Source organism: Actinomadura atramentaria DSM 43919 (assembly GCF_000381885.1).
Classification (GTDB): Bacteria; Actinomycetota; Actinomycetes; order Streptosporangiales; family Streptosporangiaceae; genus Spirillospora; species Spirillospora atramentaria.
The window spans coordinates 82,737-140,407 of the sequence record NZ_KB907209.1 but is presented as its reverse complement, the minus strand read 5'-3'; the positions used below and the strand labels follow the sequence as shown (position 1 = coordinate 140,407).

General features: G+C 74.6%; 49 protein-coding genes and 1 pseudogene (1 of these 50 only partly in view). 21 read left to right on the top strand and 29 right to left on the bottom strand.

Annotated elements, in window-relative coordinates:
- The 4 genes from G339_RS0104605 to G339_RS38530 all read right to left on the bottom strand — a co-directional run.
- Positions 1 to 785, bottom strand: partial view of an MFS transporter gene (locus G339_RS0104605; protein ID WP_026341129.1) — the 5' portion only. It extends 409 nt beyond the left edge of the window; 785 of the gene's 1,194 nt are visible here — the first part of the coding sequence; the start codon lies at positions 783 to 785; the stop codon falls past the left edge of the window.
- Entirely contained in the window at positions 778 to 2,046 is a 1,269-nt protein-coding gene (locus G339_RS32545; protein ID WP_019629904.1) for an 8-amino-7-oxononanoate synthase family protein, read from the bottom strand. The genes G339_RS0104605 and G339_RS32545 overlap by 8 nt, the downstream gene beginning before the upstream one ends.
- Positions 2,047 to 2,073: 27 nt before the next feature.
- Positions 2,074 to 3,006 carry an ABC transporter substrate-binding protein gene (locus G339_RS0104595; protein WP_026341128.1) on the bottom strand — a complete coding sequence of 311 codons (933 nt, stop codon included), beginning with the start codon at positions 3,004 to 3,006 and terminating at the stop codon, positions 2,074 to 2,076.
- Positions 3,007 to 3,547: 541 nt separating this feature from the next.
- On the bottom strand, positions 3,548 to 4,000 hold the full coding sequence (locus G339_RS38530) for a MarR family transcriptional regulator (protein ID WP_019629902.1): 453 nt from the start codon (positions 3,998 to 4,000) through the stop codon (positions 3,548 to 3,550).
- Positions 4,001 to 4,194: 194 nt separating this feature from the next.
- On the opposite strand from G339_RS38530, the gene G339_RS0104585 reads away from it, so the two are divergent.
- Positions 4,195 to 4,644, top strand: a complete 450-nt coding sequence (locus G339_RS0104585) for a hypothetical protein (protein ID WP_019629901.1) — start codon at positions 4,195 to 4,197, stop codon at positions 4,642 to 4,644.
- Here G339_RS0104585 and G339_RS0104580 read toward each other — a convergent pair.
- From G339_RS0104580 to G339_RS0104560, 5 genes are read right to left on the bottom strand one after another with little or no spacing between them, the layout of a single operon-like run.
- Complete coding sequence (locus G339_RS0104580) at positions 4,632 to 6,212, bottom strand: acyl-CoA synthetase (protein ID WP_019629900.1); 1,581 nt, start codon at positions 6,210 to 6,212, stop codon at positions 4,632 to 4,634. The genes G339_RS0104585 and G339_RS0104580 overlap by 13 nt on opposite strands.
- Before the next feature lie 18 nt (positions 6,213 to 6,230).
- A complete protein-coding gene (locus G339_RS0104575) occupies positions 6,231 to 7,388 on the bottom strand; it encodes a thiolase domain-containing protein (RefSeq protein ID WP_019629899.1) in 1,158 nt (385 codons plus the stop codon).
- Positions 7,381 to 8,424, bottom strand: coding sequence for a thiolase domain-containing protein (locus G339_RS0104570; RefSeq protein ID WP_019629898.1), 1,044 nt, complete (start codon positions 8,422 to 8,424; stop codon positions 7,381 to 7,383). Before G339_RS0104570 ends, G339_RS0104575 begins: the two co-directional genes overlap by 8 nt.
- Positions 8,421 to 9,341 (bottom strand): Zn-ribbon domain-containing OB-fold protein, encoded by a 921-nt coding sequence (locus G339_RS0104565; protein ID WP_026341127.1) that lies wholly within the window; start codon positions 9,339 to 9,341, stop codon positions 8,421 to 8,423. The genes G339_RS0104570 and G339_RS0104565 overlap by 4 nt, the downstream gene beginning before the upstream one ends.
- Entirely contained in the window at positions 9,331 to 10,896 is a 1,566-nt protein-coding gene (locus G339_RS0104560) for an acyl-CoA synthetase (protein WP_026341126.1), read from the bottom strand. Before G339_RS0104560 ends, G339_RS0104565 begins: the two co-directional genes overlap by 11 nt.
- Before the next feature lie 142 nt (positions 10,897 to 11,038).
- On the opposite strand from G339_RS0104560, the gene G339_RS0104555 reads away from it, so the two are divergent.
- From G339_RS0104555 to G339_RS36400, 6 genes are all read left to right on the top strand, one after another.
- Positions 11,039 to 11,851 (top strand): crotonase/enoyl-CoA hydratase family protein, encoded by an 813-nt coding sequence (locus tag G339_RS0104555; protein WP_019629895.1) that lies wholly within the window; start codon positions 11,039 to 11,041, stop codon positions 11,849 to 11,851.
- A gap of 46 nt (positions 11,852 to 11,897) precedes the next feature.
- Positions 11,898 to 12,488, top strand: coding sequence for a TetR/AcrR family transcriptional regulator (locus tag G339_RS0104550; protein WP_019629894.1), 591 nt, complete (start codon positions 11,898 to 11,900; stop codon positions 12,486 to 12,488).
- 162 nt (positions 12,489 to 12,650) lie between these two features.
- The gene (locus G339_RS0104545) at positions 12,651 to 13,160 is read left to right on the top strand and encodes a hypothetical protein (protein WP_019629893.1); all 510 of its coding nucleotides are present in this window, start codon (positions 12,651 to 12,653) and stop codon (positions 13,158 to 13,160) included.
- Between the two features lie 339 nt (positions 13,161 to 13,499).
- Positions 13,500 to 14,615 carry a hypothetical protein gene (locus G339_RS0104540; protein WP_019629892.1) on the top strand — a complete coding sequence of 372 codons (1,116 nt, stop codon included), beginning with the start codon at positions 13,500 to 13,502 and terminating at the stop codon, positions 14,613 to 14,615.
- Entirely contained in the window at positions 14,612 to 16,117 is a 1,506-nt protein-coding gene (locus tag G339_RS0104535) for a sulfatase family protein (protein WP_019629891.1), read from the top strand. Before G339_RS0104540 ends, G339_RS0104535 begins: the two co-directional genes overlap by 4 nt.
- A gap of 86 nt (positions 16,118 to 16,203) precedes the next feature.
- Positions 16,204 to 16,731, top strand: coding sequence for a hypothetical protein (locus G339_RS36400; RefSeq protein ID WP_157407349.1), 528 nt, complete (start codon positions 16,204 to 16,206; stop codon positions 16,729 to 16,731).
- Between the two features lie 667 nt (positions 16,732 to 17,398).
- Here the strand turns inward: G339_RS36400 and G339_RS0104525 are convergent.
- Positions 17,399 to 17,989, bottom strand: coding sequence for a helix-turn-helix domain-containing protein (locus G339_RS0104525; protein ID WP_019629889.1), 591 nt, complete (start codon positions 17,987 to 17,989; stop codon positions 17,399 to 17,401).
- Between the two features lie 79 nt (positions 17,990 to 18,068).
- Here G339_RS0104525 and G339_RS0104520 point away from each other — a divergent pair, with 79 nt between their 5' ends.
- Together G339_RS0104520 and G339_RS0104515 are read left to right on the top strand one after the other, a co-directional pair.
- Positions 18,069 to 19,022 (top strand): NAD(P)/FAD-dependent oxidoreductase, encoded by a 954-nt coding sequence (locus tag G339_RS0104520; protein WP_019629888.1) that lies wholly within the window; start codon positions 18,069 to 18,071, stop codon positions 19,020 to 19,022.
- A gap of 82 nt (positions 19,023 to 19,104) precedes the next feature.
- Positions 19,105 to 19,965, top strand: a complete 861-nt coding sequence (locus G339_RS0104515; RefSeq protein ID WP_019629887.1) for a hypothetical protein — start codon at positions 19,105 to 19,107, stop codon at positions 19,963 to 19,965.
- Positions 19,966 to 20,019: 54 nt separating this feature from the next.
- Here G339_RS0104515 and G339_RS0104510 read toward each other — a convergent pair whose 3' ends face one another.
- Together G339_RS0104510 and pgfA are read right to left on the bottom strand one after the other, a co-directional pair.
- On the bottom strand, positions 20,020 to 21,129 hold the full coding sequence (locus tag G339_RS0104510; protein WP_019629886.1) for an NAD(P)H-dependent flavin oxidoreductase: 1,110 nt from the start codon (positions 21,127 to 21,129) through the stop codon (positions 20,020 to 20,022).
- 86 nt (positions 21,130 to 21,215) lie between these two features.
- The gene (pgfA, locus tag G339_RS0104505) at positions 21,216 to 22,346 is read right to left on the bottom strand and encodes a cell envelope lipid trafficking protein PgfA (protein WP_157407348.1); all 1,131 of its coding nucleotides are present in this window, start codon (positions 22,344 to 22,346) and stop codon (positions 21,216 to 21,218) included.
- 110 nt (positions 22,347 to 22,456) lie between these two features.
- On the opposite strand from pgfA, the gene G339_RS0104500 reads away from it, so the two are divergent.
- The 3 genes from G339_RS0104500 (at position 22,457) to G339_RS37460 (ending at position 26,276) form a co-directional block, all read left to right on the top strand.
- A complete protein-coding gene (locus tag G339_RS0104500) occupies positions 22,457 to 23,866 on the top strand; it encodes an MFS transporter (protein ID WP_019629884.1) in 1,410 nt (469 codons plus the stop codon).
- 110 nt (positions 23,867 to 23,976) lie between these two features.
- Positions 23,977 to 24,804: a glycosyltransferase family 2 protein gene (locus G339_RS0104495; protein WP_019629883.1), complete on the top strand. Its 828-nt coding sequence runs from the start codon at positions 23,977 to 23,979 to the stop codon at positions 24,802 to 24,804.
- Positions 24,801 to 26,276, top strand: a complete 1,476-nt coding sequence (locus tag G339_RS37460; RefSeq protein ID WP_240489744.1) for an acyltransferase family protein — start codon at positions 24,801 to 24,803, stop codon at positions 26,274 to 26,276. The genes G339_RS0104495 and G339_RS37460 overlap by 4 nt, the downstream gene beginning before the upstream one ends.
- 2,081 nt (positions 26,277 to 28,357) lie before the next feature.
- Here the strand turns inward: G339_RS37460 and G339_RS40230 are convergent.
- From G339_RS40230 to G339_RS32520, 5 genes and pseudogenes are all read right to left on the bottom strand, one after another.
- Positions 28,358 to 30,433 (bottom strand): annotated as a pseudogene (locus tag G339_RS40230) (alpha-(1->3)-arabinofuranosyltransferase domain-containing protein); the annotation flags it as partial.
- A 35-nt stretch (positions 30,434 to 30,468) separates the two neighbouring features.
- Positions 30,469 to 32,175: a glycosyltransferase family 4 protein gene (locus tag G339_RS40815; protein WP_019629879.1), complete on the bottom strand. Its 1,707-nt coding sequence runs from the start codon at positions 32,173 to 32,175 to the stop codon at positions 30,469 to 30,471.
- Complete coding sequence (locus G339_RS0104470) at positions 32,172 to 32,963, bottom strand: glycosyltransferase (protein ID WP_019629878.1); 792 nt, start codon at positions 32,961 to 32,963, stop codon at positions 32,172 to 32,174. Before G339_RS0104470 ends, G339_RS40815 begins: the two co-directional genes overlap by 4 nt.
- A 28-nt stretch (positions 32,964 to 32,991) precedes the next feature.
- On the bottom strand, positions 32,992 to 33,123 hold the full coding sequence (locus G339_RS40810) for a hypothetical protein (protein WP_019629877.1): 132 nt from the start codon (positions 33,121 to 33,123) through the stop codon (positions 32,992 to 32,994).
- Entirely contained in the window at positions 33,123 to 34,814 is a 1,692-nt protein-coding gene (locus tag G339_RS32520) for an MmpA family trehalose lipid delivery protein (RefSeq protein ID WP_019629876.1), read from the bottom strand. The genes G339_RS40810 and G339_RS32520 overlap by 1 nt, the downstream gene beginning before the upstream one ends.
- A gap of 68 nt (positions 34,815 to 34,882) precedes the next feature.
- Here G339_RS32520 and G339_RS0104455 point away from each other — a divergent pair, with 68 nt between their 5' ends.
- Entirely contained in the window at positions 34,883 to 35,656 is a 774-nt protein-coding gene (locus tag G339_RS0104455; protein WP_019629875.1) for an NAD-dependent epimerase/dehydratase family protein, read from the top strand.
- A gap of 20 nt (positions 35,657 to 35,676) precedes the next feature.
- Here the strand turns inward: G339_RS0104455 and G339_RS0104450 are convergent, their stop codons facing one another.
- The 4 genes from G339_RS0104450 to G339_RS0104435 form a co-directional block, all read right to left on the bottom strand.
- Complete coding sequence (locus G339_RS0104450) at positions 35,677 to 36,945, bottom strand: flagellar basal body-associated FliL family protein (protein ID WP_026341124.1); 1,269 nt, start codon at positions 36,943 to 36,945, stop codon at positions 35,677 to 35,679.
- 63 nt (positions 36,946 to 37,008) lie between these two features.
- Positions 37,009 to 37,854, bottom strand: a complete 846-nt coding sequence (locus tag G339_RS0104445; RefSeq protein ID WP_019629874.1) for an EI24 domain-containing protein — start codon at positions 37,852 to 37,854, stop codon at positions 37,009 to 37,011.
- A 10-nt stretch (positions 37,855 to 37,864) separates the two neighbouring features.
- On the bottom strand, positions 37,865 to 38,746 hold the full coding sequence (locus G339_RS0104440) for an SDR family NAD(P)-dependent oxidoreductase (protein WP_019629873.1): 882 nt from the start codon (positions 38,744 to 38,746) through the stop codon (positions 37,865 to 37,867).
- A 54-nt stretch (positions 38,747 to 38,800) separates the two neighbouring features.
- Complete coding sequence (locus G339_RS0104435; RefSeq protein ID WP_019629872.1) at positions 38,801 to 39,379, bottom strand: TIGR03086 family metal-binding protein; 579 nt, start codon at positions 39,377 to 39,379, stop codon at positions 38,801 to 38,803.
- Between the two features lie 64 nt (positions 39,380 to 39,443).
- Here G339_RS0104435 and G339_RS0104430 point away from each other — a divergent pair, with 64 nt between their 5' ends.
- Together G339_RS0104430 and G339_RS0104425 are read left to right on the top strand one after the other, a co-directional pair.
- Positions 39,444 to 40,229: an AraC family transcriptional regulator gene (locus G339_RS0104430; RefSeq protein WP_019629871.1), complete on the top strand. Its 786-nt coding sequence runs from the start codon at positions 39,444 to 39,446 to the stop codon at positions 40,227 to 40,229.
- Positions 40,230 to 40,314: 85 nt separating this feature from the next.
- Positions 40,315 to 41,142, top strand: coding sequence for an alpha/beta fold hydrolase (locus G339_RS0104425; protein WP_019629870.1), 828 nt, complete (start codon positions 40,315 to 40,317; stop codon positions 41,140 to 41,142).
- Here the strand turns inward: G339_RS0104425 and G339_RS0104420 are convergent, their stop codons facing one another.
- Together G339_RS0104420 and G339_RS0104415 are read right to left on the bottom strand one after the other, a co-directional pair.
- Positions 41,143 to 41,967, bottom strand: coding sequence for an SAM-dependent methyltransferase (locus tag G339_RS0104420; protein WP_019629869.1), 825 nt, complete (start codon positions 41,965 to 41,967; stop codon positions 41,143 to 41,145). It lies immediately after the preceding gene.
- 63 nt (positions 41,968 to 42,030) lie between these two features.
- Positions 42,031 to 43,260, bottom strand: a complete 1,230-nt coding sequence (locus G339_RS0104415; protein ID WP_019629868.1) for an MFS transporter — start codon at positions 43,258 to 43,260, stop codon at positions 42,031 to 42,033.
- A gap of 223 nt (positions 43,261 to 43,483) precedes the next feature.
- Here G339_RS0104415 and G339_RS0104410 point away from each other — a divergent pair, with 223 nt between their 5' ends.
- Together G339_RS0104410 and G339_RS0104405 are read left to right on the top strand one after the other, a co-directional pair.
- Positions 43,484 to 44,536 (top strand): LacI family DNA-binding transcriptional regulator, encoded by a 1,053-nt coding sequence (locus G339_RS0104410; protein WP_019629867.1) that lies wholly within the window; start codon positions 43,484 to 43,486, stop codon positions 44,534 to 44,536.
- Positions 44,537 to 44,544: 8 nt separating this feature from the next.
- Positions 44,545 to 45,585, top strand: a complete 1,041-nt coding sequence (locus G339_RS0104405; protein ID WP_019629866.1) for a magnesium transporter CorA family protein — start codon at positions 44,545 to 44,547, stop codon at positions 45,583 to 45,585.
- An 18-nt stretch (positions 45,586 to 45,603) separates the two neighbouring features.
- Here the strand turns inward: G339_RS0104405 and G339_RS0104400 are convergent, their stop codons facing one another.
- On the bottom strand, positions 45,604 to 47,226 hold the full coding sequence (locus tag G339_RS0104400; protein ID WP_019629865.1) for a penicillin-binding transpeptidase domain-containing protein: 1,623 nt from the start codon (positions 47,224 to 47,226) through the stop codon (positions 45,604 to 45,606).
- Between the two features lie 112 nt (positions 47,227 to 47,338).
- Between G339_RS0104400 and G339_RS39710 the strand changes: the two genes are divergently transcribed.
- The 3 genes from G339_RS39710 to G339_RS36395 all read left to right on the top strand — a co-directional run bounded on the left by G339_RS39710 (position 47,339) and on the right by G339_RS36395 (position 51,921).
- A complete protein-coding gene (locus G339_RS39710) occupies positions 47,339 to 48,289 on the top strand; it encodes a LysR family transcriptional regulator (protein WP_019629864.1) in 951 nt (316 codons plus the stop codon).
- Positions 48,286 to 49,167 (top strand): serine hydrolase, encoded by an 882-nt coding sequence (locus G339_RS0104390; RefSeq protein WP_019629863.1) that lies wholly within the window; start codon positions 48,286 to 48,288, stop codon positions 49,165 to 49,167. Before G339_RS39710 ends, G339_RS0104390 begins: the two co-directional genes overlap by 4 nt.
- Before the next feature lie 93 nt (positions 49,168 to 49,260).
- Positions 49,261 to 51,921 (top strand): AAA family ATPase, encoded by a 2,661-nt coding sequence (locus G339_RS36395; RefSeq protein WP_051107772.1) that lies wholly within the window; start codon positions 49,261 to 49,263, stop codon positions 51,919 to 51,921.
- Positions 51,922 to 52,088: 167 nt separating this feature from the next.
- Here G339_RS36395 and G339_RS32510 read toward each other — a convergent pair whose 3' ends face one another.
- From G339_RS32510 to G339_RS0104370, 3 genes are read right to left on the bottom strand one after another with little or no spacing between them, the layout of a single operon-like run.
- Positions 52,089 to 53,906, bottom strand: coding sequence for an ABC transporter permease (locus G339_RS32510; RefSeq protein ID WP_019629862.1), 1,818 nt, complete (start codon positions 53,904 to 53,906; stop codon positions 52,089 to 52,091).
- Positions 53,903 to 54,775 (bottom strand): ABC transporter ATP-binding protein, encoded by an 873-nt coding sequence (locus G339_RS0104375; RefSeq protein WP_019629861.1) that lies wholly within the window; start codon positions 54,773 to 54,775, stop codon positions 53,903 to 53,905. The genes G339_RS32510 and G339_RS0104375 overlap by 4 nt, the downstream gene beginning before the upstream one ends.
- Positions 54,772 to 55,185 carry a hypothetical protein gene (locus tag G339_RS0104370; protein ID WP_019629860.1) on the bottom strand — a complete coding sequence of 138 codons (414 nt, stop codon included), beginning with the start codon at positions 55,183 to 55,185 and terminating at the stop codon, positions 54,772 to 54,774. Before G339_RS0104370 ends, G339_RS0104375 begins: the two co-directional genes overlap by 4 nt.
- A 112-nt stretch (positions 55,186 to 55,297) precedes the next feature.
- Here G339_RS0104370 and G339_RS0104365 point away from each other — a divergent pair, with 112 nt between their 5' ends.
- A complete protein-coding gene (locus G339_RS0104365) occupies positions 55,298 to 56,446 on the top strand; it encodes a serpin family protein (protein WP_026341122.1) in 1,149 nt (382 codons plus the stop codon).
- A 7-nt stretch (positions 56,447 to 56,453) separates the two neighbouring features.
- On the opposite strand, the gene G339_RS0104360 is transcribed toward G339_RS0104365, so the two are convergent.
- Both G339_RS0104360 and G339_RS41200 read right to left on the bottom strand, forming a co-directional pair.
- The gene (locus G339_RS0104360; protein ID WP_019629858.1) at positions 56,454 to 56,987 is read right to left on the bottom strand and encodes a hypothetical protein; all 534 of its coding nucleotides are present in this window, start codon (positions 56,985 to 56,987) and stop codon (positions 56,454 to 56,456) included.
- On the bottom strand, positions 56,984 to 57,671 hold a 688-nt coding region (locus tag G339_RS41200; RefSeq protein ID WP_205625485.1), incomplete at its 5' end, for a hypothetical protein. The genes G339_RS41200 and G339_RS0104360, both read right to left, overlap by 4 nt.

Genomic DNA, 57,671 nt, shown 5'->3' with positions numbered 1-57,671 from the left:
GCGAGCAGCAGGCCGATGCCGCCGTACGCGTCCGCCGGGAGGTCGAAGTGCTGTTGGAAGACGAACGGCGCGACCTCCTGGAGCACGACGACCGTCGCGAACCCGAGGCCGCCCGCGCACGTCGGCAGCAGGAACGCCCGCGTCCGCAGCAGTTGCAGACCGACGCGGAACACGTTCCCGGCCTCGCCCGGCGGACGCGGCCCGGCGAACGGCAGCGCGAACGCCGTCGCGAACGCGGCCGCGCCGACGACCGCGAGCACGACGAACCCGAGCCGCCAGTCGGCGTACCGCGTCAGCAGGCCGCCGGTGAACTGGCCGCCGCCGAGCGCGGTGATGAACGCGATCGACAGCACCGCGAGGCGGCGCGCGAGCTGGTCGCCCGCGCCGAGGTCGCGGACGGCGATCCGCGCGATGATCGCGCTGCCGCCCGCGCCGACGCCCTGGAGCGCGCGCAGGACGAGCAGCAGCGGCGGCGACGTCGTGACGGCGAGGCCGAGGCAGCACGCGATGAACAGCCCGAGCGACGCCAGCAGCGGGCCGCGCCGCCCGTACCGGTCCGCCGCGCGGCCCCACGGGACGACCGGCGCGGCGGCCCCGATGACGAACACCGAGATCGACGCCCCGGCGAACCCGCGCGACACATCCAGGTCGTGCATGACGGCGGGCAGCGCCGGGAGGTAGATCGTCGTCGCCATCTGCGCCATGAAGACGACCAGGCACGACCAGAGCAGGACCCGGCGGCCGGTGTCGGCCGCCCGTTCCGGCGCGGCGAGGGCCTCAGCCACGGCCCGCGCCCCCACCGGCCCCCTGCCCGGCCAGCTCCGCGACGCCCGCCGGCGCGTGCTCGGCGCGCAGGTCGGTCAGCCGCGCCGCGAACCGCTCGATGTCGGCGTCCGCGAGGTTGGCGCGCAGCATGATCCGCAGCCCGGCGCGGCCGCGCGCGATCACCGGGAAGAACAGCGCGGACGTGTAGAAGCCCGCGTCGAGCAGTTCCTTGGCGATCTGGACGGTCGCCTCCTCCGACCCGATGTCGATGAACCGGATCGGCAGGCCGTCGCCCGCGCTCGCCGTCGGGACGCGCGCGTCGAACAGTGCGACCTTCTCCTGGAGCCGCTGCTGGAGCGCGGCCAGCTCGGGCGTCCGGTGGATCTCGGCGGACGCCAGGATCGCGCCGAGCCCGGCGGTGTTGATGCGCTGCGACCAGGTGAGCGGGCCGCCGTAGCGCAGCGCGAGGTCGCGGCGGTGCGCCGAGCCGCGCGGGCCGAGGAAGATCGCGCCGCCGGACGCGCCGAAGCCCTTGTTCAGCGAGGTGATGATCAGCGTCCGGTCGTTGATCTCGCCCAGTTCCGACAGGACGAGCCCGCGCCCGTTCTCGCCGAGCGTGGAGACGCCGTGCGCCTCGTCGAAGAACAGGAACAGCCCGTACCGGTCCTGGAGTTCCAGCAGCCTGCGGACCGGCGCCTTGCCGCCCGTGCTGTAGACGCCGTCCGCGACAAACGCGACCTTCGGGTGCGTGCGGCACAGGTCTTCCAGCGCGTCGAGGTCGTTGTGCCGGATCGTGGCGATCTCGGCCTCGTCGGCGACGGCGGGCTTCATCGCGTTCAGGCAGAAGTGCGCGTGCTTGTCGAAGACCATGAGCGGGGGCTCGTCCTCGGTGAACGCGCCGGACGCGACGAGCGGCAGCGCCGACCAGGCCGCCGCCGCGCACGACGCCAGCGTGACGGCCTCCACGTCGAACAACTCCGACAGCGCGTCCTCGGCCCTCTTGAGGATGCCGAAGTGGATGCGCATCCGGGAGATCGACGTGTTGAGCGACCGCGTTTCCAGCACGGCCTCGGCGGCGGCCTCGATGATCCGCTGGTGGGAGTCCAGCCCCAGGTAGGAGTACGACGACATGTTGACGAACTCGTGGCCGCCCGGTTCGGTGGCGTGCCGTCCGTCGCCGAGGTTCCCGACGACGACGCCCGCCATTCCGGCGGCGGTCGTGACGTCCCAGAATCCGTTGCTGACGCGAATGGTCTTCTTGGTGTTCATGAAGGTGTGCACGATCGCCTCCGGTGGCGGGTCCGGGCGTCAGTCCAAGCCGGGCGGGTTGAGCTGCGAGGTCTGCACGGCGCCGGATTCCAGGCCCCAGGCCTTGAGGATTCCGGCGTAGCTTCCGTCGTCGATGAGCTTCTGCACGGCCGCCTGCAGCGCGGGCCCGAGCGGGTCGCCCTTCTTGAGCACGAATCCGACGTGCTCGGCGTTGAGCGTGCCCTTGAACGCGAGCTTGGCGGGCTGCTGCTTGGCGTCGTACTGCGCGCGGATCGCGCTGCGCAGGAACAGGTCGATGCGCTTCTGGTCGAGCGCGAGGGTGAACGACGCCTGGTCGGGATAGGTCGAGATCTTCCAGGGCTCCTTGCCGAGCTTCTTGCAGTCGCCCTCGTGGCTCTGCAGGACGCCGATGAAGCTCGTGCCCGTCGAGGTTCCGACCTTCTTGCCGCACAGGTCGGTCAGTTTCGCGATCGTCGGCTGGTTCGTCGTGGGGTTGGCGAGGAAGCCGAAACCGTCGTTGTAGTAGGTGACGAAGTCGTAGGTCTTCAGCCGGTCGGTGGTCACCCCGAAATTGCCCTGGGCGACGCGGAACTTGCCGGTCTGCACGCCGACGAGCAGCGAGTCCCATTTCGTCGTCGTGGTGACGGCCTTGACGCCGAGCACGCGGGCGACGGCGTCCCGCAGGTCCACTTCCAGGCCGATCTGCGTCTTGTTGTCCGACGCGAGGAAGGTGAACGGCGCGCCGACGGTCGAAATGCCCGTCGTGATCGTTCCGGACTTCTTGACGTCGTCGGGCAGCCGTCCGGCGGCCGCGTCGTCCCTGCCGATCTTCTGGACGACAGCGGCCGCCGTCGCGGCGCCGGACACGGCCTCCTTGTCGGCCGCCGACGACGGATCGTCGGTGCCGCACGCGGAGGCGGCCGGAAGAAGGATCATCGCCGTCCCGGCGATGGCCCAGAAACGAGAGCGCATCGTGTTCCCATCACGTCGGAAGATCGACCGCCAGGAGAGTACGGCCGTGCGCCATTTCAAGTCAAGTTTCCCTACTAGGAAAGCAGGAAATAGGCCGCGAGCTGGGTAAACGCTGGCCGGAACGCCAATAATGACCATGCGGTCACGATCGGCACGTAACACAACCGGCGCCGCGCGGATGGCCTATTTGAATGGCCGATCCCGGCCATTGGTCAGATCATTATCGGGCCATGCCGGCCACCGGTATGCGCGCCGAATTAATACCGCCAGGCCGTTATCGGATGCCGAGTCGCCGGTCGACGCGCCGAAATACATGATGGAACGTTCCATATCCGCCCGAACCCACCCGTGCCCCATCGGGCGCGCACGTTCGCCGGGCGGGTCAGGGCGCGGCGGACGTCACCGGTTCGCGGTCGATCCACGGACGTTCCCGAGCCTCGCGCGCACGTCCGGCCGCAGCGTCAGCGTGAAGGAGCCGGTACGGAGCGAAGGACCGCGAATGCGGCGGGCCTCACGGCCCTGCACCGGGCGCTGCCGGGCGTCAGGCGTCGCCGCGCCCCGCGCGGATCTCGTCAATCGCGGCGGGCAGCGCGGCGTTCAGATCGCGCGCCCAACCGAGCAGGGCGGCGGCGAGGTCGGGCGGCGTGGCCGCCGCGACGGCCCGGTGCGCGGGCGCGGCGAAGCCCGCGAGGCGGGCGAGCGCGCCGGGCACCGGCTCGACGCGGACGCGCCGGCGGTCGCCCGGGTCGGGCGTGCGGCGCGCGAGTCCCGCGTCCTCCAGCCGGTCGATCACCGTCGTGATCGCGCCGCCGGTGGACACGCCCACGGCGCGGGCAAGCTCGCCGGGCGTCTTCGGGCCGTCGAGGTCGAGCAGGACGGCGCACTGCGCGTCCGTGACCGTCAGCCCCGCCCGCGCGGCGACGGCCTGCTGGAGCTGCACCGCGAGCATCGCGGCGCGCCGCAGCTCGGTGTGCAGGTCCCCGGATGCGGTCAAGGCACCTCCCGCCGTCGCGTCGCGCCCGGTCCCGCAGCGTAGCCGTCCGGGCCGGGCCGCGACCAGGACGGCCGAGGCACTACCGGACGCCCGATACCATGAAATGGTTAGGACCGCTAAACAACGGTCCTCTCCCCCGGCCCCGGTTCCCACAAGGACACCGGGGCCCTGAAGCCAAACCTCGCTGGAGCTGCATGACCACCCCCGCCGTGTCGGCCGCGACGATCGACCTCACCGGCGGCGCGACCCGCACCGCCCGCCTCCGCCTCGGCCGCCTCGCCCCCGGCGAGCGCGGGATCACCGCGCTGACCGTCCGCTACCGGGACGCCGCCGACGCCACGGTGTCGCTGTTCGCCGACGCCGTCGCCGCCTCGGCCCGCGCGCGCCGGCTCCGCATCGGCGTCTTCGAGCGCCGCGGCGGCCGGCTGCCCTGCCCCGTCTTCACCGGCACCCTCGCCGACCTGGCCGCCCGCGCCCGCGAAGGCCGCGGCGTCGGCCGCTGGACGGCGCGCGGCGACGGGGCCGAGCACACCGTCACCTACGAGGTGCAGTGGCGGCTGCCCGACGAGCCCGCCGAATCCGGCGAGCCGGCCGCCGACGCCTCGGCGGAACTCTCCGTCGCGGTCGCCGCTCAGACCTGGTGACTTCCGGCGTCCTCCGCGACCTGCCGCGCCCACCGGTAGTCGGCTTTGCCCGCGGGTGACCGGCGCATCTCGTCAACGAACGCGTACGCGCGCGGCACCTTGTAGCCCGACAGCCGCGCGCGGCAGTGCGCGTCCAGCTCGGCGGGCTCCGGCGCGTCGCCGGACGGCTGCACGACGGCCGCGACCCGCGACCCCCACCGCTCGTCCGGCACGCCGGTGACCACCGCGTCGTACACGGCGGGATGACCTTTCAGGACCGCCTCGACCTCCTCCGGGAAGACCTTCTCCCCTCCGGTGTTGATCGCCTGCGAGCCCCGGCCGAAGACGGCGATCGAGCCGTCCGCCTCGACCGTCGCGATGTCGCCGGTCAGCAGCCAGCGGCGGCCCCCGGTCTCGGGGAACGTCCGGGCGGTCTTCTCCGGGTCGTTGTAGTAGCCGCGCGCGATGTACCCGCTGCGCGCCACCTGACCGATGGCGCCGGAGCCGGGTTTGACGGGTTCCAGCGCGTCGTCCAGGACGGTGACGCCCTCGACGTCCGGCGCGAACCGTAGCCCCTTCTCCGGCGACGACCCGGCGACGGCCTCTGCGGTGGAGCCGGACTCGGTCGAGCCGAACCGGTCCAGCACGATCGCGCCCGGCAGGAGCGTGCCGAGCCGGTCGCGGACCGTCCCGCTGAGGATCGCCCCGGTGGAGACGAACGCGAACAGCGACGAGGTGTCGTAGGAGCCGCGCTCCAGCTCGTCCGCCATCGGGATCGCCATCGCGTCGCCGGTGACGGTCAGCGAGTTGACCTTCTCCCGCTCGATCGTCCGCCAGACCTCGGCGGCGTCGAAGCGGGGCGTGTAGACGACGGTCGCGCCCATCCACCAGGCGATGTACGTCGCCATCTGCGCCGCGCCGTGCATGAGCGGCGCGATCGGCATCATCGTGATAGGCGCGGTCGCGCGGGCCAGTTCGACCACGTCGGCGGGCGTCCGCGGGCGCGGGAACGTGGGGTTCCAGAACGCGAACAGCAGGTCCTCGACGTCCCACAGGACGCCCTTGGGCATTCCGGTCGTCCCGCCGGTGTAGATGACGTAGGTGTCGCGGCCCGACCGGGGCGGGAAATTCCGCGCGGGCGATTCCGCCGCGACCGCCTCCGCGAACGGGACCGCGCCGGGCACCGCCGACGCCCCGCCCACGGCCAGCAGGTGCGTGAGCAGCGGCAGGTCGGGGACGACCGCCGCGACGCGCGCGTCGAAGTCGGTGTCGTAGATCAGCGCGACGGCGTCGGAGTCGCGCAGCAGGTACCGCAACTCGTCCTCGACGTACCGGTAGTTGACGTTGATCGGCACGGCGCGGATCTTCAGCGCGGCGAGCAGCGCGGCGGCGTACTCGACGCCGTTGCGGAGCTGGATCGCCACGTGCCGCCCCGGGCCGATCCCGGCTCCGGCGAGGTGGTGCGCGAGCCGGTTGGCGTACGCGTCGAGCTCGGCGTAGGTCAGGCGCGCCTCGCCGCACACCAGGGCGACGCGGTCGCCGATCGCGTCGGCGATCCCCTCGAACAGGTCGGCGTGGTGGAACTCCATCGCGGTTCCTCCCGCGGGTCAGGGCCGGTCGCTGCCGACGATCCACATCGCGAAGAACTGCGCGCCGCCGCCGTAGGCGTGGCCGAGCGCGCGCCGTGCCCCGTCCACCTGGTGCTCGCCGGCCATGCCGCGCACCTGGAGCGCCGCCTCGGCGAACCGGATCATCCCGGACGCGCCGATCGGGTTGGACGACAGGACGCCGCCCGACGGGTTCCACGGGATGTCGCCGTCCAGCGCGGTCGCGCCGGACTCGGTGAGCTTCCAGCCCTCGCCCTCGCCGCAGAAGCCGAGGTTCTCCAGCCACATCGGCTCGTACCAGGAGAACGGGACGTACACCTCGGCGCAGTCGAGTTCGGCGCGCGGGTCGGTGATCCCCGCCTGCCGGTACACGTCGGCGGCGCAGTCGATGCCGCCGCGCGGGTTCACCGTGTCGCGGCCCGCGAAGAAGATCGGCTCGGAGCGCATCGCGGTGCCGTGGACCCACGCGGGCGGGTTCGGGGCGCTCCGCGCCGCGTCCGACGACGCGAGGACCATCGCGCACGCCCCGTCCGACGACGGGCAGGTCTCCAGGTAGCGGATCGGCTCCCACAGCATCGGCGTGGACTCGACCATCTCGCGTGAGATGCCCGGGATCTTCAGGTGCGCGTACTGGTTCTTCAGCGCGTTCTCGCGGTCCTTGACCGCGACGAGCGTTCCGATGTGGTCGGGCGCGCCGGACCGGCGCATGTACGCGCGGATGTGCGGAGCGAAGTAACCGCCAGCGCCGACGACGAGCGACGTCGTGAACGGCGTGTTCACGGTCAGCGCCCAGGTCGCGTTCGACTCCGACTGCTTCTCCCAGGCGACCGTCAGCACCCGGTCGTGGACGCCGCTCTGCACCAGGCCCGCCGCGACGATCGCCGTCGAGCCGCCGACCGATCCCGCCGTGTGGACGCGCATGATCGGTTTCCCGGCCGCGCCGAGCGCGTCCGCGAGGTACGCCTCGGGCATCGTGACGCCCTCGAACAGGTCGGGGGCCTTGCCGATGACGACGGCGTCGATGTCCTTCCAGGTCAGCCCGGCGTCGTCGAGGGCGCGGCGGGCGGCCTCGCGCAGCAGTCCGGCCATCGACGCGTCCGGCCGCCGCGTCCGGTACGCCGTCTGCCCGACGCCGATGATCGCGCACGGTTCAGCCATGATCTTCTCCCGAGAGCACGCAGACGAGGTTCTGCTGGAGGCACGGTCCGGACGCGGCGTGCCCGAGCGCCCGGGTCGCGGTGCCGTCGTGGACGCGCGCGGCGGCCTCCCCGATGCGGATCAGGCCGGTCGCCATGACGGGGTCGGCGGCCAGCGGCCCGCCGGACGGGTTGACGCTCACCTCGTCGCCGAGCCCGAGCGCCTCCCGCAGGATCAGTTCCTCGTGGGTGTACCGGGCGTGGAGTTCGGCGACCTCGACGCCGCCCGCGCCCGCTTTCTCCCCCGCAATGCGCGCGGACTCCGACCGGGCTAGGTCGCGCGCGCCCGGCGAGTGCGGTTCGGCGCGGTGGTCGATGCCGGTGATCCACGCGGGCCGTTCGCACAGCTCGCGGGCCTTGTCGCCGGACGCCAGGACGATCGCGGCCGCACCGTCCGTCACGGGCGGCAGGTCGTACCCGCGCAGCGGTGCGACCGCGTAGGGATCGTCGGCCGGATCGGGGAGATCGAGCGCGTGCGGGTTGGTGCGGCCCGCCGCTCGCGCCCTCGCCGCGACGGCTCGCAACGCGTCCTCGCCTTTGCCGACCGCCTCCAGGTGGGCGCGCGCCTGGAGCGCGGCGAGCGAGTCGGCGTCCAGACCGAGCGGCGCGAGGTAGTACGGGTCGAGCTGGCGGGTGGCGACCTGGGCGTAGTCGGTCTGCGAGGTCTTGCCGAATCCGTACACCAGCGCGGTGTCCACCTCGCCGTGCAGCAGCTTGACCCACGCCTCGTAGAGCGCCCACGCGGCGTCCATCTCCACGTGGCTCTCGGAGATCGGCGGCCACGCGCCGACCGCGTCCAGCGCCGCCACGAAGGAGAACGGCGCGCCGGCCAGGTAGTCGTTGGAGCCCGAACACGTGAAGCCGAACCGGCGGAGCCCGGTGCGCTCCTTGATTTCGGTGATGACCGGGGCGAGTAGTTCGGTCTCCGACAGACCGGTGTCCTCGCCGCTGTGCCGGGTCTGCACGAACGCGACGACGGCGACGTTGACGGCGCTCACAGGTAGTCCTTGATCTCGTCGAAGGGGACGTCGGGCTCGTCGATCGGCTCGAACCACTTGATGTTCGACATGGACTTCGTCCACTCCTCGCGCGGCCGCCACGCGGCCCTGACGCGCATCCCCATCCGCACCTGGTCGGCCGGGAGCCCGGCGACGAGCGCGAGCATCGTCAGACCCGCGCCGTCCAGCAGTACGTACGCGGACACGAACGGAACCTCGGGAGCGCGGGGGTCGGGCAGATTGTTCACGGCGAAGGTCGTGACCGTCCCGGTGTGCGGCAGCTCGACCTCTTCGCTCGTCGGAACGCCGTCGCGCGGGCACAGCCCCTTCATCGGGACGATCACCTGGCCGCAGACGTCGCAGCGGTGCCCGATAATGCGCCCCTCGGCGATCCCGGAGAGGAACCGGTCGAGCGCGCGGCCGCCCTGGAGCCGGTATTCGAGCCGCGACGGGTCGGTGATCGAGGTGACCTCGGGACGGAAGCACTCGATGTCGCGGATGCCGCCGACGCGGTCGTCGCGGAACTTCGCGCGGACCCGCATGCCGGTCTTGAGGAATCGCGGCGGTTCGGCGTGGTCCCCGACGTCCAGGACGTGCAGCAGCGCGGTGTCCGCGCCGTCGAGGCGGATCAGCGCCCACGCGAACGGCCGGTCCAGCGGGTGCGTCGGGCGCGGGTCGGCCACCCAGGACCAGGTCGTCACCGTCCCGGCCGGGCCGACCGGGACGAACTCGTCGGTGACGTCCTCCCCGGTGTCGGGGTCGTACTCGGCGGGCGGGACGAGCACGCGCCCGCCCGCCGTCCGGACACCGACCAGCCGCCCGTCGCGCAGCTCGCTCAGGAACCGCCCGATCACCGGGCCGACCGACCGCGTGTAGCCGCCGGGGAACTCCAGCACGTGGTTCACGTCAGATCGCACGGTCCCGGTCCTTCCAGTACGGGTCGCGCAGCTTGCGTTTGAGCAGCTTGCCGTTGGGCTCGCGCGGCATCGTCTCGATGAAGTCGATGGACTTCGGCCACTTCATCCGGGCGAGCCGGCCGTCCAGCGCGGCGAGGATCTCGGCTTCCAGCTCCGGCCCGGGCTCGACGCCCTCGGCGGGCTCCACGACGGCCTTGATCTGCTCGCCCCACTCCTCGTCGGGGATGCCGAACACGGCGACGTCCGCGACCTTGGGGTGCAGCGTGATCTCGTTCTCGATCTCGGCGGGATAAATGTTCGCGCCGCCGGAGATGATCATGTCGGACTTGCGGTCGGACAGGAACAGGAAGCCGTCCGCGGTGAGGTAGCCGACGTCCCCGACGGTGAAGAAGTCCTTCAGCCGGTTCTTCTCGGTCTTCTCCCGGTCGCCTTTGTACTCGAACTCACCGGACGCCATCTTCATGTAGATGGTGCCGTTCTCGCCGGTGGGCACCGGGTTGCCGTCGTCGTCCACCAGCAGCAGCTCGCTGATCGGCCACGCCTTGCCGACCGTGCCGGGATGCGCGCGCCAGTCGGCGGGCGAGGCGATCGTCCCGCCGCCCTCGGTGGCCGCGTAGTACTCCCAGATGCAGTCGCCCCACCAGTCGAGCATCGCCTGCTTGATCGGGACGGGGCAGGGCGCGGCGGCGTGGATCGCCTGCGTCATGGACGAGACGTCGTAGCGGTTCCGGACGTCCTCCGGCAGCCCCAGCAGCCGCTTGAAGTGCGTCGGAACCATGTGCGTGTTCGTGACGCGGTGCCGCTCGATGAGCGCCAGGGTTTCCTCGGCGTCCCAGCGGTCCACATAAACGAGCGTGTGGCCCATGTGCAGCGCCGTCCCGCCGAACTGGGTGACGGCGGTGTGGTAGTTCGGCGACGTGATCAGGTGCGCCTGCGGCGGCTGCCCCGCGGGGCGGCCGGGCTTGATTCCGAAGAGCGACAGCAGGAACGACAGCATCTCGGCGTTGTCGTCGGGGTCGATCCCGGCGAGCCGCCGCCGGACGCCCTTGGGCCGCCCGGTCGTCCCGGACGTGTAGTGCATCGTCGCGCCGTTGCTCCGGTCCGCCGGGGCGGTCTCCGGCCGCCCTGCCTCCAGCTCGGCGGCGGGGCGGAAGCCGTCGATCTCGCCGAACGCGAAGCGGCGGTGCGGTTCCAGGTCCGCCTCGTCGGCGGCGGCCGCGGCCGCGTCGGCGTAGCGCTCGTGCGCGAGGAACGCCTTGGCCCCGCTGTCGGCCAGGACGTAGCCGATCTCGGGCGGGGCGAGGTGCCAGTTGATCGGCGTGTAGTACCAGCCGGCCTCCAGCGCCGCGAGGTAGAGGACGAGCCCGTCCACCCCGTTCGGCACGAGCCCGCAGACGCTGTCGCCCTTCTCCAGCCCGAGGCCGCGCAGCCCGTGGACGAGGCGGCGGGAGCGCGCGAGCAGGTCGCCCGCCGGGTACTCGGTTCCGTCCGGATCGACGGCCGCGACCCAGGCCGGATCGGCCTGCGCGAGCCGCCAGAAGCCCAATGAACCCATCGGTCCCCTCTCGGTGATCACGATCACATCCGGGTGCTCCGAGGCCAAAGTAGATCACGTTCTCGTTTTATAGGGCAAGGGCTGTTGACTGGGCATGCTCGTCAGTAGAATCCGTTCCTGTTTCCACGACCGGGAGGGACCCATGACGGAACGGCTGCCGATCGGCACCGAGCACTGCACGGTCGAGCGCGACGGCGCGGTCGTCATCGTCACGATGAACCGGCCGGCGGCGCGCAACGCGCTCAGCTCCGCGATGCTCGTCGGCCTCGCGAGCGCCTGGGAGTACATCTCCGCGACGCCCGAGGTGCGCGTCGGCATCCTCACCGGCGCGGACGGCCAGTTCTGCGCGGGCGCGGACCTCAAGGCGATGGGGACGCCGCCGACCGACCCGGAGGTCCGCGAGCGCATGAAGCGCATCCCCGACTTCCACTGGAAGGGGCTGCTGCGCGACGGCCGTCCGACCAAGCCGCTCATCGCCGCGATCGAGGGCTACGCGGTGGCGGGCGGGACCGAACTCCTGGTCGGCACCGACCTGCGGGTCGTCGCGGAAGGCGCGACGCTCGGACTGTACGAGGCCAAGCGCGGGCTGTTCCCGATGGGCGGCTGCGCGATCCGCCTGCCGCGCCAGATCGGCTACGCGAACGCGATGGACCTGCTGCTCACCGCGCGGTCCGTCACCCCGGCCGAGGCGCTGGCGATGGGCCTGGTCAACCAGGTCGTCCCGGACGGCACGGCGCTGGCGGCGGCGCGGGCGCTCGCGGACCAGGTGGCGGCCTGCGGCCCGCTCGCCGTCCAGGCGATCCTGCGCACCTACCGGGAGACCGAGCACCTGCCGGAGGAGGAGGCGCTGAAGGTCTCCGACGAGTTGGGCTGGCCCGTCATCGGCTCGGCGGACGCCAAGGAGGGCTCGCTGGCCTTCAAGGAGAAGCGCCCGCCGGTCTTCCGCGGCGAGTAGACGAAACGGTCTATACAGAAGATAGAACGTTCTGTATAGTTGGGGCATGGATTCCGCCAAGCTCCCCGCCCGCGACCGCATCCTCGACGCCGCCGACCGCCTCTTCTACGGCAACGGCATCAACGCCACCGGCGTGGACGCCGTCATCGAGGAGGCGGGCGTCGCCCGGATGACCTTCTACAAGCACTTCGGCGGCAAGGAGGGCCTGATTTTGGCCTACCTCGGCGGCCGCGAGACCCGTTGGCAGGCACTGCTCGACCAGACGGTCCAGGACGCCGGGGACGACCCGGACGCCCGGCTGCTCGCCGTCTTCGCCGCGCTGCGCACCTGGGCGCGGTCGCTGTCGCGGTTCCGCGGCTGCTCGTTCGTCAACGCGATGGCCGAGCTGGCCGACGCCGAGCATCCGGCGCGTGCCCTGGTCACGTCCTACAAGCGCGGTCTGCGCCGGACGGTGCTCGACCTCGCCCGTGCGACGGACGCGGCCGACCCGGAACTGCTCACCGACCAGCTACTACTCGTCTACGAGGGTGCGATCTCGACGTTCGCCCTCGGGACGGTCGACGACGCGGTGGACCGTGCTTATGCCACCGCCCGCCAGCTCATCGCAGCCGCCACACCGACTCCGGCCGTGGCGTAGGACGCACCCTTCGAGCCGTGGCCACCCGATCCCCTGCCTGACCTGCGATTCCTCAGCGACGCGGGTCGAGTTATCCACAGCTTTCACCGCCGCGTGCATTCGTCTGCCGCCGAGGGTTCTACTCGGGTTCCCAGCCGGCGACCGAGGAAGGGCATACGGCACATGCTTGGAGACAAGATCGAGATTCTCGCCATCGGCGACAAGGGGCGCACGGAGACGTGCGTCATCTCCGCCGACCGGATCGGACGGCGCGTCGAGGTCGTCACCGAAGGCGACACGATGGAGATCAGGGAGGTCAACCGGCACGGGCGGGTGCTGCGCAGCGTCCAGTACGCGAAGGACCACGTCATCAGGCTCGTGAAGCACTTCAAACAGGGCGGGGACAGCGCGCCGGTCGTCTTCCGGTCGACCGGGGAAGACCCTCGGCCGGAGGACGACCGCCCCGTCAGCCCGCCTCGCCGCGCGGGCGCCGATCCGGTGAAACCCGGTTCGCAGAGTCTCGGGCCGTTGATGGGGACGTCCTGGCGGCCGCACTACAACACCACGGTGCTGACCATGAACGGGGCGCGGTTCCCCATCCCGTCTCCGCGCCCCGGCCCGTCCGCGAACGGCAAACCCGACGATCGCCGGCCGGGGAAGCGGCCCAAGGGCGGCGCCGGTAGACGCAAGTGACGACCAGCCGTACACGGCCGGGCCAGGGATGCTCCTGATGGCCAGCGCCCGGCCGTTCCGGACGGCGGGGTGGTCCTCCGACCGGCGGTACGCATCGCACGCGGCTTCCGCGCGCGACGCCCCTCCGACGGTCCCTGGCACGCATCGCTTACGGGTGGCTTCGCACGCCGGTTCCGGCGTGCGTCCCTCAGGGGGCGCTGAGGTTCCGCTGACGTGCAGGGGAACAGGCGGGCAATGTTCGCCGAACAACGTCGCGGGCGGCCCCACAGTCGGTCGCCGCGTCGTTAACGTGCGGGTTCACGGGCCGGGCGAGGCGGCCCCCGACCCGGAGGACGGTGCGTGTCCGCGAACGTCATCCTGCACATCGGCCAGCAGAAGTCGGGGACGACGTACCTTCAGCGCGTCCTCGGCCACTGCGCGGACGGCCTCGCCGACGCGGGGGTCCTCTTCCCCCCGTCCCTGCGGGAGGCGGTGCCGGACACGATCGAGAACCACGAGCGCGCCACCTACGGCCTGCTCGGTACGGAGTTCCCGTGGGTGTCGGAGGAACGCGCCGCCGAGGAGCGGCCGAAGTGGGACGCGCTCGCGGCGAAGGTCCAGGACTGGCCGGGCACCGCGCTGATCTCCGCGGAGGCGCTGTCGGTGATCCGGCGGGACGCGATCGACCGGCTGCTCGCGGCGCTGGACGGTGCCGCGCCGAGCGTCGTCGTGACGGCCCGGCCGCTGGGCCGGTCGCTGCCGTCGCTGTGGCAGCAGCACGTCCGCAACGGGCGGGTCAGTTCGCTCGGCGCGTTCTTCGCGGCCCTCGCCCGGCAGCGCGAGCGGGGTGAGCGGGCCGTCGAGGAAGAGCGGGACCTGCATCTGTGGCGGTCGTTCGCGCTCGGCCGGCTCGCCCGGCGCTGGGCGGCGGCGGTCGGGCCGGAGCGGGTGACGGTCGTCGTCAACCCCGGCACTCCGCGCGATCTGCTGTGGGAGCGGTTCCGGACGGCGATCGGCGCACCGAACGTCTGCGTGCCGGACGACGTCCTCGCGTTGCGCACGCATGAAAGCCTCACGCTGCCGCAGGCGCAGGTCATGGTCCGGCTGAACGAGGCGTTCGCGGCGGCGGGCTGGGACACCTACGAGGCGCGGGCCGTCCGGGAGGCGATCGTGCTGCGCGGAACGGTCCCCGGGCCGCGCCCCGGCGTGCCGGAGGCGGCGTGGCCGCTGGTCGAGTCGTGGACGGAAGAGGACATCGCGGACCTGTGCGGCACGGGCGCGCAGATCATCGGGCACATCGACGAGCTGCGGTTCCGGCCGGACCGCGACCTGCACGCGACCGTGACGCACGAGCAGATCGCACAGGCCGCCGCCGCGGCGCTGCTGGCCGTCGCGGACCGCGAGCGGTTCGCGCCGCCCGCGCCGGAGGACCCGGCCCCCGCGCGGGCGCGCCGGACGTTGCGGATGCGGCGGTGAGGCGCGCGGCGGCGCTCGTCGCCGTCCTCCTGCTCGCGGCCGGGTGCGTCAGCGGGACGGGGCGGGTCGGACCGCCGCCGAAACGCCCGAACTTCGTGTTCGTCCTCGCCGACGACCTCGACGACGCGCTGCTGCCGTACCTGCCGAAGACGACGCGGGACGTGGCCGACCAGGGCGTGACGCTGAGTCGCTACTACGTCAACCTGTCGTGGTGCTGCCCGTCGCGCGCGACGACGCTGCGCGGCCAGTACGCGCACAACACCAGCGTGTGGAGCAACAACCCGCCGAACGGCGGTTTCCAAGAGTTCTACCGACGCGGTGAGGAGAAGCAGATCCTCGCCACATGGCTCGCGGCGGACGGGTACCGCAACGGGCTGTTCGGCAAGTACCTCAACGGCTATCCCGACCAGGTTCCCGGGATGCCGCGCACCTACATCCCACCCGGCTGGGACACATGGGTGAGCCCGGTGGCAGGGCACCCGTTCCAAGGTTTCGACTACACGCTGAACGTGGACGGGAAGCTCGTCCACCGGTCGCCGTCGCCCGCCACGTACCTGACCGACGTGCTCGCCGGGGAGGCGAAACGGTTCGTCACCGCCGATGACGACCGACCGTTCTTCGCTTACATCGCGCCCGTGACGCCGCATCCCCCGTCGATCCCCGCGCCGCGCCACGCGAAGCTGTACCCGGGCTTGAAGGCACCGCGTACACCCGCGTACGACGCGTCCACCGAGGGAAAACCGACCGAGCTGCGGCGGCTCCCGCCCGTCACGAAGAAAGAAGAGCGGAAGTGGGACGCGCTGTACCGGCGGCGCGCGCAGGCCACCCGCTCGATCGACGACCTCGTGGACTCGCTCGTCACCGCGCTGCGCGCGGCGGGCCGCCTCGACGACACCTACATCATCGTGACGTCCGACAACGGTTTCCACATCGGCGACTACCGGATGCCGCCGGGCAAGAACACCGGCTACGAGACCGACATCCGCGTTCCGTTCCTCGTCCGGGGGCCGGGCATTCCGGCGGGTCGTACCGTGGCCGCGTTGGCGGGCAACACCGACATCGCGCCGACGCTTCTGGATTTCGCCGGGGCTCGGCGGCCGCCGCTGGTGGACGGGCGCTCGCTGCGGCGGCCCCTCACCACCGGCCGCCGTCCTGCCGACTGGCGCGCGGCGTTCCTGCTGGAGCACGGAACAGCGCGCAACACCCGGCCAGCCGCCCGCTACGACGGCTCCGGCGAGCCGCCCGATCCGTACACGCCGAAGACGCGCGACCACGTTTACCTGCCGGTTTTCACCGGCGTCCGCACCGACCGGTACCTGTATCTGGGTTACGTGACAGGCGAGCGCGAGCTGTACGACCTCGAAACGGACCCATATCAGCTCCGCAACCTCGCGGCCGACGATCCGGCCGTGGTGCGGCGGCTGGCGGCGTGGGCGGAACGCCTGCGGACCTGCGCGGGGAGCGAGTGCCGGACGGAGGAGGCACGGCCGCCGTCCGGTTGAGGGTGTTTGGTCCCGCTCTCTCGCGGCATACCGGAGGCGACTCGGACGACCTGGATCGACACGACAGGAAGTGATCCTCCGTGGCCGTGCATCTCTGGCCTCGCCGCGACGGTGAGGCCGCGACCCCCGACGCCGACCCGTCCGCCCCGCGCGACGACACCGTTCCCGGCGACGCCCGTTCCGGTGACACCCGCGTGGCGAGCCGCCGCCCGTGGCAGCGCGGCGCGCACGCCCGCTCCGCACCGCCCGCCGCCCCACCTGCCGCGCCGCCCGCCGCGCCGCCCGCCGGAACCGACCGGCCGGTCGTCGTCGAGCGGCCCCGGCGGCGCTGGCGACGGCGCGGCGGCTCGAATCCGCTGAGCCTCGCCATCTCGGCCGCCGGTTGGGCCGCCGCGCTGATTCTGCTGCTCGGGATGCTGCTGACCTGGGCGGACGCGAACCCCGCGAACGTCCTCGTGGACCATACGCTCGACGCCGGACGCTGGCTCGCGACCCCGTTCCACGACATCTTCACCCGCCGCGACGCCGACCAGCAGCTCTACATCAACTGGGGCATCGCCGCCGCCGTCTACTACGCGGTGAGCCGTCTCCTGTCCTGGCTGACCCGCTTCTGACGACAACCGACCGGTCGGCCTCACGAGGCGAGCAACAGTCCTCCGCGCAGGCCGCCCACGGCAACGTCTGCGCGAACCGCTGGCCTCCCCCGGGCACGGTCGGCGGGGGCGCCCCGCTGTCCACCGCGGACCGGCGTCCGCGCCCCCCACTAGCCGACCACGGCACGGCCTGCGGGCGGCTGGCAGCCCAACGCATGGCCTGCGCGCCCCGCTGGCCGTCCGTGGCATTGGCATTGCGGGCAGCCTTAACACGGCCTGCGGGAATCCCGGCCACCTGGGCACGACTTGGCCGCCCCACTGGTCGCCCGTGGCACGACCTGCGGGGATGGCTGGCCGCCTGCGATACGGCGTGGCCGCCCGACTGGCCGTCCGTGGCGCGGGCCTGCGCGCCCTGCGGGCAGCTCCAGGCCCGGCCTGCGGGCATCGGTGGCCGCCTACGGCATGTACGCGCCGCCCTACCGGGCGCCCGCAGCGCAACCTGCGCCCCGCTGGCCACCTGCGGCGTAGTGCGCCCGCCCCGCTGACCGCCTGCGGCACGGCCTGCGCGTACCGCTGGGCGCCTGCGGCACGGTGTGCGGGCACCGTTGGACCACTACGATGCGGCGCGTCTTGGTCTGGCGCGGGGCGCGGCTGGGTGTGGGCACGTCTAGTTCTTACGTCCTGGCCGTTAGTTCTTACGTGCTGGTCGGGCGCGGGTGTGGATGCGTTCGCCTTGGGCGCCGAAGATCGTCAGGCACTCGACGGGTTTTCCGTCCGCGCTGGTGAACGCGTGCGGGACGCGCGTGTCGAACTCGGCGGCCTCCCCCGGCGTCAGGACCAGGTCGTTGTCGCCGAGGAACAGCCGCAGCCGGCCCGACAGCACGTACAACCACTCGTAACCCTCGTGGGAGCGCTGGTCTTCCGGGCCGAGGGTCCGCGTCCCGTCCATGACCTGCTTGAACGCGCGCAGGCCGTGGCCGAGGTCGCGGGTGAGCGGCACGTACGTCGTGCCGTGCCGGATGAAGGGCCGTGCGTGGACGCGGGGGTCGCCGGTCGGGGGCGCGCCGACCAGCTCGTCCAGCGGGACGCGGTGGACGCGCGCCAGCGGCAGCAGCAGTTCCAGCGTCGGCCGCCGCCCGCCCGACTCCAGCCGGGAGAGCGTGCTGACCGAGATCCCGGTCGCGGCGGACAGTTCGGCCAGGGTCGAGCCGCGCTCGCGGCGCAGGGCGCGCAGCCTCGGCCCGACCGAGGACAGGACACCGTCCATCTCGTCGTTCATGCTCACCACTTTGCCACTCCGGCAACGGGATTTGTCATGGACGCCCGGCATGACCGACCCTCTCGACGGAGGTGATCGTATGTACGACGTAGTGGTGATCGGCGGCGGGGCGGCCGGTCTGAGCGGGGCGGTAGCGCTCGGCAGGGCGCGGCGGTCCGTGCTGGTCGTGGACGCGGGCGAGCCGCGCAACGCGCCCGCCGAGGGCGTCCACGTGTTCCTGAGCCGGGAGGGCGTGCCCCCGGCGGAACTGCTCGCGGCGGGCCGCGCCGAAGTCGCCCGGTACGGCGGCGAGGTCGCGACCGGGGAGGTCGTCGCGGCGACCCGGCGGGAGGACGCGGAGGGCGGCGGGTTCGCCGTCGAGCTACGAGATGGAACGATCCATCACGCCCGGCGGCTGCTCGTCACGACCGGCCTGGTCGACGAACTGCCGTCCATCCCCGGCCTCGCCGAGCGCTGGGGCGAGCACGTCCTGCACTGCCCGTACTGCCACGGCTGGGAGGTCCGCGACGAGCCCGTCGCGGTCCTGGCGACGGGTGCGCTCGCAACCGCCGTCCACCAGGCGCTGCTGTGGCGGCAATGGACCGACCGCGTGACGCTCGTCCTGCCCGATGCGGAGCCGGGCGGCGACGACCTGGAACGCCTCACGGCGCGAGACGTCACCGTCGTGCGCGGCAAGGTAGCGGCCGTCGAGGACGCGCCCGGCGGTGTCGCGGTACGACTCGCGGACGGGACGGCCGTCCAGGTCCGCGCGGTCGTCGCGGGCGCGCGCCTGGCCGCCCGCGCCGCGTTCGTGGACTCGCTCGGCCTGACCACGAGCGAGCTGGAGTGGGCCGGGCAGCCGGTCGGCACCCACCTGCCGACCGACGCGACGGGCGCGACGGCGGTGCCGGGCGTCTGGGCGGCGGGCAACGTCACGAACCCTATGGACCAGGTGATCGCGGCGGCGGCCGGCGGGGTCCGCGCGGCGGCGGCGATCAACGCGGACCTCATCGAGGAGGAGACGCGGCGGGCCGTCCTGGCGCGCCGCGGCTGACCCCGGACAGTTCAGGACGTTCCACGATGCTCCGGGCGGGGCGCGGCGCTAGAGTTCACGCGGAGCCGGATTGAGGAGCCCCATGAGCTATCCCCCCGTCCCGCCCGGCGGCCCCGGTTACGGCGGTCCCCCGCCGGGACCGGGATACCCCCCGCCGCCGCCGGGCTACCCGCCGCAGCAGCCTTACCCGCAACCGGGCTACCCGCCGCAGCAGGGGTACCCGCCCCAGCAGGGCTACCCTCCGCCGCCGCCACCGCCCCAGCAGCAGGGATATCCGCCGCAGCAGGGCTACCCGCCCGCGCCACCCCCGCAGCACCAGCCCCAGCCGCAGCCCGCCGGCGGGGACCTCTACGGATCGCCGCTGCTCGTCTACGACCAGCCGCAGCAGTTCTTCTCCGTCGAGGCGAACTACACGATCTGGACGCCGCAGGGCCAGCCCGCCGCGTACGTCCGCGAGCACGGCGTCGGTGGAGCGCGCAAGGTCTTCCGCGCGCTGAACCAGGGCACGCAGACCCGCGCCGAGCGCCGCCTGATGATCATGCGGCCGGACGGCGCCCCGTACTTCCAGTTCTACAAGCCGTACGGGATGATGGGCACGCCGAAGATGCACATCCTCGGCCCCCAGAACCAGCTCGTCGGCTACCTGCGCAAGCGCGCGATGCGCGGCTGGGAGATCCTGGACGCGCACGAGCGCCAGCTCGGGTACTACGAGCTCTACAGCGGCCGGATCAAGGACATGCAGGAGAACGACGCGGCGCTGTTCAAGCGCGCGTCCCGCGACTTCGGCGACCTGCTCGGCCAGATGTTCACCGGTTCGGACCGGTACGTCCTCCAGCAGCACTACCAGCTCCCCGAGCCGTTCAAGACGCTCGTCCTGGCGTGCCCGCTGGCCTTCGACACGGCCCTCTCCCAGAACCGCAGCCTCGGCGGCTTCCTCACCTGACGCGGCACTCGACGCGGCGGGCTCCCGGGCGGCGCGCGGGAGCCCGCGCCGACGTCATTCCTCGATGATGCGGCCGAGGCGTTCGACGGCGTCCACGTACTCGCCGATCAGGTCGTAGACGACCTGGGAGGCGGGGCGGACGCGGTTCATCGAGCCGACGATCTGGCCGACCGGGAACGTCACCAACTCGCCGTCGCCGGAGCGCGCGATGCGCGGCAGCGCGTCGGCGATCAGCATGAACTGCATCGGCATCGGCAGGTAGCCGGGCGATTTGTCGCTCTCCCACGCCTCGGTCCACGCGGTCTTGAGGAACCGGGCGGGCTTGCCCGTCCACGCGCGGGACCGGACGGTGTCGCGCGAGGTCGCCGCGAGCAGCTTGGGCAGCGCGCGCTCGGGGGTGTCGGCCTCCTCGACGGTGAGCCAGATCGAGCCCGTCCACACGCCCTCGGCGCCGAGCGCGAGGCCCGCCGCCATCTGGCGGCCCCGGCCGATGCCGCCGGCCGCCAGTACGACGGCCTCGGACCCGACCTCGTCCACGACCTCGGGGATCAGCACCATCGTGGAGATCTCGCCGGTGTGGCCGCCCGCCTCGGTGCCCTGCGCGACGATGACGTCCACGCCGACGTCCACCTGCTTGCGGGCGTGCCGGGCGCTGGAGGCCAGGCCCGCCATCGTGACGCCGTGCTCGTGGGCGAGCGCGACGACGTCGGCGGGCGGCGGGCCGAGCGCGTTGGCCAGCAGCGCGATCGGGTGCTTGAGCGCCACCTCGACCTGGGGCCGGGCGGTCTGGTCGGTCCAGCCGAGCAGGGCGCGCCCGGCGGTCTCGGTGGACGGCTCGACGCCGTGCTCGGCGAGCAGGTCGTCCAGGAACCGCCGGTGCTCGGCGGGGATCATGCCCTGGAGGCGGGACAGCAGTTCCTCGGCGTCGCCGAGGTCCGCGCCCTCGTACTTGGCGGGCATGACGACGTCCACCCCGTAGGGCCTGCCGCCGACGTGCTCGTCGATCCAGGACAGTTCGACTTCCAGTTCCTCGGGGGTGAAGTAGAGCGCGCCGAGGACGCCGAGGCCGCCCGCGCGGCTGACGGCGGCGACGACGTCGCGGCAGTGGCTGAAGGCGAAGATCGGGTACTCGATGCCGAATAGTTCGGTGACTCGTGTCCGCACGCACCGAGGGTAGGCCGCTTCGCCCACAAACTGCAACAGGTTCTACTTACTGGCTTCCCGCCAGTGAAGCTGGTGTGGAACAGGTATCAGGATGGCGGATTCCAGGTGTTGAACCGCCCGTCGGCGCTGCGGACCGGCGGCGGGTCCTCCTTGACGTCGCGGAACCGTCCGTCCGACACCCGGGGCAGCTCCGCCAGGTCCTCGTCCTCCGGCGCGCCCGACGCGGTGCGCAGGTCGCCGAACTTGCCGTCCGCGCGGCGCGGCGCGGGCGGCTCCTGCGGCCCGCGCGCCCCGCCCGCCAGCCCGACCGCCGTGCCGATCAGCAGCAGCGACAGCCCTCCGAACAGCAGGGACAGCGGTCCCCAGCCCTGCGCCGCGCCGATCTTGAACGCCGTCGAGTTGGACTTGTCGGCGAGCGCCTTCTGCGACGCCGGGGTGGTGAGCAGGTCCGCCTGCGCGACGGTCATCGAGCCGCGCCCGTCCGGCGTCGCCAGCGTGTTGCGGATGTTCTGCCGCGTCTTGATCGGGATGCCGGTGCGCGGGTCGACCCACTGAGTGATCGCGGCGGTGAAGTAGCGGTCCACCTTCTGGGCGGGGTCGGTCTTCTGCATCCCGAGCATGTCGGCCGGGATCTTCGCGTCCAGCGCCTCGGTCTTGGTCAGCGGGACCTGCTGGGTGAACCGGTAGGTCTTGATGCCGAGGATCTTCTCGGTGCCGTCGTACCGGACCGGGACGATCTGCCGGGTCGTCATGTCGAAGAACGGGTAGTCGCGCTTGTGGACGTTCGCGATCGGGAACAGGATTCCGTAGCCCGACATCTTCACGTTGGTGTCGCCCGCTACCTGCACGGCGCAGCAGTTGACCAGCTCGCCCGTCTTGCGGTTGAACGCGACGCGGAACGCCTGGAGGTCGATCTGCTGGTCCCGCTCCTTGTCGCGGATGTCGGTGGAGGAATCCCAGACGGCGATGCGGTCGTCGCCGTTGTTGGCGCGGACGTCCCCGCGGACGATGTTGGTGGCGACGAGCGTGACGTTCGTGCGGGTCTTGAACGCGGCCTGGTCGAAGTACTGGGCGTTCGGGGCCTCCAGCACCGTCTTCTGGTACTGGTTCAGCGGGGCGACCACGACCTTGTCGGCGACGTAGAAGCGGACCAGCGGGGCAAGCGTCATGCAGAACGCCCCGAGCGTCACGAGGATCATGCCCAGCGTACGCCGCATGCTGCCCATCTCCCCCAGAATCGCCGCGACCGCGAGGTGCTCGGCGGGTTCGTCACCGGCGTTGCCGCAGTACCCTACCTGACCGGTTTCTCTACCTTAGGGCGCGTTCAGTGATCGATCGGCCGGGCCGCCGGTGGCTCGCCCTGGCGGCCGTCCTGGCGGCGACCTTCATGGACCTCGTGGACGTGACGGTCGTCAACGTCGCGCTGCCCGACCTGCAGCGGGACCTGCGCGCGGGCGCCGCCGCCGGGCAGTGGGCGGCGTCGGTCTACGCGCTCGCCTACGCGCTGCTGCTGATCACCGGGGGCCGGCTCGGGGACGTCGCGGGCCGCCGCCGGGTGTTCCTCGCGGGCGTCGCCGGGTTCACCGCCGCGTCGGCGCTGGCGGCCGCGGCCCCGGACGCCGGGACGCTGATCGCCGCGCGCGCCGCGCAGGGCGCGTGCGCCGGGCTGATGGTGCCGCAGGCGCTCGCGGCGATCACCGTCCAGTTCCCGCCGGGCCGGGACAGGACGCGGGCGTTCACCCTGTACGGCGGCCTGCTCGGCGTCGCGCAGGCGGGCGGGCCGCTGCTCGGCGGCCTGCTCACCGACCACGGCGGCTGGCGGCTGGTGTTCCTGGTGAACCTGCCGGTCGGCGTCGCGGCGTTCGCGGCCGCCGCGCGCTGGATGGACGACTCGCGCGCGCGGCCCGCGCCCCGGCTGGACCCGGTCGGCGTCGCGCTGGCCGGGGCGGCGTCGGTGTGCGCGACGTTCCCGCTGATCGAGGGCCGGGCGCGGGGCTGGCCGTGGTGGAGCGGCGCGCTGCTCGCGGCGGCGGCCGCGCTTTTCGCGGCGTTCGCCGTCCACCAGCGGCGGGCGGCGGACCCGCTGGTGCCGCCCGCGCTGTGGCGGCGGCGGTCGTTCGCCGCCGGGCAGGTCCTCGCGCTGGCGCTGTTCACCGGTGTCTCGGCGTGCTTCATCACGCTGACGTGGCGGCTGCAGTTCGGCCTCGGCTGGTCGCCGACGCACGTCGCGCTGACGGGGCTCGCGTGGCCCGCCGGGATCGCCTGTACGGCGCAGCTCACGCACCGGTTCGGGCCGCGCCGCGCGCGCCGGTTCGTCGGCGCGGGGACGGCCGTGATGACCGCCGGGATGGCGGGGCTCGCGGTCGCGGCCGGCGGCGCGGCGACGACGGCGGGGCTCGTCCCGTGGCTGGCGGTCTGCGGCGTCGGGATGGGGCTGGCGCTGCCGGTGCTGGCGAACGCGGTGATCGCGGACGTCCCGGCGGGGGGCGCGGGGGCGGCGTCGGGGGTGTTCAACTCGGTCACCCAGCTCGGCGGCGTCCTCGGCGTGGCCGCCGCCGGGATCGCCTACGCGGGCGGGGCTGCGGGCGGAGCGGGGGGCGCGGCCGGGTCCGCGCCGCGCGCGCTCGCGCTGGCCGCCGCCGCGTTCGCCGTGGCGGCGGTGCTGTCGGCGGCGCTGCCGCGCAGCGTCGCGGCGCCGGAGGCGGACGCCTCCCGCGCGCCCGCCGCGTCCCGCTAAGGTGCATCGACCGTCGCGTTTGCGCATTGCGCCATACGTTCGCGCCACGCGCCAAGACCCTGTGGTTGCAGGCACCACGCGACGCGACGGCCGTACGGATCCGGCGGGAGGTGAGGGAGCTGACGACGACCACGCGCGTCACGGTCGTGGTGCCGACCCGCGACTCCGCCCGCACGCTCGCCCGCTGCCTGGCCTCGGTGCGGGAGCAGACGGTGCCCGTCGAGTTGATCGTCGTGGACAACGGCTCGGCGGACGGCACCCCCGATATCGCCGCCGGCTACGCCGACCGGGTCGTGGCGGCCGGGCCGGAGCGCAGCGCGCAGCGCAACCGGGGCTGGCGATCCGGAAAAGGCGAGTTCGTCGCGTTCGTGGACTCCGACATGGTGTTGGAACCGGCCGTCGTCGAGCAGGCCGTCGCGGCGTTCGACGCCGATCCGGGACTCGGCGCGCTGGTGATCCCCGAGCTGTCGTTCGGCGAGGGCGTGTTCGCGGCGTGCCGCGCCGCCGAGAAGCGCAGCTACCTGGCCGACCCGGCGGTCGAGGCCGCACGGGTCTTCCGCCGGGACGTCCTGCTCGCGACGGGCGGCTACGACGAGGGCCTGAGCGCGTTCGAGGACTGGGACCTCGCGGACCGGGCGGCGGCGACGGGCGCGCGCGTCGGCCGCGTCCGGGCCCGCGTCTGGCACGACGAGGGCCGGGTGACGCTGCGCGGCGCGTACCAAAAGCGCCGCTACTACGGCCGCTGGCTGCCGGTGTACCGCTCCCGCGCCACCGCCCGCTCGCTCGGCCGGTCCCGCGCGCTGCTGCGGCTGGCGGCGCGCCGCCCGTGGGTGCTGCCGGGCCTGGCGCTGCTCAAGGCCGTCGAGGCGGCGGGCCTGCTGGCCGGCGCCCGCGAGCCCGCCCGGCCCGCCGACCCCTCGGGTACCCTGCGCGCGTGACCGCCCCCCTGTTCGCGCGCTCCGCGCCGCCGGGCCCCGCGCCGGACGCCGAGCGCTGGCTGCCGAAGGTCTCCGGCCACCATCCCGCGCTGGACGGCCTGCGCGCGCTCGCGGCGCTGCTGGTGCTGCTGTTCCACGTCGCGGCGAGCGGCGGCTACCTGATCGGGGAGCTCGGCCCGTGGACGTCGCTGCTGTCGCGCGGCGAGATCGGCGTCCCGGTCTTCTTCGCGCTGTCGGGCCTGCTGCTGTACCGACCGTGGGCGGCGGCGGCGCTCGGCCTGCGCGCCAGGCCGGGCACGGGCGGCTACCTGTGGAAGCGGGCGCTGCGGCTGCTGCCCGCGTACTGGCTGCTGGTCGTCGCCGCGACGCTGCTGTACGCGCGCGACCACCTGGGCGACGCGGCGTCCTGGGCGAAGCTGCTCACGCTCACCTACTCCTACGACCCGTCGCCCTGGTGGGGCGACTACCTCGGCCCGAAGGGCATGGGGCAGATCTGGAGCCTCACCGTCGAGGCGGCGTTCTACGTCGCGCTGCCGCTGCTGGCGGCCGTGCTCACGTGGTGGGCCGGGCGCGTCCCGCTCGACGCCGACGGCGCGGTCGGCCGCCGCGCCCGCCGCCTGCTGTGTGGCCTCGCGGGCGTCGGCGCGGTGTCGATGGCGTACGTGATCGTGGTCCACCAGACGTCGAACCAGCCGTTCTACGGCAACTGGCTGCCGCGCTACCTGATCTGGTTCGCGGCCGGGATGGCGGTGGCCGTCGCGACGGTCTGGGCGCACGCCGAGCCCGGCGCGGACGGCCCGGTGCGCCGCTTCTGCCGGACGGCGGGCGCGTCCGTGGGGATGTGCTGGACGATCGCCGCGCTCTGCTACGCCCTGGCCGCCACCCGGATCACCGGCGTGTCCCGGCTGTACGAGGTCAACGTGTGGACCTCGGAGATCGAGCTGGTCCTGTACGGGGCGGTCGCGCTGTTCCTGGTGGCCCCGGTCGCGCTGGCCCCGGCGTGGCATCCCGTCATCGCCGGGGTGCTCGGCAACCGGGTGATGACGTTCCTCGGGAAGGTGTCCTACGGGATCTTCCTGTGGCAGTTCGTCGTGATCTATGTGTGGTTCAAGATCGTCGGGCACGCGCCGTTCACCGGGAACCTGATCCTGGACTTCCCCGTCTGCGCGGTGCTGACGGTCGGCGCGGCGGCGGCCAGCCACTACCTGCTGGAGGAGCCCGTCCGGCGGCTGGGGTCGTCGCGGCGGTCGTCGCCGCCGCCCGTGTCCGGGCCGGACCGGGCGTCCGGCGGCCGGTTCCGCGCCGCGCCCGCCGTCCCGTCGCCCGCGTCGGGGATCTTCTCCGAGCCCGCGCCGGAACCCGGCATCTTCTCGGAGCCCGCGCCCGTGTCCGAGCCCGTGTCCGAGCCCGGCATCTTCTCCGGTCCCGCGCCGGACGAGGACGCCGCGCCCGGCGGCATCCACTGGAGCTGAACGCCCTCCGCCAGCCAGGTGTCGGGGTCGCGCGGCGCGGCGAGCAGCACCGCCAGCCGCGCGACGGCCGCGACCGCGAGAAGCTGCGGCAGCACGTCGCGCAGCAGCGCGTCCGAGCCGGTGACGCCCCGCTGGTCCAGCCAGAGGCCCGCCGCCAGGCTGACCCCGGCCGCGATGAGCGCGCCCGCGTACGGCCACGGGGACCGGACCCGCCGCGCGAGCGCCGAGGGCCGCCGCTCGCACTGGTCGGCGGCGACCGCGACGACCGCCGCGACCGCCAGGCCGGGCAGCCCGGCCAGGTAGAACCCGACCGCCGACGCGAACACGACCGCCGCCGCGCGCGCCGGAGCCCGTGCCGCGCCCGGCCCCGGCGGCGGGACGGGCCGTGCCGCCGCCGCGCGCCCGCGCGGCCAGAACCCGACCAGCGCGAGCAGCACCAGGAGCAGCAACCCGCCGAACAGCGACGCCCGGTACAGCCGGTCCGGCGTGTAGACGAGCTTCACCGCGCCGTGCGTCCCCGCCGGGACCTCGAACGCCTGCCGCCAGCCGTCCAGCCGCACGGGCGTCAGCGCGCGCCCGTCCACGGTGGCCTTCCAGCCGGTGTTGTAGTTCTCGTTGACGACGAGGAAGGAGCGGCGCGCGGCGTCCACCTCGACGCTCCGCGAGCCCTTCCCCCACGACGTGATCTCGACCTGGGCCGTCGTGCCGGGCTTCGCCGCCGCGAGCGCGCCGCCGGGGTCCACGACCATCGAGTCGACCCGGTACGCGCCGCCGCCGGAGATGTCGTTGGCGCCGCGCTTGAGCTGCACCGCGCGGCACGCCTCGAACCGGACCTCCCGGCCGCCGAGGATTCCGGCGACCGTCCCGGTGGCGCGGGTTGGGACGGGCTTGCCGTTCACCTGCACGGTCGGGCCGCCGCCGCAGCGGGTGGTGAAGGCGCGGTTCCCGTCCGCCGTGAGCGGCGCGAGGCCGGGCACGCGGACCTCCGACACCTGCACCGGGCCCTGCGCGACCGTGAACCGCAGCGTCAGCCGGTCGGTGCTGAGCGGGTCGAAGCGCAGCGTCCCGGCGGTGTCCACGACGCCCTCGCGGGTCTGCCCGTGCGCGCCGGTGATGCTCACGCGCAGCGCCGAGCGGGCGGCGGGCGGGCGCTCGACGGTGATCTGCCCGATCCGGCGCGCGCCCTTCCAGGCGAGCGTCAGCGACGGGTCGCCGTCGTCGCCCGCCGGAACCCAGGTCGTGGTGGTGTCGCCGTCGAACGCGCTGCGCGGCAGGCTCGCGGGCTCCGGCGTGAAGACGGAGCTGGCGGTGACGCGCACCGCCGCGCCGCGCGCGAGGACCGCGTCGACCCGCTCGGCGTCGGTGAGGACGGCCGTGCCGGTGATCTTCGCGGTGCGTCCGTCGGCGGTGAACCGGCGGCGCAGCGTCGCGCCCTCCTCGTCGCCGCGGCCGAGGGACGGCGAGCACTCCCAGCGCTCCGAGCCGTCCATGCACTGCGCGGCGGGCTGCTGGGCGCGCTGCATGACCTGCGCGCCCGCGTGCTGCGGCATCGCCAGGTAGCGGGTCGCGGTGAGGCCGGGCAGCGACAGCTCCTTGATCGCGACGCGGGAGGCCACCGGCGACTGCGGGACGGCCTGGAGCGCGAGCACCCGCACCCGAATCCAGCGGGTCGTGCCGGGCGGCGTCTGGAGTTCCTGCGGCTCGCCGGTCGGTTTGACGGCCTGCGCGAGCGTCCCCGCCTCGGTCTCGACGGCGACGCGCGACGGCGCGGGCCCGAGGAACGCGTTCTGGTCGAAGCTCGCTTGGAGCCCGCCGGGGTCCACGGGATCGGTGAAGTCGACGCGAATCCACTGCCCGACCGCGCCCGACCAGCCGCCGGAGATCCAGCGCGTGTCCGGATCGCCGTCCAGGGCGGCGAACGGGAGCGCGGACGGGTCGTCGAGCCCGGCGACGGCGGTGGCGTCGGCGGCGGACGACGACGCCGTCACGCCCGCGATGCCGGTGTAGGCGGCGGTCGTCCGGTCCTTCTCCCAGGCGGCCTCCTCCGGGTCGGAGCCGACGCCCGCGTCGCCGTGCCGCCGCTCGCCCGCGGTCAGCGTCGGGGAGATCCCCGAGCGGACACGGCCCCGGTCGCGCTCGCGCCAGCGCAGCGCGTCCGAGGTGACGTTCGCGGCCTTCTCGCCCGAGTCGTCGTCGCCGACGAGGACGGGACGGCCTTTGAGCGCGCCGGAGTCCGCGAGGCCCAGCAGCGCCTCGGGCGCGCCCCGGACGCGCAGCGGGTCCGCGGCGTCGACCAGGCTCGCGACCCGGTCCGCGCCCGCGACCTCGTACACCTCGACGGGCGCGTACCGCTGGTCGAACGAGCCGACCGCCTCGTCGCCGCCCGTCCCGGCGGGCTGCGTACCGAACCCTGCGACGCGGCGGACGCCCGGCGACGAGTCCAGCGCCTCGTGGACCCGCGCGGGCCACGCGCCCTCCAGCGTCGAGCGCGTCAGATCGTTGCGGACGAGCAGGTAGCGGACGCCCATCCGGGCCAGCACCTCGGTGAGGCCCGCCGAGCCGTGCCCCGCCGCGATCCGCTGGTCCACGGCGTCCACGAGCCGCGCGAAGCCGGGCGAGCCCTGCGGGACGAGCTGCCGCGCACCCCACCGGGTCTTCAGCAGCGGCTGCACGATGTCGTCCATCGGCCGGCCCCACGTGTAGTCGCCGAAGCCCGCGCCAGGCACCGCGAGGACGGCCTGCTCGCCGCCGTGGCGGTTCAGCCACGTCGCGGCGTCCTCCCAGTACTTCGGGACGGCCGCGAAGTCGCCGGACCCGGCGAGCCCGCCGGTCGCCGCCGGGCTCGCCACGGCCGCGACCGTCGCCGCCGCGACCGCGAGCATCCGCAGCCGCGAGCGGGGCCGCCGGACGGTGACGAGCAGGTGGACGAGCCCGAGCGCGAGCGGCAGCCGCACCAGCCCGTCGAACTTGTAGAGGTTGCGCAGCGGTGACAGCGGCCCGTCGAGCAGGTCCCGCAGCGGCGCGGCCAGCGGGCTCTCGACGTCGCTGGCGTGCCCGGCCGCGATGATCAGGACGCCGGACAGGACGACGAGCAGCAGGAACGTCCGGTCCGGCAGGTCTCGGCGGGCGAGCCCGGCCAGCCCGAGCGCGGCCAGGACGACGGTCACGACCGTCAGCACGACCCCGGCCGACAGGGCGTGCCCGACCGGCAGCGACGACGCGTCGACGTAGTTGCCCCAGCGCTCCGCACCGCGCAGCACGTTGACGAGGCTCGTCGGGGCGGTCGTGGTGCCGGCCCGCTCGGTGTAGCCGAGCCAGGAGAACCCGTACCGGCCGGTGAGGACGAGCGGGACCAGCCACCACGCGACCGCGCACGCCGCCGCGGCGCCCCACCACGCCAGCAGCCGGAACCGGGCGGCCGGGCGCGGCCGGGTGAGGATGTAGAGGACCGGCACGGCGAACACCGCGACGGTCGCCGCACCGTTGATGCCCCCGCACAGCGCGACCGCGAACCCGGAACGGGCGGCGGCGCGGACCCGGCCCGTCTCGCCGCGCGCCGCGCCGACGAGCGGCAGCACCGCCCACGGGATCATCGCCAGCGGCAGGTACTCCCAGGAGTTCTGACCGAGCGCCGACAGCTCGTGCGGGCCGAGCGCGTACGCCATGCCGCCCGCCAGGCGGCTGATCGGGCCGCCGATCCCGAGCCGTTCGGCGAGCTTGCGCGCGCCGAGGAACGCCGCGCACAGCAGCAGCGCGAACCAGAACCGCTGCGCGATCCACGCGGGCAGGTGGACGGCGTGCGCAAGGGCGTAGAACGGCCCCATCGGGAAGAAGTACCCGGCGGCCTGGTTCTGGAGCTGGCCGAACTGGGCGGTGTCCCACAGGTGCAGGGCGCGGCCGAGGAACCCGGCGGGGTTCAGCGCCATGTCGATCTTGGTGTCCGGGAGGATGCGGCCGGGCCGCGTCGCGACGGACAGCAGCGCGAGGACCAGGCAGCAGACGGCGACGCGCGTCCGCTCGCGCAGCCGGTCGTCGATCTCGGGGCGCTCGGGTCGGTCGTCGCGGTCGGCGACGGCGAACCGGTCGGCGAGACCCGCGTAGCGGTCCACGACGCGCCAGAACGCGGCGCTCACGCTTCCGGCCGCGCCCCCCGCCATGCCACCCGCCTCCCTGGTCCCGGGCGGGACGCGGGTCAGCGTCCGCCCGTGTTGCGGCCCGTGTCACCGCTCGTGTCGCGACCCGTGCCACGGCCCGTGTTACGACTCGTGGCGCGGCCCGTGTTACGACCCGTGTTACGGCCCGTGTTACGACCCGTGTCGCGGCCCGTGTTGCAGCTCGTGGAACGGCCCGCGCCCGAGTCCGCCTCGGCGCGGCCGAGCAGGCGCTCGTGCGGCTCGGCGACGCGCAGCACGGTCGCGCCCGGCCGCTCCAGAACCTCGTCGCGCAGGGGCCCCTCGACGACCTCGGGGACCAAACCGTACCCGGCAACCACGTGTGCGTCGGAATCGGACGTCCCGGACGTGCCGCGGCGGACGGCGGCGGCGAGCAGCGCGCCCATCCGGTCGGCCGTGCGGGACCAGTCGAACTCGGCGGCCCAGTCCCGGCAGGCGGCGGCGATCCGGGCGCGGGCGGCCGGGTCGTCCAGCTCCTTGAGCGCTCGCTCAACCGTCGCGGCGAGGGGGTCGTCGGGGGCGGCGAGCCATCCGGTCGTGCCGTCGCGGACCGCGTCGCGCAGGCCGTCCACGTCGTAGGCGACGGTCGGGACGCCGAGCGCCGCCGCCTCCGCCACGCACAGGCCCCAGCCCTCGCCGCGCGACGCCGACAGGTGCAGGTCGGCGCGGGCCACCAGCGTGGCCTTCTCCTCCTCGGACACGAACCCGTGCAGCGTGACGACGTCCGCCAGCCCGCGCTCGCGCACCAGCGCGGCGAGCCGGTCCTCCTCGGGTCCGCGCCCGATGATCCCGATCCGGACGCCGGGACGGCGCACCCGCAGTTCCTCGGCGAGATCAAGGACGCGCTCGACCTGCTTGTGCGGCACGAGCCGCGTCACGCACACCAGCTCCGGGTCCCCGCGCCGCTCCCCGGCGACTCCCTCGCCTCCCCCACTCGCCCCGTCGAACGCACGCGGCGCGGCGGTGGACGCGGCGGCGGGCACGACGGCGGGCGCAGCGGCAGCAGGCGCGGTGCCGGGCGCGTCGGCGGAAGCAGCGGCAGGCGCGCTACCGGACGCAGCGGTGGAAGCAGCGGCGGGCGCGCTACCGGACGCAGCGGTGGACGCGGCGGCAGGCGCGGTGCCGGGCGCGGTGCCGGACGCGGTGCCGGACGCGGCGGCGGGCGCGGTGCCGGGGAGGGTTACGCCGACCGGGACCAGGTAGATCGGACCCGTCCAGTGGAGGCGGTCGCGCAGGGCCGTCATCGTCGTCAGCGAGATCGCCGTGCAGGCGTGCCGGCGGTAGGCGCGGCGGGCGACGGGCCCTTCGAGCGTCCGCCCGACCCAGGCGAGCCAGCCGGGGAAGTACAGCCCGAACTGGTCGTCGTGGACGTGGAAGATCGAGCAGAACACCGGGACGCGGCGCGGCAGGACCCACGGCGTGAAGAACGGGATGCCGTTCTGGCAGTCGACGACCGCGTCGAAGCGGCGGCGGCGCGCCAGCAGCCAGGCCAGCACGCGCGGATAGACGGTGAAGCGGCCGCCGGTGCGGGCGAACGCGACGCCCTCGACGGTCTCGCGCCGGGCCTGGCCGGGCGCGCGGCTCGTCAGGTAGGTGACGCGCGCGCCGCGCGCGGCGAACCGGCGGGCCAGCTCCCACGCGTACCGCTCGGCCCCGCCCGCGGCGGGGTGCCAGGGGTCGCGCCAGTTGACGATTGCGATCCGCAGCCCGGAGACGTCCCCGCTCATGCCCGCTGGGGCTCCGACCGCTCGGCGAGGGCGAGGACGGCGGGCTGCGCGGCGGGGACCGGGCGGGGCATCCGCCGGGGCGCGGCGCGGCGGATGCGCAGGAGGTCGCGCAGGATCTCCAGGGAGTGGCGGCGCACCGAGAACGTGGAGCCGGGGACGTCCCGCCACACGACGGGTACCGGCGTGATCTCCGCGCCGCGCCGGGCGCAGTGCATGAGCAGTTCGACGTCGAACGCGAACCCGTCCGTGCGCAGGTCGGCGGCGGCGGCGCGGGCCAGCGGCCCGGCGAAGAACTTGAACCCGCACTGGGTGTCGCTGACGCCGCCCGCCAGGTCGCGGATCGCGCGGTTGAAGGTGACCGCGCCGAGCTTGCGCAGCGGGCTGCTGTAGTCCTCGACGACCGACGCGGGGTGGCGGCGCGACCCGACGACGACGGGCCGTCCGGCGCGCAGCAGTTCGAGGACGCCGCCGAGCGCGTCGAGCCCGGTGGCCATGTCCGCGTCGCAGAACCCGACGTAGGGGGCGCGGGTGGCGAGCAGGCCGGTGCGGACGGCCGCGCCCTTGCCGCGCCGCGCGCACTCCAGCACCCGGACGGGCACCGGCCACGCCCCGTCGCGGACCAGGTCGGCGGTGCCGTCGACGCTGCCGTTGTCCACGACGATCACCGCGGCGGGCACGCCCAGCGCGGCGAGCGCGCCGCCGAGCGCGGCGAGGCCGGCCGGCAGCCGGCCGGCCTCGTCGCGCGCCGGGACGACGATCTCCAGCCGAGCGGGACCGGCGGCGTTCATCGCGGGATTCGCCCGGAGCGGGCGGCGGTCAACGGTCGCCGTACTGGTACAGCGACTGGACGACCGGCTTGTCCTGCGAGGCGCTCGCGAGCTGGACCGCGCCGAAGGACGCGAGGGCAGCGAGCAGCACGCCGGCGACGGCCGCGATGGCGATGCGCATCAGGGGGCCTTTCCTCGGGGGTCGCGAAGGGTGCGAGTGGCCAGCGTAATGCCTGATGCCGCGAATGACCAGACAACGGACATCAGGGCGATGACCCACGCGATCACGGCAGGAGCGACCGGGGCGCCCCGCTCGTCCGTCCGCGCGGGGTCGTCCACGCGGTACAGGACGAGATCGCGGTCGGCCAGGACGCGGTGCGCGCCCGCGAGCCTCGCGTAGTAGGGATTCCCCGAGGTTTCGGCGTCGAACGCGACATACCGGATGCCCGCGGCGCGCAGCCCGGCCGTCAGCGGCCCGCCGCCGGAGACGAGCGGGTCGAGCCGCCGCGCGCGCGGGTCCTCGGCGGGGATCACGGTCCGGCCGATGATCACCGCGTCGCTGACGATCCCGCGCCGGTCCAGGTAGCGGGGCAGCGCGTCCAGCGACGTCCGGCCGCCGTTCCACGGGTACTGCCGGTAGGTCGCCCAGGGCAGGATCAGGACGTCCCCGGGCACCGGGTCGGCGGCGGCGATCCGCCGCGCGCGCTCCCATGAGTCCGGGTACTGCACCGGGTGCAGCCGCCCCGCCGCGCCCCACGCCAGTCCGGGCAGCAGGATGACGGGCACCAGCACCGCGAGGACGCCGAGCGCGTCGAGCCGCCGCGCGAGCGCCCGGTCCACCAGCAGCCCGAACCCGACCGCGACGGCGACGGCGAGCGGCGCGGCGTACTGCTGGCCGTCGCGCAGCACCGCGAACCCCGACCACGCCTCGATCAGCCCGCGCAGCAGCGGCGCGGCGACCGCGCCGAACGCGGCCAGGACGAACCCGGTCCCGGCGGCCGCCGCGAGACCGCCCGCCGGCCAGGGCGCGCGCCGCCGCAGGAGCCAGCACGCCGCGAGCGAGGCGACCACGACCGCGAGCCACACGGCGGCGAGCAGCGGCGTCCCGTACGCCGCCGGGACCGCCGACGCGTTCCACGCCCCGCCCAGCGCGAGCAGGCTCCCGACCGCGCCGAACGGCGTGTCGGCGCGCGCCGCGAACGCCCCGACGGCCTCCGGCGCGCCCGGCATCCCGGACGGCCGCAGCCAGCCGGTGACGAGCCACGGCAGGCTCAGCGCGACGAGCGCGGCGGCGGTCTTCGGGACCGCGCGCCGCCGCCCGTCCCGGCACAGCACGACCGCGAGGGCGACGAGCGCGGAGACCGCGACGGCCGCGAACCCGCCGATCGCGGCGGGCACGAGCGCCCGGGCGAGCCGCCGTCCGCCGCCCCGGTCCGCCGCCCCGGCGGCGGCCGACACGACCAGCGGCAGCGCCGCGTAGCCGAGCAGGAACGCCCAGTGCCCGAGCAGGAGCCGTTCGGCGACGAACGGGTTCCACGCGTACAGCGCCCCGGCGGCGACGCGCGGCAGCGTCCGCTCGCTCGGCACCAGCGACGCGGCGGCGACCGACGCCAGCACGAAGATCCCGAGCAGGACGGCCTTCTGCGCGACGTCGCCGGGCAGCACGTGCGACAGCGCGACGGCGAACGCGTCGCTCGGCACGTGCCGCGGCACGGTCCCCGTCAGCCCGAACGTCATCCGCGAGAAGTGCGGCGCGGGCGTGAACACCATGTCGAACGACAGCAGGAACCCCGGCGCGAGGCCCGGTCCGAGCGCGAGCAGCCCGAGCACCAGGCCCGTCGCCCCCGCCGCCAGCAGCCCCGTACGTTTCATCCCGCTCTGTCTACCAGGCCCGACGGCCCGCGCCGCCCCGCGCGGACGCGGAGCAAGATAATCGCGGCATGGACGAAGTCGTGCTCGTCACCGGAGCCGCCGGGAAGATCGGCCGGTTCCTGCGCCCCCGCCTCGCCCGCCCCGGCCGCTTCCTGCGGCTCCTCGACGTCGCGGAGATCCCGCCCGCCGCGCCGGGGGAGGCCGTCGAGACGCTCCGCGCCGACGTCACCGACCCCGCCGCGATGCGCGCCGCGTGCGCCGGCGCGGCGGCGGTCGTCCACCTCGGCGGCATCCCGCACGAGGCCGGCTGGGCGGACGTCCTGCGGGTCAACATCGACGGGACGCGCACGGTCCTGGAGGCGGCGCGGCTCGCGTCCGTCCCGCGCGTCGTGCTGGCGAGCAGCAACCACGCCGTGGGCTTCCACCCGATCGCGGACGCGCCGGTCCCCGACTACCTGTTCCCCCGCCCCGACACCTACTACGGCGTCAGCAAGGCCGCCGGGGAGGCGCTCGGCAGCCTCTACCACGACCGGCACGGCATGCACGTGCTCTGCGCGCGCATCGGGACGTGCGAGGAGGAGCCGCCGGACCGGCGCGGCCTGGCGACGTGGCTGTCGCCCGGCGACTGCGCGCGGCTGTTCGAGGCGCTGCTGACCGCCCCGGACCCCGGCTTCCGCGTCGTGTGGGGCGCGTCCGCGAACACGCGGGGCGTCTTCGACCTGACCGAGGCGCGGGCGCTCGGCTACCGGCCCGAGGACGACGCCGAGCGCCACGCCGCCGCCCTGGCCGCCGCGCCGCCCGAGCGCGAACGGCCGTACGTCGGCGGGCCGTTCACCGACTGACCGGCGCCGCCCCGGGCGGGTCAGCCCGTCGGGGGCAGCACCTTCAGCAGGGACAGGAAGCGGTTCAGGTCCGGCCACAGCTTCTTGTTCGTGTTCGGCAGCGAGGCGAAGACGACGGCGGGCGCCGGCCGTCCGGTGTCGATCACGGCGGTCGCGACGACCTCGCCGGTCGCCTTGAACGGCGGTCGCTTGTAGGTGTAGTACGACGCCATCAGCCAGCCCGGCCGACCGCCGACCGTCAGCGCCTGCGACGCCAGCGGCACCGACTTGTGGTCGAACGCGTAGTAGTTCTCCTCCAGGCCCTTGGCGGCGAGCGCCGTGACCGTCTTCACGCTGTCCGGGCCGCTGTACGAGCCGCGCAGCGTCGGCAGCAGCGTGCCGGTGAGGAACTGGCCGTACCAGAGCTGCGCGCCGTGCTTCTCGGTGACGACGATCTGCTGCCCCGACCAACCCGAGACGCCCAGCTTGTTCTTCTTGGTCGGCGTCTGCCAGGGGGCGGCGAACCGGGGGTAGGCCAGGCCCGAGGTCGGGTCCGAGACCCGGCCGAGGACCTTGGACGGCGTCCCGGCGAACGTGCGCAGCGGCTTGTCCGGCGGGAGGTCCACCTGCGGCGTCTCCGCGACGGCGGCGGCGCGGCGGCCCTTGCCGGACTGCGCCGGCTCCGGGTCGGGCGAGTCGCTGCGGTGCTTGAGGTAGTAGACGCCGCCCGCCGCGATCAGCGCGACCACCAGCAGGCCGATCCCGCCGAACAGCAGGGTCCGGGAGCGGCCGGACGGCTCGTCGAACTCCGTGCGGGAGGTGCGCTCGCCGAGCTTGGCGTCGGCGGCCTCCTCGTCGTCCATCCAGTCGGGCAGCGTCCAGTTGCCGCTGCTCGGGCGGCCGGGCTTGCCCGGACCGGCGTCGGTGGTCGGCGCGACGTAGCGGCTGTCGGCGTCCTCGCGCGAGTCGCCCTCGAACAGCTCGCCGTCCCACGCGGCGGGCTCGGCGGGCCCGGCGGGCCGGAACGGCTCGTCGTCCGGCGCGGGCCGGGGCGGGACGGGCGCGACCTTCACGTCGTCGCCCGCCGCGTCGCCGGCGGCGTCGGCCTCGGCGGGCTCCCTCTCGTCGCGCTCGGCCGTCAGCAGCACGCGCGGCTCGGTCTTCGGTTCGATGCGCGCGGCGGGCGCCTCGGCCGGCGCTTCCCCGGCGTCGTCCGCCGCGCTCGGCAGCGGGCCGGTCGGGGCGCCCTCGTGCTCCCCGGCGTCGTTGTTCTCGGTCCGGCGCGGACCGCGCTCCCCCTGATCGGACATGCGGGACACGTTACGCGAAGATCAATTCATGCGAACGGGCCGGTCATCACACTCCGGAAACATTCACCGGTACGGCCCGGAAACAGGCGGCGACGGCGGCCCCGCGGGCGGGTACGCGGGCGGCACGCCCAGCCGCTCCCGCGTCATCAGCGTCGCGCCCGCGACCGCGCCCGGCATCGCCAGCACCGCGCCGAGCGGGATGAGGAACACCACGAACGCCGCCGCGCCGAAGCCGAGCGACAGCGACCGGTTCGCCTTCATCCGCGCGAACCGCGCCCGCCGCAGCAGCCCGCGCCGCTCCATCGGGACGGACGTCAGCTCGCCCGTCAGCAGGTAGCCCGACACCAGCGCCGCGACGACCGGCACGACCGTCTGCCCGACGACGGGCAGGAACCCGCAGGCGAAGAACACGATCCCGAACGCCAGTGCGACGAGCCCGAGCAGGACCGCGTCCTTGATCGCCCGGCCGATGCTCACGGCGAGGGACACGTCCGGGCCGGGCGGCGCGCCGCCGCGCGACTCCTCGACGCGCTCGGAGATCTTCTCGTAGAACGGGTCGCCGACGAGCAGCGTCAGCGCGGTGAACAGCACGAGCGCGACGAACACCACGGCGCCGAAGATCGTGATCCCGGCGATGATGTGGACGGTCTCGCGCGCGCCCTCGGACCAGTCGTCGGCGAACGGCGTCACGCCGCGCGCGAGCGCGCCGATGTTCCGCGCGAGCAGGACGAGCCCCGCGACGTAGAACGCGAGGACGATCACGGCCGGGATCAGCCCGAACAGCCACTGGCCGGGCCGACGCGCGATCCACCCGAGCCCGCGCAGGAAGTACCCGGCCCCGTTGAACAGGTCCTTCACGGCGGACGGCTTCGGCGGCGCCGGGGGAACCGGCGGCTGCTGCTGGTACACGGCGATCAATCTAGCGGGACGGAAGCCCGACAAGGTGGGCCGAACGCTCCCAGACCGTCCGGCGCAGCTCCACGTCCCGGCACGCCGGGGACTCCTTCAGCAGCCGCGCGAGCCGGACGGACCCGTGGTAGACGGACCCGTGATAACCGGTGCCCGTCGCGAACTCCGGGTCGGCGGCGAGCCGCACCACGGGCCGCGCGCCCTGCTCGGCGGTGCGCAACAGCGGCGTCCGCGCCAGCAGCGCGCTCGTCCGCGACGGGGTGGGCAGGTCGCGTTTCAGCCCCGTCGCGACCGGGCCGGGGCACAGGGCGTGGACGGCGACGCCCGTCCCCTCCAGCCGGTCCGCGAGTTCCAGCGCGAACAGGACGTTGAGCAGCTTCGTCCGCGCGTACACGCGGTGCGAGCCCGCCGCCCCGTACGCGCCCGGCTCGGCGAACCGCTCGGCGTCCAGCGCGCCCGCGCGGCGGTGCGCCTCGGACGCGACCACCACGACGCGCGACGGCGCGGACCGCACCAGCAGCTCGCGCAGCAGGTTCGTCAGCAGGAACGGCCCGAGGTGGTTGGTGGCGACCATGCGGTCGAAGCCGTCCACGCTGACCTTGGCGCGCGTCAGGTGGACGCCCGCGTTGTTGACCAGGACGTCCAGCCGCCGGTAGCGCTCGCGCAGGCGCTCCGCGAGCCGCCGCACGTCGGCGCGCGACGACAGGTCGGCGAAGAACGTCTCGACGCGGGCGCCGGGCGCGCTGCCGCGCACGTCGTCGGCGGCGTCCGCGCCGCGCACCTCGCTGCGGCTCACCATCGCGACGCGGAAGCCGCGCCGCGCCAGCGCCCGCGCGACCTCCCTGCCGATGCCCGACGACGCCCCCGTCACGACCGCGATCTTCTCGTCCATGCGCCCACCCTTCCGGAGATCCCCGTCACACCGGAAGGGCCGGCGGCGTGTCGGTCAGGGCGTCCAGCGCGGATCGCGGCCCGAGATCGCCAGGGCCTGCTCGAACGCGGACGCGGTCGGCGGGACGTCCACCGGGTCCGCGAAGCCGTCGTACTTGCGGTACAGCTCGGCGTTCTTCTCGACGACCGCGCGCAGCAGCTCGCCGGTCCGCGCGGAGACGCGGAAGTCCTCCCCGGCGGCCCGCGCGACGTCCCAGCCGTGGACGGCCATCTCCTTGACGACGAGCGAGGCGATGTCGGGCGCGGCGGCCGCGCCGACCGGCGTGGTGATCTCGCCCTCCCACACCCCCGGCTCCGCCCACGCGGCGAGCGCGCGGTCGAGCTGCGCGGCGTACGCGTCCGCCCAGCCGGGCTCGGCGGTGAAGTCGCGCTCCATCAGCTCGGCGGGGATGTCACGGCGCTGCGCGCGGCATTCGAGGCCGTGCGACGTGAACAGCACCCAGTGGTTGACGAGGGTGCGCAGGTCGAATTCGGTGCAGGGCGTCTTGGCGTCGAGGCGGTCGGCGGGGACGGCGCGGGCGACCCGCTTGGCCTCGGCGGCGCACTCGGTCATGGCGGCGTAGATTTCGTTCACATGTTCGAATCTACGGGCCGCGGGGATCGGCGGTCTTGAAGAAACACGACAGTAAGCTGGCGTTATGTCCGAGATGCCGCGCGGGGTGCTCTACCCGGAGCAGCACCGGCCCCGCGTCTCCGTGGCGACGTATCCGCCGGGCGACGGCCTCGCGCCGTTCGTCGAGTACTACTGGCACGTCCGGTGGGACCTGTCGGCGACGCCCGGCGAGCCGTACGAGACGCAGGTGCTGTCGCACCCGAACGTCCACCTGGTGTTCGAGGAACCCGCGCCCGTCCTGTACGGGGTGCAGCGGACGATGTTCACGCGGCGGCTGACCGGGGCGGGCCACGTCCTCGGGGTGCGGTTCCGGCCGGGTGGGTTCCGGCCGCCGTGGCCGGGGACCGCCGCCGAGCTGACGGACCGGCGCGTCCCCGCCGCCGACGTGCTCGGCCCGGCCGTGGACGCGATGAACGCGCGCGTCCTGGCGGACCCGACGGACACCGGCGCGGTCGAGGACTTCCTGCGCCCGTTCCTGCCCGACGCCCCGTCGCCCGCCGCCGCGCAGGCCGCCGAGATCGTGCGGCGCATCACCGCAGACCCGTCCCTGACCCGCGTCGACGGCATCGCGGCGGAGGAGGGCGTCTCCGTGCGGACGCTCCAGCGCCTGTTCGCCGAGCACGTCGGCGTCTCCCCCAAGTGGGTGCTGCGCCGCGCCCGCCTCCACGAGGCCGCCGCGCGCGCCCACGCGGGGACCGCCGTCGACTGGTCCGCGCTCGCCGCCGAACTCGGCTACAGCGACCAGGCCCATCTGACGCGGGATTTCACGGCCGCCGTGGGTGTCCCGCCGTCGCGCTACGCCCGCGCCTGAGTTTGCGGTTTTTATGCGGTTCATCCCGAATCGGTGCCGTCGATTTGGGGAGTGGGGCGTTAGCCGCGAACCACGAGGAGGCGTCATGGCTTTCATCACCACGCGCGACGGCACGGACATCCACTACAAGGACTGGGGCACCGGCCCGCCCGTCGTGTTCATCCACGGCTGGCCGCTGAACGGCGACGCTTGGGACGACCAGATGAAGCTCGTCGCCGACAACGGCTACCGCGCCGTCGCGCACGACCGGCGCGGCCACGGCCGGTCCTCCCCCGCCTGGGACGGCTACGACTTCGACACCTTCGCCGACGACCTGAACCAGCTCATCGAGGCGCTGGACCTCCGCGACGCCACGCTCGTCGGCCACTCGATGGGCGGCGGCGAACTGGCGCGCTACGTCCGCAACCACGGCACCGACCGGATCAGCAAGGCCGTGCTGCTGTCGGCGATCCCGCCGGCGCTGCTGCAGTCGGCGGCCAACCCGGACGGCGTGCCGCAGGAGGTCTTCGCCGACATCAAGCGGGGCCTGCTCACCGAGCGCTCGCAGTTCTGGCGCGACACCGCGGAGACGTTCTGCGGCGCGAACCGGCCCGGCAACAAGGTGACGCAGGGCAACAAGGACGCGTTCTGGCTCATGGCGATGCAGGCGAACCTCCAGGCCAGCGTCGCGTGCGTGGACGCGTTCGCCGGGACGGACTTCACCGAGGACCTGAAGCACTTCGACGTCCCGACGCTCGTCGTCCACGGTGAGGACGACCAGATCGTCCCGTTCGAGGCCACCGGCCGGAGGACCGCCGAGCTGGTCGACGACGCGACGCTCAGGACGTACGAGGGCGGCGCGCACGGCATGTTCGCCGTCCCCGGTTACAAGGAGCGGTTCAACCAGGACCTGCTGGACTTCCTGTACTCCTGATCAGGGCTTGCGCGCGACGCCAACCCAGTAGGGGACCTCGGCGCCGTCGAGGGGCGCGTCCGGCCGCCACTGCTGCGGCTGGACGATGCCCGGCTCGACCGGTTCGAGGCCGAGGCGGGTGAAGAACAGCTCGGTGAAGCGCTCGCGGCCGCGCGGGGTGAGCGGCGTGACGACCGTCCGGTTCCAGGCTTCCTGCGCGTTCCGGACGGCGGGGCCGCCGACGTCGTCGGTCCCGTGGCTGATCGCCAGGTAGCTGCCGGACGGCAGCGGCTCCATGAGGCGGCGGACGATGCCGACGGCGTCCTCGTCGTCCTCGATGAAGTGCAGGATGCTGATCAGCGTCACCGCGACGGGCTTGCCCAGGTCCAGCGACCGCCCCGCGCGCGCGAGCACCTTGCCGGGCTCGCGCAGGTCGGCGTCCAGGTACGCGCAGGACCCCTCGGGCGTGGACGCCAGCAGCGCGCGGGCGTGCGCGAGGACGGCCGGGTCGTTGTCGACGTAGACGACGCGGGCGTCCCGCGCGACGCCCTGCGCGACCTCGTGGACGTTCGGCGAGGTCGGCATCCCGGTCCCGACGTCGAGGAACTGCCGGATGCCCGCGTCCTCCGCCAGGTGCGCGACGGCGCGGCGCATGAACGCCCGCCCCGCGCGGGCCATCGCGACGACGTGCGGGAACGCCCGCTCGACCTGGTCGCCGAGGTCGCGGTCCACCGCGTAGTTGTCCTTGCCGCCGAGCCAGTAGTCCCAGACGCGCGCCGAGTGCGGCCGGGTGGTGTCGATCCGTTCCGAGGGGTTGCCGACGTGCTCGGCGGTGTCGGGGGCCATCGCGGATCACCGGTCCTGTCTGCTGTCGCGGGACGGAACGGGGCGATCATAAGCCGCGGACGCCTACCGCACCGGCGATTCCGGCCGGAACCGGTCCGCGGCGGCGCGGACGGCGGCGGGCGCAGGCCGCAGCGCGCGCCGCCCCGCCAGGACGGTCGCCAGCGCGAGCGCGCCGCCGCCCGCCGCGCCCGCGAACGCGCCCGGCACCCCCGCCAGCCGCTCCCCGTACCCGGACACGAACGAGCCGAGCGAGTTGCCCGCGCCGACCGCCGCGACGATCCACGCGAACGCCTCGGTGACCGTCCCGGCCGGGGCGAGCCGGTCGACGAGCGAGAAGCAGCACGCCAGCGCGGGCGCGAGGAACACGCCGCTGACGAGCGCGCACGGCAGCATCAGCGGGAACGACGGCGCCCAGACCAGCGGCACGTACCCGGCGGCGAGCGCGGCGAGCAGCCACGGCAGCCGCGCGGCCGGGTCGCGCCGGGCGTCGCCGCCGCGCGCGCCGTAGACCAGCCCGCCGAGCAGCGCGCCGCCCGCCATCGCGGCGAGCAGCAGCCCGGACGCGGCGTCGCGCCCGGCCCGCTCGGCGTAGGCGACGACCGCGACGGTGTAGACGCCGAGCGCGACGCCCGCGCCGACGAGCGCGAGCAGCAGCACCCGCAGGCCGGGCGAGCGCAGCGGCCCGGCCCAGTCGGCCGCGCGCGGCGCGGCGCGCCACCGCCGCGACGGCCGCGCGCACGCGACGACGAGCGTCCCGGCGATGCCGAGCGCGCCGGTCAGCAGCAGCGCCACGCCGGTGGACAGGGCGGCGGCGGCCACGACGAGCAGCGGCCCGGCGGTGAACAGCACCTGCTGCGCGGCGGCGTCGAGCGCGTAGGCGGTCTGGAGGGCGGCGCGGCCCGCCAGGACGTCCGGCCACAGCGCGCGCAGCCCCGCCTCCAGCGGCGGCGTCGCGAAGCCCGCGACGACGACCGCGGCGGCCGCGACGGGCAGCGGGCGCACGCCGACGCCCGCGAGCACCGCGTACCCGGCGGCGGACACGACGGCGGCGGGCGGCAGGACGCGCGCCTGCCCGTAGGCGTCCATCGCGCGGCCGAGGACCGGCTGCCCGGCGGCCATCGCGAGCCCGGACACGGCGGCGAGCGTCCCGGCGAGCGGGTAGTCGCCGCCGTCCGCGCGGACGTGCAGGACGATCGCGAGCAGCGCCATGCCGTTGGGGAGCCGGCCGAGCAGGGTGCCGCCGAGGAGGCGCGCGGCGTGGGGCGCGCGCAGGAAGCGGACGTAGACGAGCATCCAGGCCCCCGAGGCTCGTGGTCGGCGGCCCGTGCGTCGCCGGATCGCGGTCGCCGACGGGTCATACGTACCACCCGGCGGACGTCATACGTACCACCCTGAACAGCGGGGAAGCCACGTATTAATGCACAGACAGCCCGACTGACATTCGTGTCAAGGCCGTAGCCTGGTGGGCGCCCGGCAGAGCCGCCGGGCCGTCGCCAGGGGTCGTCAGGAGAGCCGCGTGCCCGCGTCCAGCCGCCCCGCCGCGCGCCCGCCGGGCCCCCGCGCGGCGGGCCGCCCGACGAGCCGGGACGTCGCCCGCGCCGCCGGGGTGTCGCAGTCGACCGTCTCGCTCGTGCTCGGCGGGAAGTGGGCGGGCCGGGTCTCCCCCGCGACCGCCGCCGCCGTGCGCGCCGCCGCCGACCGCCTCGGCTACCGGCCGAACCGGGCCGCGCGGAGCCTGCGGCTCGGCACCGGGCGCACGGTCCTGCTGCTGCTCCCCGCGCTCGACCCGGCCGCCGGGGCGGTGTACGTCGGCGCGGCGCGCGTCGCGGCGCGGCACGGGTTCGGCGTCGCGCCGTGCCCGTGGCCCGACGACTCCGGCGACGGCGGCCCGCCCGGCCCGCACGAGTCCCACGAGTCCCACGACTCGCACGAGTCGATCGACGGGGTGCTGGCCGCCGCGCCGCGCGCGCTCGCCGGGTTCGCCGGGACGCCCGCCGTCCTGCTCGACGGCGATCCGGCCGGGCCGGTCCCGACCGTCGCGTTCGGCGTCGAGGACGGGGCCCGCGCGCTCGTCGCGCACCTGGCCGGGCTCGGGCACCGGCGGTTCGGGCACGTCGCGGCCGCCTCGGACCGGTGGACGTTCCGGGCGCGCGGCGCGGCGCTGGCCGCCGCCGTCGCGGCGCTGCCGGGCGCGGCGTGGGCGCGCGCCGCCGCCGCGCCGGACGTCGCGGGTGGGCGGGACGCGGCGGCCGCCCTGCTCGACCGCCCCGACCGCCCGACCGCGCTGGTCTGCGACGACGATGCGATGGCGGCGGGCGCGTACAAGGCGGCCCGCGCGCGGGGCCTCGCGGTCCCCGGCGACGTGTCGGTCACCGGCTTCGGCGACGACCGGCTCGCGACCGCGCTGGAGCCGGAGCTGACGACGGTCCGGCTGCCCGCCCGCGAGCTGGGCGCGCGCGGCATGGCGGCCCTGCTCGCGCTGATCGGCGGCGCGCCGCCCGCGCCGCCCGCCGCGCGGGTGCCCGGGGTGCTGGTCGTCCGCCCGTCCACCGGCCCGGCCCGGATATAACGGACGGCATGACCGCACAGCCGACCGAGGTCGGGGAACGCCGCGAGGGGAAGCCGCCGCCCGCGCGGACGCGCCAGTGGATCGGGGACCGCGTCGCCGCCGAGGGATTCCCCGTCGCGGAGCTGCGCGACCGCCTCGACGGCGGGTCCGCCGTCGTCTGGGTGGACCTGTGCGCCCCCGACCACGACGACCTGCGGCTCGTCGCGGACGTCCTCGGCCTGGACCCGGTCGCGCTGGAGGACGCGGTGTCCCGCCGCGAGCGCGCCAAGCTCGACCGCTACGCGTCGTACCTCTTCCTCAACCTGTACGCCACCGATGTCGCCGAGCGGCGGCTCGCGCTGCACGAGCTGTCGGTGTTCGTCACCGACCGGGCCCTCGTCACGATCCGGCAGGACGAGCGGTTCGACGCCGACGAGCTGGTCCGCCGCTGGGACGACGACCTCGCGCTGTGGCGGCGCGGCACCGGCGACGAGGTCGCGAACGTCCAGCCGATCCTGCTCTACAGCCTGCTCGACCTGGTCGTGGACGGCCATCTGGACGCGGTCCAGGCCCTCGACGACGAGACCGACGCCGTCGAGGAGCTGATCTTCGACGACGGCGCGGCCGGCCGCGAGATCCAGCACCGCAGCTACCGGCTTCGCAAGAACCTCGCCGCGCTGCGCCGCGTCACGCTGCCGATGCGCGAGATCCTGAACACGCTGCTGCGCCGCGACACCGAGGCCGTCCCCGCCGCGATGCAGCCGTATTACCAGGACGTCTACGACCACACGCTGCGCGTCACCGAGCAGACCGACGCGCTGCGCGACCTCGTCGCGGACCTGCTGGAGACGCGGATCGCGCTCCAGGACAACCACCTGAACGAGGTGATGAAGAAGGTCACGAGCTGGGCCGCGATCGTCGCGGTGCCCACGGCCGTGACCGGCTTCTTCGGGCAGAACGTGGCGTTCCCGGGCCGGGACACGATCTGGGGGTTCACGTTCAGCTCGGCCGTCGTGGTCGTGTTCGGCGTCGTGCTCTACACGGTGTTCAAGCGCAACGACTGGCTCTGAGGCGCGGCCCGCCCGGGATCACGTCGCGGCGCGCAGGAACGCGGCGGCGACCGGCGCGGCGGCCTCGGCGCCCGTCCCGCCGTCCTCGATGATCACGGCGAACGCGAGGTCGCCCCGGTAGCCGATGAACCACGCGTGCGTCGGCGGGTTCTCGCCCGACCCGAACTCGGCGGTTCCGGTCTTGCCCGCCGTCCCGGCCGGGAACGACACGCCGCGCGCGGTGCCCTCGCTGACGACGGCGGGCATGAGCGAGTGCAGCGCCCGCTTGACGGCGGGCTCCAGCGGGTGCGGCGGTTCGGGCCGCCTGCCGTTCGCGTCGACGGCCTTGGAGACCAGCGAGGCGTCCACGACGCGCGGCGACCGCCAGGTCCCCGACGCGGCCGCCGCGGCGACCGCCGCCATGTTGAGCGGGCTCGTCAGCACCTCGCCCTGCCCGAACGCGGCGGCGGCGAGCGCGGTGTCGTCGGCGGTGGCGGGGAACGCCGCGCGGACGGCGGGCAGCCCGCCGATGATCGGCGCGTTGAACCCGAACTGCTCCGCGACCTGCGCGAGCCGCTTGGCCCCGAGCTTGTCCACGGCGAGCTTGGCGAACGTCGTGTTGCACGAGTGCGCGAACGCCTCCCGCAGCGGGACGGTGCCGAACTGCTCGAACTCGCTGTTCTTGAACGTCCGCCCGCCGATGGAGACCGTCGCCGGGCACGCGACCGGCGTGCTCGCGCTCATGCCGCCCGCGACGAGCGCGGCGGCCGTGACGACTTTGAACGTCGAACCGGGCGGATACGTCCCCATCAGCGCCCGGTTGTAGCCGCCCGGCTTGTTGGCGATGGCGACGATCTCACCGGTGGACGGCCGGATCGCGACCAGCGAGGCGTTCTTCTCCACGCCCGACAGGGCGCGGGACGCGGCGGCCTGCGCCCGCGCGTCGATCGTCGTCCGCAGCGGCGTGCCGTCCTTCCCGCCGAACCGCTGGAGGGTCTTCACGACCTTCCCGCCGTCGTCCACGATCTGGACGGCGAGCGCGGGCGTGCCCGCGAGCCGCCGCTCGTACTGGTGCTGGAGGCCGTCCGCGCCCGCCGGGTCGCCCTTCTTGTAGGGCGCGCCGAGCTTGGCGGCGGCCTCGGCGGTCGCGGGCGCGACCGTCCCGGCGATCTGGCCCGCCGAGCCGGGCCCGGCCAGGTCGCTGCCGTCCTTGGCCTGCACCGGCGCGCGGTCGGGCCACGCGCGCGACGCCCGGAGCCGCTGGCCGTCCTTGAGCCCGGGGTACAGGACGTCCGGCGACCAGGTCACCCGCCACTTCCCGTCCGACTTCGCGAACGGCAGGACGCCGGTGTACGACCACGTCCGGTTCCCCGCGAGCGTGAACGCGGCCTCGTACGACGCCGACTCCTCGCCGGTGGACGCGAGCGTGTACGTCTGCTTCGACGCGGCCATGTCGTCGTGCGTCTGCTTCAGCCGCTTCTCGAAGTCGGCGGGCGCGCCGTCGGTCAGCGCGCGCATCGCCGTGTAGTCCCCGCGCGTCCAGGCGGCGACGTAGTCGCGGGCGGCGTCCCCCGGCCCCCTGTCGCGGCGCAGGAACCAGAACGCCCCCGCGCCCGCGATCACCACCGCCACCACCGCGATCACCAGCCACGCTCGGCGCATGGGCCTCCCCCGTCCTGTCGGTGTCCGGCCCACAGCACACCAGGCGACCAGCGTTTTGTCCAAGATTCGTATGATTCTCAGTCCGATATACGAATTGCTATAGTCCCTGCTCGTGAACCTCGTCGGGCACCTCCGCTGCTTCGTCGCGGTCGCCGAAGAACTGCATTTCGGTCGGGCCGCCGAGCGCCTCGGCATGGCCCAGCCCCCGCTGAGCCAGCGCATCCAGCGCCTCGAACGCGAACTCGGCATCCGGCTGTTCGAACGGTCCAGCCGCCGCGTCGAGCCGACGCCCGCCGGGCTGCTCCTGCTGGAGGACGCCCGCGAGATCATCGCCCGCGCCGACCGCGTCCACGCCCTCGCCGACCGCGTCCGGCGCGGCGCGGACGGCGCGCTGCGCGCCGGGCTCCCCGCCGACCTCGGCGGCGGCGTCGTCGCCGCGCTCATCGCCGCGTTCGGCGCGCGGCGGCCCGGCCGGCGGCTCGACCTGCGCGAGATCCCCAGCGCCGAGCAGGCCGGGGCGCTCGCGGACGGGTCGCTGGACGTCGGCGTCCTGCGGCACCCCTGCGACACGCGCGGGCTCGACCTCGGGCCGATGCTCGACCAGCGCGTCGGCGTCCTGCTGCCCGAAGCCGACCCGGTCGGGGACGACGCCGTCGCGCTCGCCGACCTCGCGGGCCGCGACCTGGTGCTCTTCCCGCGCGAGGAGGCCCCCGGCAGCCACGACGAATGGCTCGCCGCGTGCCGCCGCCACGGCTACGACCCGCCCGCCGTCCGCGAGGCCCGCCATCCGCAGTTCGCGCTCGGCCTCGTCCTCGCCGGAACCGCCGTCGCGCTCGCCCCCGACCCCGGCGACGCGGGGCCGGGCGTCGTCTGGCGGCCGCTGGACGGCGACCCGATCGCCTGGCGGACGTCCTGCGCGTGGCGCGCCGACCGCGCCGACGACGCCGTCGCCGACTTCGCCGCCGTCGCCACCGCCGTCCTGCGCCGGGAGGCCCGCATGACACCGTTCGCCGCGCCGCGCCGCCGCGTCGTGCCCCGGCCGTCCGCGGGGTTCCTCGCGTGAGGGCGATCGAGGACGCCTTCCGCGCCGCCGGGGTCACCGGCTGGCTCTGCGCGCTCGACATCGACGGCGGGCGCGGCGTCGCGGTGCGCGGCGACGAGCCGGTCGTGCTCGCGTCGGTGTTCAAGGTGCCGCTGCTCGTCGCGTTCTTCCGCCGCGCCGCCGCCGGGCTGCTCGACCCGGCCGAGGCCGTCACGCTGCGCCCGGCCGACCGCAGCGACGGCCCGACCGGCACGTCGGTGCTGCTGGACGACGTCCGGATGTCCCTGCGCGACCTCGCCGCCATGATGATCACGGTCAGCGACAACGCGGCCGGGGACGTCCTGTACGCCCGCGTCGGCCGCGACGAGGTCAACCGGGCGATGGCCGACCTCGGCCTCACCGCCACGCACATCGCCAGCGACGGCCGGGAGCTGGCCGCCGGGATGCTCGCCGACGCGGGCGCCGACGACGTCGCGGACCTGTGGGACCGGCTCGCCGAACCCGGCGTGCCGCCGCTCGTCCGCGCGCTCGACCCGCTGCGCACGTCCCGCTCCACGCCCCGCGAGATGGCCGCGCTGCTCGCCGCGGTCTGGCGGGACGAGGCCGCGCCGCCCGCCGAGTGCGCGCTGATGCGGCGGATGCTCGGGCTCCAGGTCTGGCCGCACCGGCTGTCGTCGGGCTTCCCGTTCGACGACGTCCGGGTGAGCGGGAAGACCGGGACGCTGCCCACCGTCCGCAACGAGATCGGCGTCGTCGAGTACCCCGACGGGGGCCGCTACGCGGTCGCGGTGTTCACCCGCGCGCTGCGCCCCGCCGCGGTGCTGCCGCAGGCCGACGCGGTGATCGGCGCGGCGGCCCGGCTCGCCGTGGAAGCGCTGCGGCGTCCGCGCCGTCCCTGATCGACCGGACCGGTTGCGAATTCGGGCGGGCGGAGCAGCCGTCAACGCTCGTAGGCTGTTACCACGGCTTTGTTGAATCTTGGGGAGATTGCGTTGCGGCTGCCGGAGCATCTGGAGCTACTGCTCACCGACGAGCCGGTCCTCGACGTCTACGCGCACGGTCCCTGGCGCGTCCCGGACGGGCTGTTCGAGCAGGTCAGCGAGCGGATAGACGCGCTGGCCGCCGACCCGCGCGCCGCCGGGCTCACCACCGACGAGCACAAGCTGCTGACGCTGCCCGCCCCGCTCGTCCTGGCCGAGACGTTCGGCATCCTGGCGTACCTGCCCGGCGGCGGCGCAATCAAGGCGGGGTCCTGGTCGCAGCTCCCCGAGCGGCTGCTCGGCCGCCACCTGGTGAACCCGGCGCAGCTCAACACCCGGATGACGCGCTGGGACGCGCCCGGCGGCCGGTGGCGGCCCCCGGTGGACTGGCTGATCGAGGTCGCGGACCGGGAGCTGGCGATCGAGCTGGCCCGCGACGCGCTCGTCGCGCTGGAGGGCATCGCGCCGCTGGACGAGCGGCGCGCCGCGCTGCTGAAGCTGTACGACAACCCGCCGGACTGCGACGTCAACCTGCCGAAGTTCGAGCTGCGCGAGCACTGGAGCGCCCAGGCCGACGACGAGACGATCGCCGTCCTGCCCGAACTGCTCGGCCCCGTCGGGTACCTCGACTGGGTCGTCCAGGGGCTGCTCGCGGCGTTCGACCACCTGACGGCCGCCGCGCCGGTGGACGAGACCGTCACCGTCCACCTCGCCCGGCTGCTGCTGCAGGGGTCGATGGAGCACGTCCCGGCCGAGATGGTCGTCGCGCTCGGCGAGGACCGGTACGGCGAGCTGCGCGAGCGGTTCGCCGCCGAGCGGCGCGGGTTCAAGGCCGCGCGGTGGCAGGAGCGGACGCAGGCGTGGCTGGCCCGCGCGCTCGTCGAGGGCGCGGCGGACGGCTGCCGCGCCTGGCTGGACATGGCGATGCGGTTCGTCGCGACCGTCCAGGGCCTGCCCGGCGACCCGTGGTTCCCGCGCACCGAGTGGATTCCCGTCCGGCAGTTCCAGACGGACCTGCGGCGGATCTTCGGGCCGCGCCGCCGCGTGGTGAACCCGGTCGGGGCCGCGCTGCGGCAGGTCCCCCGGACGTCGTCGGGCGCCGCCCCGGGCGCGGCCGCGGACGCCGCCGCGCCGCCCATCGGGACGGGCCTGGTCGGGCAGCCCGACGTCGTCGCCGCGCTGCGCGAGACCGTCGCGGCGGGCGGCCCCGTCCGGCTGCTGCTCACCGGCCCCGACAGCACCGGCAAGCGCAGCGCCGCGCAGGAGCTCGGCCGCACGCTCGCGCTCGGCCGCGACCCGCTGTGGATCACCGGGAACCTGTTCGTCGGGCAGCGCCTCGCGGACGCCGTCGCGCGGCTGCACGCCGACGCGCGCGACTCCGTCGGCGACCGGCTCATGATCATCGACGGGCTGGACGCGGTGATCTCCGACCCCGGCAACGGGGAGGCGTTCGCGACGGAGCTGACGCGCGTCCTGGCCGTCCACCCCGACCTGCACCTCATCGCGCTGTGCGGCGCGAACGGCGACGAGCGGGTCCGCGAGGTCGACCCGGCGCTGCCGCAGCTCTTCCGGATCGCCCGCACCCGGCCGTTCACCGCCGAGGGGCACGCCGAGCTGTTCCGCCGCGCCGTCGAGGAGCAGGGCGGCCGCGTCACCAAGCAGGCCGCGCTCGCCGCCGGGGAACTGCTGGCCGCGACGCCGCCCGTCCAGACGCTCCGCAACGCGCGGCTCGCCCGGCACCTGGCCGACCAGGTGATGCCGCGCGTCCTGGACCGCGACGGCGAGCCCGTCGTCCGCAAGCAGGACCTCCCGCTCACCGTCGACACCGGGCAGGCGCTCGGCGACCCGCTCGCCGAACTCGCCGCGCTCACCGGGCTGGCGACGGTCAAGAAGGAGATCGCGCTGCTCGTCGCGGGCACGCAGGCGGCGCGGCTGCGGCGCGACGCGGGGCTGAGCGTCACCGCGCCGACCCGGCACCTGGTGTTCACCGGCAACCCCGGCACCGGGAAGACGATGGTCGCGCGGCTCCTCGGCCGGATCTACAAGCGGCTCGGGGTGCTGTCGTCGGGGCACCTGGTGGAGGCGTCGCGGGCGCATCTCGTCGGCGAGTACATCGGGCAGACCGCGCCGCGCACCCGCCGCCTGGTGGAGCGCGCCCTCGGCGGCGTGCTGTTCATCGACGAGGCGTACACGCTCAGCCAGTCCGCGCTGAAGGGCGACTACGGCTACGAGGCCATCGCCGAACTGGTCAAGCTCATGGAGGACCACCGCGAGGACCTCGTGGTCGTCGTCGCCGGGTACGAGCGGGAGATGAAGGACTTCCTCGCCGCCAATCCCGGCCTGGACTCGCGGTTCCCCCGGCAGCTCCACTTCGCCGACTACACCGACGACGAGCTGATCAGCGTCTTCGAGCACCTCGCCGCCGACGACGGCTTCACCCTCGCGGACGGCACGCGGGGCCGCCTGCTCCGGATGCTGCGCGGCACGCCGCGCGGGTCGTCGTTCGGCAACGGCCGCCTGATGCGCAACCTCCTGGACGTCGCCATCGCCCGCCAGTCCGAACGCATCGCCGCCCAGCGCACCCCGTCCCGCCGCTCCCTGGCCACCCTCCTCCCCGAAGACCTTCCCCCCGTCCTGGACAAACCCGAAGAACTCCTGGGCCACTACCTGTAACCCGCCCGCGCCGGCACGACCAGCCCCCAGCACTTCCCGCCGCAGCGGGCCTCCGACCCGCGAGCCGGCCGAACGGCCGGGCCGCGTGCGCCGACCCGCGCGGGCGGACGTTCGGGCGCGGATCGGCGGGCGGCACGGCTGGACTTCCGGGCGTCCCGGGGCCGGTGTCAGCGGGTGGTGGGAGGGGGCTTTCGTGCGGGGCGATGGAGGGCGCGCGGACGGGTTCGGGCGGCTGTGACGAGAGCTGCCGCGGCGAGCAGCGCGAGGGCGGCTGCCGTCACGACCAGCGGGCCGGGGCCCGCGGCGTCGCCGTGGGAACGGGTCGCGCCGGCGAAGTCCACCGCGCTGACGCTGTTCACGACCAGGTACCAGAGCGTCAGGTACAGGGCCTGGAACGGGCGGCCGACGCGGCTGACGGTTCCGAGCGCGTAGGCGAGGCTCGGCACGAACAGCGCGCCCGCCGCCCAGCCCGCGACGCCCGCCGCGTCCCCGGCCGCGAGCATCCGCGCGGCCGGACCGGCGGCGACGGCGCCCGTCAACAGCACCCCCGCCGCCCACTGCGCGACGAACCGCCCCGCGACGCGCGGGTAGGACGCCAGCAACCCCTCAAGCCCGACAGCGTGCGCCTGCGTCCCGAGCCGCGACCACACCAGCACGGGCCACACCCACGCGGCGAGCAGCACCCCCGACGCCCGCTCGGCGGGCACCGCGAACGCGACCGCGCTGATCACGATGGCCACGCCCCACCACCACCAGCGCAACCCGCCGGTGAGAATGCGCAACTCCCCCACCACAAGCCGCCATGCCCCCCACCCCATCCGCACCGGCGGCAACCCCGCCACGGGCGCCAAGACGGGCGCGGGGACAGGCGCGGAAGGGGCGCCGGGCGCGGGCGCGAAGCCGGGCGCGGATGCGCCGCCAAGCGCGGAACCGAACGTGGGCGCGGGCGTAGCGCCGGGCGCGGGGGCGGGTCCGAACGCGGGCGCGGGGGCGGGTGCGGGCGCGGTGCCGAGCGCGGGCGCGGGGGCGGGTGCGGGCGCGGTGCCAAGCGCGGAACCGAACGCGGGCGCAGTGCTGGGCGCGAGGGGGAACGTCACTGTGGTCGGGCGGCGGTTCTTGCGGCGGCGGGCGGTGCGGGACGGGTCGAAGCGGTCGAACCACAGGGCGGGAGCTGCTGCGAGGAGCGCCGCCAGGACGACCAGCAGCGCGCGGGAGGCGAGCAGGCCGCCCGTCGGCGTCCAGCCGGACCAGTCGAAGGTGCGCGGCGGGTGGTCCAGATAGGTGAAGCCCAGGCTGAAGTCGCTCCCGCGCACGTCGGCGTGCCGCTCGCGCAGGGTCGCGCGGAAGGACTCCGCGACGGGCGCGACGCCGAGGCCGCCGAGCGGCGCGCCCGCCGACTGGCCGCCGATCCCGACGACCATCGCGACGAAGAACCACACGATGTTCCCGAGACCGCTGCGCAGCCCCGGCGTCGCCTCGAACACCACGGCCGCGGCGGCCGTGACCGCCGTCAGCGGCAGCGCCAGCACCAGGTAGGGCGTGAGCAGCGCGACCAGGTCGAGGTGCGACGACTCGCCGCGCGCGAACTGCATGACCCCGGCGGTGATCGCGACCCCGAGCAGCATCGACGCGAGAACCGCGACATTGCTCGCGAACTTGGCGAGCAGGTACCGCCATGTCCGCAGCGGCGACGCGGCCAGCAGTTCGCCGACGCCGGTGGAACGGTCCCGTCCGATCGTCGTCCGGACGACGTAGAACCCGGCGATCGTCAACCACAGCGCGCTCGCCAGCGCCGTCACGGTCCCGACATAAGCGCTGTTGTAGACGCCCCGGTACCCGGCGACGTCCACGACCGTCCAATGCGTCCCGGCACCGGGCACCGCGACGTACCCCAGCCCGATCGTGGCCAGCAGCGTCACCAGATACACGGGCCGCCGCACGCGGTCGCGGACGTCCCCCGTGACCAGACTCAGGAACGTTCTCACGACGGCACCACCAGAAGGTACAGATCCTCCAGATCCGGCAGCACGCCGACCGCGCCGGGCAGCGGAGCGGCGGGCGCGAGCACGCGCAGCCGGACGCCGTCGCGCGTCCGGACCATCCGGCTCACCCGGAACCGCCCGCGCACGCCCGCGACGACGTCCGGCGGCACGGTCGCCTCCCACACGTGCCCGTCGATCTCCGCGAGGAGGTCCTGCGGCGCGCCGTGCCGCAGCAGCCGTCCCCCGGCGACGACGGCCAGGTCGGACGCGACGGACTCCACGTCCGACACGATGTGCGTCGACAGCACCACCACGCGGTCCCGCGCCAGGTCCGCGAGCAGGTTGCGGAACCGCGCGCGCTCCTCCGGGTCCAGTCCCGCGGTCGGCTCGTCCGCGATGAGGACGCGCGGGTCGCCCAGCAGCGCCTGCGCGATCCCGACGCGCCGCAGCATCCCGCCGGAGTATCCGCCGAGCGGCCGCTTCACGGCGTCGGTGAGGTTGACGGTCTCCAGCAGCGCGTCGACGCGCGCCTTCGCGGACCGCGCCGACAGCCCTTTGGCCGCCGCGAGGTAGCGCAGGAACTCCCGCGACGTCAGGTGCGGGTACACGCCGAAGTCCTGCGGGAGGTAGCCGAGGACCGAGCGCATAGCCTCGGGGTGCGCGACGACGTCGGTGCCGTCCAGCAGCACCCGACCCGCCGTGGGCCGCGTCACCGCCGCCATGATCCGCATCAACGTGCTCTTGCCCGCGCCGTTCGGGCCGAGCAGCCCGACGACACCGGACGTCAGTCGCAGCGAGAGATCGTCGATCGCCGCATGTCGGCCCCGGTACACCTTCCGGACGCCGACGAGATCGAGGACGGGCGCGTTCACCGCCCCGCGCCCGTCAGCTTCGTCGGGCGGCCGTCCCGCAGCACCCGGACGCCCTTCGGGACCTCGACGCGGAACTTCGCCTCGCAGTTCGCGAACCCGGTGCAGTCCGCGCGCAGCCGGAGCACGCCGCCTTCCAAGCCCCAACTCTTGCGGACGCCGGTCGCGTACCGGTGGGAGAACCACCGCGTCACACGGACGTCGGCGCGGTCGGTGGCGACCAGGTCGGTCGGCTCGGAGCTGCGGACGTCCAGCACCTTCCCGGTGAGGGGGAAGGTCGTGGACTCGGGCCGGGCGTCGCTCGCGGAGGCGCAGCCCGCCGCCGCGACGAGCGCGGCGGCGGCCGCGCCCGCCAGCGCCGCGCGCCGCGCGCGGCGGCCTGTCCGGGGCCTGGGGGTCGTCACGGAGATCATGGATGACAGCGTCGTCCGCCCGGCCCGGCGCGGCCCAGCCCGCAGGCACCACACCCGAAGCTGGGGCAAACCCCCGTTGCCGAACGAGCGTCCGGGGGTCGATCATCGCGGGATGCGTGCGGTGCGGGCCGCCAACGCGCTGACGGCGCGGTGGGCGGAGACGGTCTCGGGATCGGTCGTGCTCAGCGGCGCGGGCGTGTGGCCGCTGCTGGCGCTGCTCGCCGAAGGCGCGGCGGGCGACGCGCGCGCCGAGCTGGCCCGCGCGCTCGGCCGCCCGGCGGACGGCGCGGCCGAGGGCGCGCGGGAGATCCTGTCGATCCTGGACGGACCGGGCGCGGCGCGGGCCGCGATCGGCGTCTGGCGGCGGCGCGGCCTCGCGCTGCACGACGCGTGGCGCGCGCTCGTCCCGGACGGTGCGCTCGGCGAACTGACGTCCCGCTCCGCGCTGGACGCGTGGGCCGCCGACCGCACGGACGGCCTCATCCCGGCGATGCCCGTCGACCTTCACGACGACACGCCGCTCGTCGCCGCGACGGCCCTCGCCGTCCGGACGACGTGGCTGCGGCCGTTCGCCGACGGGATCGAGGGAATCACGGACGGGCCGTGGGCGGGCCGCGACATCGCGGTGGTGCGCCGGACGGGCGTCCACCTGGACCGCGTCCGGCGCGCCGAAACGCCCGCCGGGCCGCTCACGCTCGCGCGCGTCATGGGCACCGGCGGCGTGGACGTCCACCTCGTCCTCGGCGAGGAGCGCCGCGCGCCCGGGGCGGTGCTCGCGGCGGCGGTCGGCGCGCTCGCGGACCGCCGCGCCGTGCCCGGCGGCGCGCTGCCGTTCGGCGCGCCGTCGCCGGGCGTCCGCGTGGTGGCGGCGCGCGCCCACGCGCCGGACGACGTCCTCGCGCTGACCGTGCCGCGCTTCGAGGTCCGCTCGTCGCACGACCTGCTCGACCTGCCGGACGTGTTCGGGCTCCGCGCCGTCACCGACGCCGCGCGGCGGCCGCTCGCCGGAATCTCCGACGCGCCGCTCGCGATCGCCGGGGCGCGGCAGGAGGCGCTGGCCCGGTTCCACGCGCGCGGGTTCGAGGCCGCGGCCGTCACCGGGTTCGCCGCCGCGGCGGGCGTCCCCCCGCCGCCGCCCTACCGGGTGCGGCGGGTCGAGGCGGTGTTCGACCGGCCGTTCGGCGTGCTCTGCGCGGACCGCCGCAGCGGACTCGTCCTCGCCGCCGCGTGGATCGCCGAACCCGAGGACGCGCCCGGCTGAGCCGGGGTCACGCCCCGGCCAGCGTGTCCAGCTCGGTGATCTTCCAGTGGCCGCCGCGGCGGACGGCGTCCACCGCCAGCATCGTCGGCGTCGTGGACGTCCTGCCGTCCGTCGCGCGCGTCCCGTGCTGGTCGGCGAAGACGAGCAGGCTCGCCCGGTCGCCGGTCAGCGACGTGACCGCGCTGTCGGTCACCGTCGTCGTCAGGACGAGCTTCTGCGCCGGGCCCTGCTCGCGCACCGCCTTGAACAGCGTCGCGTACTGGCCCGTCGCCGCGCCGACGAGCACCGAGCGCGCCGCCGCGTCCGTCGCGCCCGGGTTGGTGTACCCGTACGAGAACACCTTCGCGACGGCGTCGCCGACCTCGCCCTTCACCTCGCTCGTGCGCGCGTTGTCGGTCAGCGCCGTGTTCTCCGCGACCGCGCCGCCCCGCAGGTCGTCCGCGCGCCGCAGCGAGTACCAGCCGCCCACCGCCAGCAGCACCGCGACGAGGCCCAGCAGCAGCGGGAGCCGGCCGGCCCGCCCCGCGTTCGTCCCGCTCACGATCCGGACCCTCCCGCCGGGACCTCACCGAGGCCGCTGACCTTCCACCCGCCGGGCGTGCGCTGCAACTGCGCCGCCATCCGGGTCTGCTTGACGGTCGGCGTCCCGTCCGCCGCCGTCGCGGTGATCCGCACCGCGAACACCATCGACGCCTTGCCCGCCCGGTCGTCCAGCTCGGTGACGCCGCTGCGCAGGATCTTCGCCGTCGTCACCGTCTTCGCGGCGGACGCGTCCTTCTTGAACTGCGCGCCGCCCTGCTCGAACTGGTCGTGCAGCGTTCCGGTGGACGAGTCCAGCCACGTCTGGAAGCCCGCGTCGATCTTCCGGTAGTCGAGGGTGCTGAGGTTCTGGACGTCCTGCTCGCCCGCCTGCCGCACCTGCTCGCGCAGCTTGGAGAAGTGCAGGCCGTCGTCGTGCGCGGCCGAGTACCACGACCAGCCCGCCCACGCCACGAACACCGCCGCCGCGGCCGCGACCACGAGCGCGGTCCGCACCAGCGGCTCCGCCCACGGACTCCGCCCGACGGGCTTCCGCTCGGCGGGCTTCCGCGCAGCGGCTCTCCGCTCGGCGGGCTTCCGGGGGACGGGCTTGCGCGCGACGGACTCACCGTCCGCGTCGTCCTCGTCCTCGTCGGCGTCGGCGTCGGCGTCGGCGTCGGCGTCGGCGTCGGCGTCGGCGTCGGCG

Coding starts and splice junctions, on each gene's coding strand:
- G339_RS0104405 (WP_019629866.1), top strand. CDS start 44,545: ATGACCGCACAGCCGACCGAGGTCGGGGAACGCCGCGAGGGGAAGCCG.
- G339_RS0104430 (WP_019629871.1), top strand. CDS start 39,444: ATGTCCGAGATGCCGCGCGGGGTGCTCTACCCGGAGCAGCACCGGCCC.
- G339_RS0104365 (WP_026341122.1), top strand. CDS start 55,298: ATGCGTGCGGTGCGGGCCGCCAACGCGCTGACGGCGCGGTGGGCGGAG.
- G339_RS0104455 (WP_019629875.1), top strand. CDS start 34,883: ATGGACGAAGTCGTGCTCGTCACCGGAGCCGCCGGGAAGATCGGCCGG.
- G339_RS0104580 (WP_019629900.1), bottom strand. CDS start 6,212: ATGGAGTTCCACCACGCCGACCTGTTCGAGGGGATCGCCGACGCGATC.
- G339_RS0104585 (WP_019629901.1), top strand. CDS start 4,195: ATGACCACCCCCGCCGTGTCGGCCGCGACGATCGACCTCACCGGCGGC.
- G339_RS0104440 (WP_019629873.1), bottom strand. CDS start 38,746: ATGGACGAGAAGATCGCGGTCGTGACGGGGGCGTCGTCGGGCATCGGC.
- G339_RS0104575 (WP_019629899.1), bottom strand. CDS start 7,388: ATGGCTGAACCGTGCGCGATCATCGGCGTCGGGCAGACGGCGTACCGG.
- G339_RS0104520 (WP_019629888.1), top strand. CDS start 18,069: ATGTACGACGTAGTGGTGATCGGCGGCGGGGCGGCCGGTCTGAGCGGG.
- G339_RS0104555 (WP_019629895.1), top strand. CDS start 11,039: ATGACGGAACGGCTGCCGATCGGCACCGAGCACTGCACGGTCGAGCGC.
- G339_RS0104595 (WP_026341128.1), bottom strand. CDS start 3,006: ATGCGCTCTCGTTTCTGGGCCATCGCCGGGACGGCGATGATCCTTCTT.
- G339_RS40815 (WP_019629879.1), bottom strand. CDS start 32,175: ATGAGCGGGGACGTCTCCGGGCTGCGGATCGCAATCGTCAACTGGCGC.
- G339_RS0104415 (WP_019629868.1), bottom strand. CDS start 43,260: ATGCTCGTCTACGTCCGCTTCCTGCGCGCGCCCCACGCCGCGCGCCTC.
- G339_RS0104450 (WP_026341124.1), bottom strand. CDS start 36,945: ATGTCCGATCAGGGGGAGCGCGGTCCGCGCCGGACCGAGAACAACGAC.
- G339_RS0104515 (WP_019629887.1), top strand. CDS start 19,105: ATGAGCTATCCCCCCGTCCCGCCCGGCGGCCCCGGTTACGGCGGTCCC.
- G339_RS0104545 (WP_019629893.1), top strand. CDS start 12,651: ATGCTTGGAGACAAGATCGAGATTCTCGCCATCGGCGACAAGGGGCGC.
- G339_RS0104400 (WP_019629865.1), bottom strand. CDS start 47,226: ATGCGCCGAGCGTGGCTGGTGATCGCGGTGGTGGCGGTGGTGATCGCG.
- G339_RS0104420 (WP_019629869.1), bottom strand. CDS start 41,967: ATGGCCCCCGACACCGCCGAGCACGTCGGCAACCCCTCGGAACGGATC.
- G339_RS0104425 (WP_019629870.1), top strand. CDS start 40,315: ATGGCTTTCATCACCACGCGCGACGGCACGGACATCCACTACAAGGAC.
- G339_RS0104525 (WP_019629889.1), bottom strand. CDS start 17,989: ATGAACGACGAGATGGACGGTGTCCTGTCCTCGGTCGGGCCGAGGCTG.
- G339_RS0104370 (WP_019629860.1), bottom strand. CDS start 55,185: ATGATCTCCGTGACGACCCCCAGGCCCCGGACAGGCCGCCGCGCGCGG.
- G339_RS0104550 (WP_019629894.1), top strand. CDS start 11,898: ATGGATTCCGCCAAGCTCCCCGCCCGCGACCGCATCCTCGACGCCGCC.
- G339_RS40810 (WP_019629877.1), bottom strand. CDS start 33,123: ATGCGCATCGCCATCGCGGCCGTCGCCGGCGTGCTGCTCGCTGCCCTC.
- G339_RS0104470 (WP_019629878.1), bottom strand. CDS start 32,963: ATGAACGCCGCCGGTCCCGCTCGGCTGGAGATCGTCGTCCCGGCGCGC.
- G339_RS32520 (WP_019629876.1), bottom strand. CDS start 34,814: ATGAAACGTACGGGGCTGCTGGCGGCGGGGGCGACGGGCCTGGTGCTC.
- pgfA (WP_157407348.1), bottom strand. CDS start 22,346: ATGCGGCGTACGCTGGGCATGATCCTCGTGACGCTCGGGGCGTTCTGC.
- G339_RS0104560 (WP_026341126.1), bottom strand. CDS start 10,896: ATGGGTTCATTGGGCTTCTGGCGGCTCGCGCAGGCCGATCCGGCCTGG.